Here is a 56,705-nt window from a genome sequence, read left to right on the forward strand (position 1 = left end):
ACAAACGGCCCTCACACCGCTCCCGCTGCGCATCGGCTCCCGCCTCCTCGCGCCACTGCGGCAATCAGCAGCCATGCGCTCCCCACGGTCGATCGGCGGTTCGTTCACGGCTTGTCAGGCCGCGATCTCGACGGCCTTCAGGATCAGGACGTCCTCCAGCGGCACGTCGTCGTGGAAGCCCTTGCGGCCGGTGCGCACCTTCTCGATCGCATCGACGATCTCCGTGCCCTCGACCACCTTGCCGAACACCGCATAACCCCAGCCCTGAGGCGTCTCGCTGCGGAAGTTCAGGAAGTCGTTGTCGGTGGCGTTGATGAAGAACTGCGCCGTCGCCGAGTGCGGTGCATTGGTGCGCGCCATCGCCAGCGTGTACTTGTCGTTCTTCAGGCCGTTGGAGGCCTCGTTGGGGATCGCGGCCTGGGTCGGCTTCTGCTGCATCTCGGCGGTGAAACCGCCACCCTGGACCATGAAGCCCTTGATCACGCGATGGAAAATGGTGCCGTCGTAATGGCCGGCATTGACGTAGGCCAGGAAGTTGGCCACGGTCTGCGGCGCCTTCTGGTCGTCGAGTTCGAGGCGCAGGGTGCCGGCGCTGGTGGTCAGTTCAACGTGCTTGCTCATGTTCAGTTCTCGGTGACGGTGATTTTCTGGATGAAGACCGGCTTGGCCGGTACGTCGGCGTGCATGCCCTTGCGCGTGGTGGCCACCGCCTTGATGCGGTCGACCACGTCCATGCCCTGGACCACCTTGCCGAAGACGGCGTAGCCGTGGCCATCGGGCGCGCGGCCGGCGTCCAGGCCGGTGTTGTCGTTGACATTGATGTAGAACTGGGCGGTGGCCGAGTCCGGCACCATCGTGCGCGCCATGGCGATCGTGCCGCGCTGGTTGGACAGGCCGTTGCGCGATTCGAGCGGGATCGGTGCGCGGGTCGGCTTCTCGCTCATGTCGGCGTTGAAGCCGCCGCCCTGGATCATGAAGCCGTCGATCACGCGATGGAAGATCGTGCCGTCGTAGTGGCCGGCCTTGGCGTAGGTGACGAAGTTGGCGACGGTGCGTGGCGCCTTCTGTGCGTCGAGCTGCAGCACGATGTCGCCCAGGCTGGTGCTCAGCCGAACCTGCTGGGCCTGCACGCAGGTTGCCGCCGAGGTGAGGGCCCCGAGCATCAGCAGCGGACCGAACAGTCGGAAGGGTTTCATCGGGCTCTCCAGGGTGGGGTGTGGGGCGGGCGGCGGTCCGGGCCGGCACGGCCTTGTGCCGGATGGGCCGATCGCCGCGTCTGGCGTTCAGCGTCCGCCGGGGGCTGATGGGGCTGGCGGGGCAGACGGGGTAGATGGGACTGACGACGGCGCTGCAGGCCGTCGCCAGGCTGGCGGACAGCCCGGCGTGGTGCCGCGCAACCTGGCCAGGGCCTGCAGTCGACCGTCCAGTGTGGCGTCGGGCGGACCGATGTCGGCCGCCAGGCAGCCGGCCTGATGGGCCTGGGCCAGCAGCACGTCGGCCAGATTCAGGCGCGCCAGGCGGTAGTCCGGGTCGCGCAAAAGGGCCTGTTCGAGCAGAGGGCGCGCGCCGTCGACATCGCCTGCGGCCGCGCGCCGCACGGCCAGGTTGTTGAACGGCTCGGCCAGTTGCGGAAAGTCCAGGGTCATCTGTCGCCAGGCCTGTTCAGCCTCGGCCAGGCGACCGGCGGACTCCAGCAGGCGCGCTCTGCGGAAGCGCAGCGCCGCGTCCTGCGGGGTCTGCCGCAGATCCAGCTCGACCGCCGCCAGCCGTGTCGCGTCGTCGTCCTGCGGTGTCGGCGGTGCGGCGAGGGTCGGCATCGACGCCGACAGGGCCAGCGTCAGCGCGGGAAGGCAGGTGCGGGAAATGGCGCGGCGGAGAGCGGGCGGCAACGGAATCTGGGGCATCGGACGGGATGCGGGCCGGTCGGCGCACACCCCCATCAGGGTGGAGCGGCCAGCATCGACCGCTATACTGACCGGATTGTATCGACGCCACCGTCCGCATCCGTCGCCCTACGGCACGGCCCCGGAAGGTCCCGGCGTCGGCGTGCTCCGCCCGGCCAGGGCGGCTCGGGCCGGAGCGGTCCGCGGCGTTCGCCCGCGGGCCCGACTTGGCCCACAATGCCCGAGAACCCCCGCCCGACACCGCCTGCGGCCCGAGTCCGCGCGCGCGGTTGTCCGCGCCCGTCTGCGTCCCCTGCGTCCGGCCGATGACCATCCGTCTGTACAACAGCCTGTCCCGTCGTACCGAAGCGCTCGAGCCCATCGAGCCCGGCCATGTGCGGATGTATGTCTGCGGCATCACGGTCTATGACCTGTGCCACATGGGCCATGCGCGGATGATGGTGTCCTTCGACGTCCTCTACCGCTGGCTGCAGACCAGCGGGCTGAAGGTGACGTATGCGCGCAACATCACCGACATCGACGACAAGATCATCCGCCGTGCGGTCGAGCGCGGCATCACCGTGCGGCAGCTGACCGACGAGATGATCACCGCCATGCACGAGGATTTCGCGGCCATCGGCACGCTGGTCCCAACGCATGAGCCACGCGCCACCGAGCACATCGACGGCATGCTGGCGATGATCGGTCGCCTCGAACAGCGCGGTCTGGCCTATCGCGCATCCAGTGGCGACGTGAACTACGCGGTGCGCAAGTTCCCCGGATACGGCAAGCTCTCGGGCAAGAGCCTGGACGATCTGCGTGCCGGCGAGCGGGTCGCGGTCGATGACGGCAAGGAAGACCCGCTGGACTTCGTGCTCTGGAAGGCCGCCAAGGCCGAGGAGCCGGCGGACGTCAAGTACGCCAGCGCCTACGGTGATGGCCGTCCGGGCTGGCACATCGAGTGCTCGGCCATGGGCTGTGCGGTGCTGGGTGAACGCTTCGACATCCACGGGGGTGGTCTGGATCTGCAGTTCCCGCACCACGAGAACGAGATCGCGCAGAGTGAAGGTGCGCTGGGGCATCCGCACGTCAACCTGTGGATGCACAACGGCTTCCTCAATGTCGACGACGAGAAGATGTCCAAGAGCCTGGGCAACTTCTTCACGCTGCGCGACATCCTGAAGAGCCACGACGGCGAGACGCTGCGCTTCTACATGCTGCGCACCCACTACCGCAGCCCGTTCAACTTCAGCGATCAGCTGCTCGATGACGCGCGGCAGGGCTTGCGCCGGCTCTACACCGCGCTGGCCGCGGTCGAGCTGCCGGACGAGGATGCCGCCGCCATCGACTGGTCCCTGCCGGCCGCGGCCGCCTTCCGCGCGGCCATGGACGAGGACCTGAACACGCCGGCTGCGCTCGCCGTGCTGTTCGAGCTGGCCGGCGACGTCAACCGCCACAAGGACCTCTCCAGCGCTCGGCTGTTGCGTGCGCTCGGCGGCACGCTGGGCGTGCTGCAGCAGCCGCCGCAGGCCTGGTTGCAGGGCGGCGCGACGGCCGGGGCACTGGACGAGGCCGCCATCGAGGCCGCCATCGCCGCCCGCGCCGCTGCCAAGGCCGCACGGGACTTCGCCGCTGCCGACCGCATCCGTGCCGAGCTTGCCGGACACGGCGTGCTGCTCAAGGACGGCCCGCAGGGCACGGCCTGGGTGCGGGCCTGAGATGCCCGCGCGCAAGACCGCCGGCGGCTTCGCCGCCGCACCGGCTGCGGCCGTGCCTGCGCTGGATGGTGCCCCGGTCGTCACGCCCGGCTACTGGGACGAGGCCTGCCGCCATCTGGTGCGTCGCGACCGGGTGATGAAGAAGCTGATCCCGCAGTTCGGCGAGGCCCGCCTGCGCAGCCATGGTGACGCCTTCACCACGCTGGCCCGCTCGATCATCGGCCAGCAGATCTCGGTGAAGGCGGCGCAGGCCGTCTGGGACAAGCTGCTGCTCGCGCTCGAGGTCAGTGTCGCTGCCGAAGAAGCCGCGCTGCTGCAGCCGGGCGCCGTGCTCACGCGCGATGTGCCGGCTTTGCGTGCGGCAGGTCTGTCGGCCCGCAAGGCCGAGTACCTGACCGATCTGGCCCGCCATTTCGAGCAGGGTCAGGTCCACGTCGGCCAATGGCAGCAGATGGACGACGAGGCCATCATCGAGGAACTGGTCGCCATCCGCGGCATCGGTCGCTGGACGGCCGAGATGTTCCTGATCTTCCATCTGATGCGCCCCAACGTGCTGCCACTGGACGATCTCGGCCTCATCAAGGGCATCAGCACACAGTATTTCAGCGGCGAGCCCGTCAGTCGGGCCGAGGCGCGGGAACTCGGCGAAGGCTGGGCGCCCTACCGATCCGTCGCCACCTGGTACCTGTGGCGGAGTCTGGATCCGCTGCCGGTAGACTACTGACCTGTGTGAGTGCGAACGCCCGTGGCCGCCGGCATGCCGGAGGTCCAGCGGGGCGTTCCCGTCGACGACCGCCTGCCGCCCGATGTGGCGGTGCGGTCGTCTCCGTTTCAACCCACCGAACGCGCGCATGAGCAAACGACACTTCCTCGAATTCGAACAGCCGATCGCCGAACTCGAGACCAAGATCGAGGAACTGCGTTTCGTGCAGAACGAGTCCGCTGTCGACATCTCCGAGGAGATCGATCGCCTGGACAAGAAGAGCCAGCAACTGGCCAAGGACATCTACAGCAGCCTGTCGCCCTGGCAGGTCACGCAGATCGCCCGCCATCCGCAGCGTCCCTACACGCTGGACTACGTCAACGAGATCTTCACCGACTGGCAGGAGCTGCACGGTGACCGGCATTTCGCCGACGACCTGTCCATCGTCGGCGGTCTGGCCCGCTTCAATGGCCAGGCCTGCATGGTCATCGGTCACCAGAAGGGCCGTGACACGAAGGAGCGCGCGGTGCGCAACTTCGGCATGTCGCGCCCCGAGGGCTACCGCAAGGCGCTGCGCCTGATGAAGCTGGCCGAGAAGTTCGGCCTGCCGGTCTTCACCTTCGTCGACACGCCCGGCGCCTATCCCGGCATCGGCGCCGAGGAGCGCGGCCAGTCCGAAGCCATCGGCCGCAACATCTTCGAGATGGCGCAGCTGGAGGTGCCGATCATCACCACCATCATCGGCGAGGGGGGCTCCGGCGGCGCGCTGGCCATCAGCGTGGCCGACCAGGTGCTGATGCTGCAGTTCTCGGTCTACTCGGTGATCTCCCCTGAGGGCTGTGCGTCCATCCTCTGGAAGACGGCGGAGCGGGCATCGGATGCCGCCGAGGCCCTGGGCATCACCGCCCACCGCCTGAAGGCACTCGGTCTGATCGACAAGATCGTCAGCGAGCCGGTCGGTGGTGCCCATCGCGACACGCGCCACATGGCCAGCCAGCTCAAGCGCGCGCTGGTCGACGCCTATCGTCAGGTCTCCGACCTGAAGACCAAGGACCTGCTGCAGCGTCGCTACGACCGCGTGCAGTCCTACGGCCGCTTTGCCGACACCAAGGACCGGTGAGCCGCTCGCGGCCGCCGGTGATCACGCACCGGCGCCGCATGGCGACCGCGTCTTCGCCGTCGCCTTCAGCGGCGGCCGAGATTCGCTCGCGCTGCTGCATCTGAGCTGTCGTCTGGCGGCGGCGCATGGTCTGACCGTGGTCGCCCTGCACGTGCACCACGGCCTGCTGCCCGAGGCCGACGCCTGGCTGGCGAGCGCGCGCCGCCTGTGCCGGCGCTGGGCTGCCCGCGGTTGGCCGCTGCGGTTCATGGCCACGCGTTTGTCCGGCACGCCGGACAGCGGCCAGAGCCTGGAGGCCTGGGCCCGTGACGGGCGCCGGGCTGCCCTGGACGTGATGGCCCGCGCCGCGGGGGCCCGTCTCCTGCTGCTGGCCCAGCATCGGCGTGACCAGGCCGAGACCGTGCTGATCCAGGCCCTGCGGGGCGCCGGTGCGGCCGGTCTGGCGGCGATGCCGGCGCGCATCGACCGTGCCGGTCTGTGCTGGGCCCGGCCCTGGCTGGGCCAGCCGCGCGAGGCCATCGACGCCTATGTCCGTCATCACCGCTTGCGGCCGGTCGAGGATCCGAGCAACCAGGATCCGGATCTGGCCCGTTCCCGGTTGCGCCTTCAGGTCTGGCCCGCCTTGCACCAGGCGTTTCCGCAGGTCGAGCGGGTGCTGGGCCAGGTTGCCCGCCGGGCCGCGGAGGCCGATGCCGCGCTGCAGGAGCTCGCCGCGCTCGACGCCGCGGCCTGCTGCGACGACCAGGGGCTGCGCCTGGACGACTGGCTGATGCTGAGTCCGGCTCGGCGGGCCAATCTGCTGCGCGGCTGGTGGCAGACGCACGCCGGCCGGCGCATCGCCGACACGCTGGTGCAGCGGCTGCTCGCCGAACTGCCCCGGTTGCAGGCCCGTCGATCGAGCGCCCGGTGGGCGCAGGGGGCGTGGCGTCTGGATCTCTACCGCGGGCGTCTGATGCTGCGGCCCCAGGCGGTGACGACCAGCACCGCATCGCCTGCGACCGGCGGGTGCGACAGGCTGGAGCCTGAGGCGGCCGTCGTGGCGGCCGATGCGGCGGCGGAACGGCCGCCCGGACCCATGCCCGGGCTGCTCGGGCTGCCGCCACCGTCGTGCTGGCCGGCTGACGGTCGGCTGTGCTGGCCCATGCCGCAGTGGGGCGGTGAGCTCCGGCTGCTGCCCGCCGCGGCGACCCAGCCCGGCCTCGACCCGCAGATCCTGCCCTGGCTCGAGGCGCGCCCGCGCAGCGGCGGCGAACGCTTCGTGCTGCGCCCCGGTGGCATGGCGCGCAGCCTGAAGAAGCAGTTCCAGTGTCTGGGCGTGCCGGCCGAGGCGCGACACGGGCCCTTGTTGTGGGCGGCGGGCCGTCTGGTCTATGTGCCCGGCCTGGGTCTGGATGCGCGGGTCGCCGTCACCGCCGGTCCGGCGCGCTGGTCCCTGCACTGGTGCGACGGAAATCCGTCGGCCGATTGGCCCACAGGCTAGAATCACGGGTTGCGTGTTCCAGGCGTCGGTCCTGGCTGTCGCGCAACTGCGTCCTGACGGGGCGGCATCGGGCCGCCGGCCGGGCAGCATCGCGGCTCCAGCGGGGCCGTCGTGCGCCGCGCGCCGGTGGTGGCGCCGGTCCGGCGGGTTCACCGTTCCGGTTGATGCCGGTGTCCGCCGCACAGGCTGTTCCCAGCCTGCCATCGCGGCGGATTCACTCCCCGCAATCATGGCTTTGATCGTTCACAAGTACGGCGGCACGTCGATGGGCTCGCCCGAGCGCATCCGCGCCGTCGCCAAGCGCGTGGCCAAATGGGCCCGTGCCGGCCACCAGATGGTGGTCGTTCCCTCCGCGATGAGCGGCGAGACCAACCGCCTGCTCGGCCTGGCCAAGGAAGTGCAGCCGGCCAAGGTCGACGACGCCGTGCTGCGCGAGCTCGACATGATCGCCTGCACCGGCGAGCAGGTCTCGGTCGGTCTGCTGTCGCTGGCCCTGCAGGCCGAAGGCCAGCCGGCGGTCAGCTACAACGGCTGGCAGGTGCCGATCAAGACCAACTCGGCCTACACCAAGGCCCGCATCGAGTCGATCGACGACGTCCGCGTGCGCGCCGATCTGGCCGCTGGCAAGGTCGTGATCATCACCGGCTTCCAGGGCATCGACGAGGGCGGCAACGTCACCACGCTGGGCCGTGGCGGCTCCGACACCTCGGCCGTGGCCGTGGCGGCGGCGATGAAGGCCGACGAGTGCCTGATCTACACCGACGTCGATGGCGTCTACACCACCGACCCGCGCGTCGTGCCCGAGGCCAAGCGCCTGAGCACGATCAGCTTCGAGGAAATGCTCGAGCTGGCCAGCCAGGGCTCCAAGGTGCTGCAGATCCGCTCGGTGGAGTTCGCGGGCAAGTACCGCGTGCCGCTGCGCGTGCTCTCCAGCTTCACCCCCTGGGACATCGCGATCGACGAGGAAGCCAAGTCGGGCACCCTGATCACCTTCGAGGAAGACGAAAAGATGGAACAAGCCGTTGTGTCCGGCATCGCGTTCAACCGCGACGAGGCCAAGATCACCGTCGTCGGCGTGCCCGACAAGCCGGGCATCGCCTACAGCATCCTGGGTGCGGTCGCGGCGGCCAACATCGACGTCGACGTCATCGTGCAGAACGTCTCCCACGACGGCCGCACCGACTTCAGCTTCACCGTGCACCGCAACGACTACGCGCGCACCGTCGATCTGCTGAAGAACACCGTGCAGCCGGCCACCGGCGCGCTCAACATCATCGGTGACGCCAAGATCTGCAAGGTCTCGATCGTCGGCATCGGCATGAAGAGCCACGTCGGTGTGGCTTCGACGATGTTCAAGACGCTGTCGGATGACGGCATCAACATCCAGATGATCACCACCAGCGAGATCAAGACATCGGTCGTGATCGACGAGAAGTACATGGAGCTGGCCGTGCGCGCGCTGCACAAGGCCTTCGGTCTGGACGATCCGGCCAAGGTGGTCTGAACGTCCGCCATCGGGCAAAGCAAAGTGGCACTTGCGCTTTGCTTTGAATCCCGGCTAGAATGATTATCTTGCCAACGGAGACGTGACCGAGAGGCCGAAGGTGCTCCCCTGCTAAGGGAGTATGCGCGCTAAAACGTGCATCGAGGGTTCGAATCCCTCCGTCTCCGCCAGCAAGCCCGTCCAGACCCACGAAGTCAGCGGACGGACCAACATGAAAACCCCGATCAGCCCAGCTGTTCGGGGTTTTTTCTTTTCCGCGTGCGCCCGCTGTTCTGCCCGGCCCGCTCAGACCTGCAACCTCAGACCTGCAGCAAGCCCCACTGCAGCGCGATCAGCGTCAGCTCGCTCTGGTTGCCGGCGCCCAGTTTCTGCTTGACGTTGTAGAGGTGGGTGCCGACGGTGCTGGGCGACAGCTTGAGCGTCTCGGCGATCTGCGCGACGCTCTGCCCACGGGCGAGTTGCAGGAAGACCGAGAACTCGCGCTCGCTGAGCTGGTCGGCCGGACTGCGTTCACCGCGGATCTGCGCCAGGGCCAGCGCCCGCGCCGTCTCCGCATCGACCCAGGGCTGGCCTGTAGCCACCGCACGCACGGCCGCGATCAGCGCATCGGGTGCACTGCGCTTGGTCAGGTAGCCGAGCGCGCCGGCGCGCAGCGCCCGCTGTGGATGGGCCGTGTCCTCATGCGCCGACAGGATCAGCACGCGGGCCTGTTCCTCGATCGCCAGCAGGCGCCGCAGGGCCTCCAGCCCGCCCATGCCCGGCATCGCCAGATCCATCACCACGACGTCGGGCCGCAATTGCTGCCAGGTGCTGACCAGGTCCTCCCCGCGGTCGAGCTCGGCCACCACCTCGATGCCGGCGCCGCCCAGCAGCATGCGAAAACCCATGCGCACCAGGGCGTGGTCGTCGACGAGCAGCAGGCGCAGGGACATGGGCGGATCGGTGGTTCGGGTGACGGGTGCTGGGAGGGCGGCGGGGCGGCGCCGGCGCGCCCGGGGGACGGGTCACGGACCTCAGCGTCCGGGCGTGGGGGGCTGTCGCTCCGGTGCCGTCGCCTGAGGGCGGTCGGCCGGATCCAGCGGCAGCTCGACCGTCAGCCAGACCCCGGGGCCGGGGTCGGCCGGCCGCAGGTGCAGCCGGCCACCGAGCGCTGCCGCCCGTTCCGCCAGCCAGCTGAGGCCGAAGTGGCCGGGTGGGCTGGCCGGTGCCGGATCGGCGGTGTCGTCTGCATGGGCAGGGTCGGCGGCATCGGATGACGGACGGCCGGTGCGCAGGGCCTCCGGCAGGCCGCGGCCATTGTCCTGCACGCTCAGGCGCAGGCGGTCGGCTGTGCCATCCAGGCACAGGCGGATGTGGCCGGCCTCGCCATGGCGCAGCGCGTTGGTCACGCCTTCCTGGGCCGTGCGGTAGAGCGCCAGCGCGGCCTCGGCACCGATCGGCGTGCGCTCGGGATCGAGCGTCTGCTGCAGCTCCAGGCGCAGGCCGGGCTGGCTGCGGCGGGTGCGTTCGAGCAGGTCCGCCAGGGCCTCGATCAGGCCGAAGGCGTCGAGCACCAGCGGGGCCAGGCGCGGGATGATGCCGTGCATCGCGTCGTACAGGCGCGCGGCCTCGTCGGCGATGACGCGGGCGGCCTCGGCGCTGGTCGGATCGCTGGACACGCAGCGGCCGGCGATGGCCGTGGCCATGCTGCGCATCGCGGTCACCGACTGTCCGAACTCGTCATGCAGCTCGCGCGCGATCAGCTTGCGTTCGGCCTCGATGTGCTGCGCCATCCAGTGGCCGAGTGCGCGGCTGTCCGACAGCTGGCGCTCGGCGCGCAAGGCACGGCGCTCGGTCTCCCACTGCCGTGCCAGCTGCTCGGCCATGCGGTTGAAGGCTTCGGCGATGGCGCTGGCCTCGCGGCCGGGCAGCGGCGGCAGGCGCGTGTCCAGGCGCCCGTCCTGCAGCGCCTGCAGGCCGTCGACGATGTGGGCGAAGGGTCGTACCGCGCGGCCGACCGCCGCGTGCACCAGCGCCGCGGTGGCCAGCAGCGCGGCGACGGCGATCAGCGACAGCCGCCACAGGCTGTCCCAGGCATCCAACACCGAACGTGAGGCGTTCGCATGCACCTCGAGCCGGCCGTCAGGAAACTGGATCGAGCGGTGGGTCGATGGCGGCGCGATCAGGGCACTGAACCAGGTCGGCGCATCCTGCCCCTGCTTGTAGGGCGATGGCGGGCTGCGATAGACCAGCCGCTCCTGCTGGTCGTACAGCAGCACGTCGTTGGAGCGGATGCGGCCCAGGCCTTCGAGAAAAGCCTGCATCGCGCCGATGCCCTGGGCGGCGTAGACCCAGGCGGTGCGGTCCAGCAGCTGGCTGGCGACCCGGTTGGCCGCCAGGGTCTCCTCCATCACGCTGTCACGCAGGGTCCGCAGTTGCAGCGTCAGCACCAGGCTGGCGAAGCCCAGCATCAGCAGGCCGGCGATCAGCTGCATCTGCAGACGCAGACCCGGGCGCCAGCGGCGTGCCGTCGTGGCCGGGCGGTCGGTGGTCGGGCGGGGCATGGGCGCAGGCATCAGGCGGGGTGGCCGGGCGATGCCGCGGGCCCGGATCCGGTGCCATCGACGGCGATGCCCTGGCCATCGGTGTCGGTCGCCAGCCAGGCCTGCAGCGCCTGGCGCTGGGCCGAGCGCAGGGCGGGCTGCAGCGGATCGTGTCCGCCTTCGGGCAGCAGGCGCCAGTGCACGCGTGCCGGTTCGGGCAGGGCCGCGGCCAGTTCGCGCGCGGCGGCGGCTGGACACACGCGGTCGTCGGCGGCGTGCAGCAGGTGCACCGGCATCGGCGCCAGGGTCCGGGCCCGTTCGATCAGCCCGGGCTGCAGATCGCAGCCGCGTCGCAACCAGGCGATCTGGATGCGGTAGCGGGTGATCAGCGCGTCCAGCGCCGGCCCCTCGGGCCAGGGCTGGCAGGGTGGCGGGGGCAGGGCATCGGGATCGAAGCTGGCGGTGCGGCTGATCGTGCCCGCGGCCAGGGCCTGGCGCCAGGCCGTCGCGCCGAGGGCCTGTCGGCGCTCCCAGGCCCACCAGTGCCGTGCGGTGCGGGCCACGCGTTGCGGGTCCGCGCTGTCCAGATCCTGCGCCAGCCGGGCCAGCAGGCCGTCGAGCGCATCGGTGCCGATGCCGAAGAAGGCGGCGACGTCGCGCGGCCGGCCGACGAAGGTCGCCCTCAGCACCAGACCATCGACCTGCGACGGGGCATCGACCGCATGCGCCAGGGCCAGCGTCGCGCCCCAGGAACCGCCGAGCACGCCCCAGCGCGCGCGCGCCAATCGTGGCCTCAGGTGGTGGTGCAGCCGGCGCAGGTCGTCGAGCAGCAGCGGCAGGGTGTTGGCCGGCGTGCGCAGGCCATCCGCTGCCGATGCCCACAGACTGGCCGCGCCAGCGGGACGGCTCTGGCCGCAGCCCCGCTGGTCCGGTGCGATCAGGTGGACGGGCAGGCCGGCGCAGGCCTGCCACAAGGCGGGAGACTGCGCCGAACCGGGGCCGCCGTGCAACACCAGCAGCGGCCGTCCGCCGGGCTGTCCGGCGTGGTGGACGCACATCTGCTGGCCGTCGGCCAGCGTCAGCCATTCGCGATCGAAGACCTCGGGCGGCGCCATCGCGCCACTGCCGGTCGTGCCTGGCGGCACGGGCTCGGGGCGATCGGCGGTGGGCGAGGTGGGGGGTGGCATCGCGGGCGAGGGACTCGGTGCGGAGACGGCCGCATGGTAAGCGGCGTGCCGCAGGCCGGCGGCCGGGGTGCCCCCAGGGGAACCCGAGGGTCGATTCAAGATTTTCTGGAGTGCGCTTTCATGGCTGTCCGGCTGTCGCCGGCCGGCGTGCTGCGCCACGATGCAGCCCTGTGCCGGTCCTGTCCGGGCGGCACCCGGCACCCGGCACCGGACCGGTCGGGCATCCGCCCGGCGGTCCGCCGGTGACACCTTCCACCCATCTTCAGGAGACCGTGATGACCAAGACCTGGCAGACCCCCGCCGCGACCGACCTGCGCTTCGGCTTCGAGATCACGATGTACGTGGCCGCCCGCTGATCGGGTTCGTGGGGCCGACCCAGGCCTGGCGCCTGTGTCACGGCCCCTCCGACCCCTCGTGCGCATGCCACGGCGCCAGCACCGGTCGCACCGATGCTGGCGCCGTGCCATCGGTGGCGCCCGGCCAGCCGCCACGGTCCGCCGTTCTTCCTCCTCCTCTTCCGAGACCTGACCCGCTCCGGGTCCTGCCAACGATGCGCATCACCGTCCTGGGCGCGGCCGCCGGAGGCGGCTTCCCGCAGTGGAACTGCCACTGCCGCAACTGCGCCGGCCTGCGGGCCGGCACCGTGCGGGCCAAGCCGCGCACGCAATCGTCGATCTTCGTCCAGGCGCGAGCCGAGGGGCCGGGCGTGCTGATCAACGCCTCGCCCGACGTGCTGACGCAGATCCGCCAGCAGCCGGTGCTGTGGCCACGGCCGGCCGATGCCGCCGCGCAGCGCCACACGCCGATCGCCGGCGTCGTTCTGTGCGACGGTCAGGTCGACCATGTCACCGGTCTGGTGATGCTGCGCGAGCGCGGCGTGCCGCTGCCGCTGTGGTGCACCGATCCGGTGGCCGAGGACCTGACGACCGGCTACCCGCTGCTCAACGTGCTGGGTCATTACTGCGGTGTCGATCGCCATCGCATCGCGCTCGACGGGACGCGCTTCGAGGTGCCAGGGGTCGAGGGGGTGCAGTTCCGGGCCCTGGCGCTCGACAGCAAGGCCGCGCCTTACTCGCCGCACCGCGAGGCCGGTGTGCCGGGCGACAACATCGGCCTCGAGATCCGCGACACGCACAGCGGCCGCAGCCTGTTCTACGCCCCCGGTCTGGGCGAACGCTCGCCGGCCGTCATCGACGCGCTGCACGCGGCCGATGCGGTGATGGTCGACGGCACCTTCTGGACCGACGACGAGATGGTGCGGCTGGGCATTTCGCGCAAGCACGCGCGCGAGATCGGCCACCTGCCGCAGTCCGGCCCGGACGGGATGATCGCGCTGCTGGACACGCTGCCCGCCGCCACGCGCCGCGTGCTCATCCACATCAACAACACCAATCCCATCCTCGACGAGGATGCACCGCAGCGTGCCGAACTGGCGCGCCACCGCATCGAAGTGGCCGAGGACGGCCTGCTGATCGACCTGTGAGCCATCCTGGCTGACCGCCAAGTCAAGGAGACCGACATGAGCACCCCGGGTCTGGCCTGGAGCCGCGAGGAATTCGAGGCCCGGCTGCGCGAGCGCGGCCGCAGCTACCACATCCACCATCCGTTCAACCTGATGCTCAACCGCGGCCGGGCCAGCCCCGAGCAGGTGCGCGGCTGGGTCGCCAACCGCTTCCTCTACCAGGTCGCGATCCCGATCAAGGACGCGGCCATCCTGGCCAACTGCCCGGACCGCGACGTGCGCCGCAGCTGGATCCAGCGCATCCTCGACCATGACGGCTTCGAGATCGGTGGCATCAACGATCCGGGCGGCATCGAGGCCTGGCTGCGCCTGGGCGAGGCCACCGGCCTGAGCCGCGAGGAGATCCTCGACGAGCGCCACGCGATCCCCGCCGTGCGCTTCGCCGTCGACCACTACGTGCACTTCGCGCGCCGGGCGCCCTGGCAGGAGGCGGTGTGCTCGTCGCTGACCGAGCTGTTCGCGCCCGAGATCCACAAGCAGCGCCTGGCCACCTGGCCCGAGCACTACCCGTGGATCGCCCGTGACGGGCTGCAGTACTTCCGCAACCGGGTCAGCCAGGCGCGGCGCGATGTCGAGCAGGGGCTGGAGGTCACGCTGTCGTGGTTCACCACGCGGGCCCAGCAGCAGCGCGCGCTCGACGTGCTGCAGATGAAGCTCGACATCCTGTGGGCGATGAACGACGCGATGGCGCTGCGCTACGGGGTCGATCCGCAGTCGGCGGCCGAGGGTCTGGCGCGAGCGCCGCAGGAGGCCGCATGAACGCGGACAGCCCGCTCGCCGCGACGACCGCCGCGGCGCCTGACGCCCCGGATGCGGCGCTGCTGGCCGCCCGGCCCGCCATCGGCGAGGGCTTCCGCCTGCAGTACGAGCAGGCCCAGCAGGCCTGGGTGCTGCTGTATCCGGAAGGCATGGTGCGGCTCAACGGCAGTGCCGGTGAGATCCTCAGCCGCTGCGATGGCCAGCGCACGCTGTCCGCCCTCATCACCGAGCTGGAGACCGAGTTCGCGACCACCGGCCTGACGGCCGACGTGCTGGGCTTCGTCGCCATCGCCCGTCAGCAGCGCTGGCTGGTGCTCGACCGGCCGCATTGATCCACGAGCGCCTCACGCCGATGTCCTCCGATCCGAGTCCTGATCGTCCCGGGCCGCCGCTGTGGCTGCTGGCCGAGCTGACGTACCGCTGCCCGCTGCACTGCGTGTTCTGCTACAACCCGGTCGATTACGCGCGACATGAGGATGAGCTGGGCACGGCCGACTGGCTGCGCGTGCTGCGCGAGGCCCGTGCGCTCGGGGCGGTGCAATGCGGCTTTTCCGGCGGCGAGCCACTGCTGCGCGATGACCTGGAGGAACTGGTCGCCGAGGCGCGTCGCCTGGGCTACTACACCAACCTCCTCACGTCGGGCGTCGGGTTGACGCGCGAGCGGGCGGCCGCGCTGAAGGCCGCCGGGCTCGACCACGTGCAGCTGAGCTTCCAGGACTCGACGCGGGAGATGAACGACTTCCTCTCGCACACCCGCACCTTCGATCTCAAGCAGCGCGTGGCGGGTCTGCTGAAGGAGCAGGGCTGGCCGATGGTGATGAACGTCGTCATCCATCGCCTGAACATCGATCACATCGACCGCATCATCGCGATGGCGGCCGACTGCGGGGCCGAGTACCTGGAGCTGGCCAACACCCAGTACTACAGCTGGGCCATGCTCAACCGTGACCAGCTGCTGCCCACGCGGGCCCAGCTGGTCGAGGCCGAGCGGGTGACCGATGACTGGCGGCGGCGGCTGGACGGCCGCATGCGCATCTTCTTCGTCGCGCCGGACTACCACGAGGGCACGGTCAAGCGCTGCGTCAACGGTTGGGGCTCGACCATGCTGACCGTCGCACCCGATGGCGCGATGCTGCCCTGCCACACCGCACGCATGCTGCCCGGGCTGCAGTTCCCGAACGTGCGGGAGACCTCGGTCGAACAGGGCTGGTACGCGTCCGACGGCTTTCAGCGTTATCGCGGCACGGGCTGGATGAAGGAGCCCTGCCGCAGCTGCGAGCACAAGGAGCGCGATCTCGGTGGCTGCCGCTGTCAGGCCTGGATGCTGACCCAGGATGCCGAGGCGGCAGACCCGGCCTGCACGCGCAGCCCGCATCACGGCGCGGTGCGCTCGGCGGTGGATGCGGCCGAGTCCCGCATCCAGTTCACAGAGCGGGCCATGCCGCGCGAGCGGCCGCTGATCTACCGCGACCGTGCGAACTCGCTGCGCTGGGCCGATGCCCCACTGCAGCCGGCCCGGGCGGACGGATCCGCTGCCGATTGAGCGCAGCGTCCAGGCCCGGCGGGCCTGGCGCGATGGCCGGCGTCCGCGCGCCGCGGATCCTCAGCCGCGGGCCTTGCCGCCGGCCGGCTGACCGCTCTCACGGCGGGCCATCTCGATCTGGCGACCGGTCTCGGCCGGATCCAGGCCCTTCAGGGTGCAGAAATTGGCCAGCGTGAACGGCGAGCGCTCGAACTCGCGCAGCAGCTGCCAGCGGGCCTGACGTTCAGGATCCGCGCCGGTCGGCGGTGCCGCCTCGTGGCTGACGTTCGGCGGGCGCCGCATCTCGTGACCGGCATCGCCGCGCGGCGGGCGTCCTTGTCCTTCACGCGGGCCGCGACCCGGCGTGCCGGCGGCGTCGCCCCGGCGGGAGCCCGGGCCCCGGCGATCGTCGGTCGGCCGGCCGCGGCCGGCGGGCCCTCCTTCGCGGCGAGCGGAGCCTTCCGGGCGCGGCTCGGTGCGTGCCGGGCGCTCGGTGCGTGCGGCCGTGGCCGGCTGGGCCTCGGTCGATGGCGTGCCACCGGCTTCCGTCGGACGGTTCTGCGGGCGGGTGTCGCCGCGTTCGCGACGCGGTCCGTCCGCGCGCGGGCCCTGGCGGCCGTCGCTCCGGCCCGTGCCGCGGTCCGCCGCCCCGCCGGGGCCACGGCCACCCGGCCGCCGTGCGGGACGACCATCGGCCGGCGTGGCCGCGGCTGCAGCGTCACCCGTCGTGCCCTCCGGCGCGGTGCCGGGGGCGCTCCGCGGACCGGCCTCCTGGCGTCGGCCCCGCGGGCCGGCCTCGCGGCCGCCCGAGCGCTCGCGCTGCAGCGCGCGGCGGCGTTGCACTTCCTGCTCGGCGAGCTGGCGGTGCTCGGCGCTCAGTTCGCCGGCGGGTTGGCCGTCGAGGTCGAAGCGCTGTTCGTGCCGCAGCAGTGACTGCAGGTAGGCGGTGGTGTGCGTGTAGCGGCGGAAGAAGGCCGACAGCGCCGTCTTGCTGAACACGCCCGGCGCGCGCTGCTGGATGTCGACATGGACCCGCAGCTTGATCGGCTTCGGGCTGCCGGCGAACAGCGCCGGAAAACGCGTGCGCAGTTCGGCCGCGCAGTCGATTTCCGGGCCATCGGTCGCCGGGCCGGCCGCAGGCGCTTCGGGCGCGTCTGCCGGGGGGGCGTCGGTCGACTCGGCAGCGGCGGGCAGGGCGGCCGTCCCGGCGGGTGCCAGGGCCGCAGCATCGGTGTGCGTTTCGGTCGGCGATGCGGTCGCCTCGGGGGCCGAGGGGGCGACCTCGGACGTGGCCGGCGCGGCGACATCCGTCGCGGCATCGACCCTCGGCGTGCTCTGGGCGGGCGCCGCGACGACCTCGGGAATGGCGCTGTCGGACGGCTTCTGATTCTCGGACATGGTGGCCGGGCGGCACACACGGTGCACGCCAGATGCTGCTGGAAAGGGCGCGATTGTCCCTGCTTCAGCGCCGTTCGCACACCGGGACCCTGCGGATGTCGGTTGCGCCCCTTGTCAGGCGTCATGCCACGGCCCGCGCCGCGCGGCCAGGCGCCGATTCAGAGCCAGTCGTGCAGCCGCTGTCGCGGGTCGGCCGCCGCCTGTGGCGCCACCGTGCGTCCGGCCTCCAGCAGCTTGCGCGCGATCATGTGGTCCATCGGTGCATTGGCCGACTCGACGCAGACCAGCTGATCGCCCGCGTAGTGCAGCAGCGAAAAGCCGTCGCCGCCGGCCAGCGGCCGCCGCACGCTGCGCACCGGGGGCTCGCCGGTGCCGCCCGCAGGCAGCAGGCCGCTCATCTGCAGGCGCAGCGCGCCCTGCTCGCTCCAGAACGAGGGCTGGGGCCGGTAAGGCCGCGGATCGCCGAGCAGCGTGGCGGCGGCCACCCGGGCCTGATCCTGCGCGTTCTGGATCGACTCCAGGCGCAGCGGTGAGCCGCCGTCGGCCGGGGTGCAGCGGGCACAGTCGCCGATGGCCAGGATCGCCGGATCGCTGCTGCGCAGGCAGGCGTCGACCAGCACCCCGTCGCCGCAGGCCAGGCCGGCATCCTGCGCGAGCTGGGTGCGCGGCAACGCGCCGACGCCCAGCACCAGCTGGTCGACCGGCAGGCGCCGGCCGTCGACGATGACCGCCTGCAAGCGGTGCTCGTCGTGCTCCCAGGCGCTGACCACGGCGCCCAGATGCACCTCGATGCCCTGGGCCCGGTGGTGCTGCAGTGCGTGGTCGGCCAGCGCGGGCGAGACCGAGCGCGAGAGCAGCCGCGCCCGGGTCTCGATCACCCGAACGCGACGGCCCATCAGCCGGGCCGATGCCGCGACCTCCAGGCCGATGAAGCCGCCGCCGATCACGGTCAGCTCGTCCGCGTGGGCCAGCGCGTGGCGCAGGCGTTGGGCGTCGGCCGCCTGGCGCAGCGTGTGCACGTTCTCCAGGCCGTCGTGCAGGCCGGGCAGGCGGCGCGCGCGTGCGCCGGTGGCCAGCACCAGGCGGCTCCAGGGCAGCACCCGGCCGCTGCCCAGGCGCAGGCTGCGGTGCTGACGATCGATCTGCACGGCTTCGTCGCCGGCCAGCAGCTCGACCCCGCGTTCCAGATACCAGCGCTCGGGGCGCAGCGGATTCAGGTCCAGGCGCTCGTCTCGCAGGAACTGCTTGGACAGCGGCGGCCGCTGGTACGGCGCCCAGAGCTCGTCACAGACCAGCTGCACCCCCGCGCTGGCGCCCGCATCGGCCAGAGCGGCCACGAGCTGCACGCCCGCATGGCCACCGCCGACGACGATGATCGGCGGCGGGCGGCCGGCCGCTGCGGTGGACGTCTCAGGCATCGGATGGTTCTCCTGTCACGCGGGCCGCTCACCCGTCGTGGGGATGGCGATCCGCTCCGGTCGGCAAGGGTAACGTGTCAGATGAACGGCGTCAGCCGCGGGCACGGTGTGCTCTCGGGATGGCGTCCTCAGCTCAGCCGTGCCCTGACCTCGCAGCGGATGCCGCCACCCTGACGCTCCTGCCACTGCACGTGGCCGCCGAGCACCTTGACCCGCTTGCGCACGCCGCCCAGGCCCAGTCCATGGGACCAGGTCTGAGGGTCATGGCCACGGCCATCGTCGCTGACGCCCAGCATCAGCTGGCCCCGTTCGAGTTGCAGCGACACCTCGACCTGGCTGGCCTGGGCGTGGGCGATCACGTTGTTGACCAGCTCCCGCAGCACCCGGGTGATGGCCGACCACTGCACGACGCTCAGTGTCGGATCCTGGTCGGCACTGAAGTGCCAGCGCAGCTCGCAGCCGGTGATGTGAAGGCGCTGGCTGACATCGGCCTTCCACTCGGCCGCGGCGTGGCTCAGCTGGTGCTGGCCGGCCGCCAGGCCGCGCGTGAGCGTCTTCAGATCCTGCAGCGTGTGGCGGATGTAGCCCTCGATCTCCGGATCGGGTGCCTTGTACATCAGGGTCAGCAGGCGGGCGCCGATGTCGTCGTGCAGGTCCTGCGCGATGCGGATGCGTTCCTCGTCCCGTCCCTGTTCGACGGCGTGGGCGTGGGTGACGGCGCGGCGCAGCTGCTCGATGATCCGCTCGCACAGCCGCAGCTCGTCGCGGCTGAACAGCCGCCGGCCCTGGTTCAGGTGACGCAGCACCAGCGATCCGCCGGGCGGCGCGTTGCGCACCAGGGCGGGCACCGGCACGATCATCGTCGTGCCATCGCCGACGATGCGGATGCGCAGCGCGCCGGTCGGGCTGTGCAGCAGCTCGCGCGGCTGGAACACCTCGGCCAGCAGCTGTGACAGCGGGCCGCCGGCATCTTCCGGATGGGTCTCGAGCGTGCGTGCCGCACGGTAGAGCGCATCGAACATGCGTTCGGCCCCGGGTGCATTGCCCAGCGGCAGCGGCGGCAGCCAGCGCAGCGCGGCCCACCACAGTGCGCCGGTCAGCGCCGCACCGCTGGACAGACTGGCCAACGCGATCAGCACGGGGCGCAGCGGGCCCTCGGTGATCGGGCCGGCCGCATGGGCCCACAGCCCGCTCAGGCCCAGGCCACCGAGCCAGGCGCCGGCGGCCAAGGTGAGGACCAGGGCCAGTTCACTGCGGTTGCGGGCCGAGCCGGCCAGCAGCGGAATCAGCGCGACGCACAGCCCGCACAGGACCTGCCAGGCCAGGCTCCAGCCCAGCGGCAGACCGGCGCCTCCACCGCTCGCGCCGCCCAGCAGCGTCGCGCGCAGGGCCTCGCTGCTCAGGCCCACGGCCTGCAGCAGGCCCAGTCCGGCATGGCTGATGGTGGCCAGCAGCGCCAGGCGCAGCAGCGGTGCGGCCAGCGGCGAGACGCCGGCCTGGCGGGCGCCCGCCATCAACGCCGCCGTGGCCAGCCAGCCCAGGCTGGTGAGGATCTGCACGGTCCACCAGACGCTGGCCGTCGCCTGCCAGGCCAGCAGCGCCAGACTGGCCGCGGCGGCGCCCCAGACCAGCACCAGGCGCTCACGCAGACGGGGGCTGCGTTGGGGGAAGTGCAGTGCCAGGTGCAGCACCAGCGCCAGCACCAGCAGCTCCGGCAGCCAGCGCACGGCCAGCGGCCAGCTGCCGGGCCAGGCGGTGCCGGGCAGGCCGGGCAGCCATTCGGCGGCGCTGGCGGCCAGGCTCAGGGCCTGGGCCGCGGCGATGGCGGAGAAGGCCCGGGCGGGACCGCGGGCCTGCCCGATCAGCAGGCTGCCCGCACTGGCCAGCATCAGCAGCGTCAGTCCGGCCATCACCCACGGCACGGCGCCCAGGCGGCCGAGACCACGGGGCTCGAAGGTGCGCTCGACCTGGCGACCGTCGCTCAGCAGCAGCGTCACCGGCCGGCCGTCGGCCGCGGCATCGGCCAGCCAGCGCTGGGTCTGCTGCAGGCGTTCACGGGCCTGGGGGTCGGGCGTCCAGCGCGGCGACCCTTGCCAGCGGGCCTCGGTCGCGTCGAGGCGGGCACCGTCGGCACGCGACAGGGACCGCACCGTGGCCGACCCGGACTCCAGATCGTCATGGGCCAGCGCCAGCTGGCCCTGGGCATCCACGCGCACCGGCAGCATCGGCAGGGCGGCCAGTGCCTGCAGCCACAGGCTCAGCAGGGCGGCCAGCAGCAGGGCGGCCAGCGCCAGGCGTCGGCCGCGGTGCTGCGGGCGCTGCTCCTCGGCCGGCGCACCGTCGTCGTCGCCGCCGATCAGGGCCTCGATCCAGGCCGGGGCGGACGGCAGTGGTGCCGCCGCTTGCGGGGGCAGGGTGTCCAGGGAAGGGGATGAAGTCATGCGCGCGACGGAAGCGCGGCCGGGCGTCGGCCGCCCGTGGCGCCGCGTCGGTTCAGACCAGGCCCTGCTTGGTCGCCAGCACCGCGGCTTCCGCGCGGCTGGAAACGTTGAGCTTCTTGTAGATGGACTTGATGTGGTCGTTGACCGTGAACCACTTGATGCCCATCAGGCTGGCGATCTCCTTGATCGTGAAGCCCTTGCTCAGGTAGGTCAGGACCTCGCTCTCGCGCGGGGTCAGTCGCTCGTGGTCGGGCACCTTCTCGATGGCCACCGGGGCCGTGCCGCCAGCGAGCTCGCCCGGCACCGTGAAGCCGGAGTCGCGACCCGGACCCCCATCGACGCGGCCCTGGCGGAAATGACCCAGCAGACGGCGTGCGATGGCGGGCGACAGCGGCGGCTGGCCGCGCACGATCTTCTGCAACTCCTCGACCAGCACCTCGAAGCGGTCTTCCTTCAGCAGGTAGCCGTCGGCGCCGCGCTGCAGGGCCGGGAACAGGTGGTCATCGTCCGAGTACAGCGTGGTGACGACCTTGGTCGCCGGGTACTGCGCCAGCTCCTCGAGCAGCTCCATGCCGTTGCCATCGGGCAACTCGAGATCGACGAGGATCAGCTTGAACGGGTCGACGCCGTGCAGGCCGCTCGCTCCGCCCGTCAGGCGGATCTGGTGGCGAGCGCTCTCGAGGTCACCGCATTCGGTGATCGAGATCTGGTCACTGAAGCTCTCCCGGACGACGCGGCACAGGAAGCTGCGTGCCACCGGGTTGTCTTCAAGAATGAGGACCTTGACGGCCATGTGTAGTCACCTCTCCTTGGAAGCGAATGCTAGCGTAGATGATGGGGGGAATCGTGTCCGCATCGTCCGGTGGCGCGGTGAAGGTCTGTGATCGTGGGGGTAGGGTCCGTGTGGCGGGCCGGCGGCCCGGGTGATCCGGGGGGGGGCAGCGGGCTGCCTACAATGCGCGGCATGCGCATCCTGATCGCCAATGACGACGGTTACCTCGCACCCGGTCTGGCGGCCCTGGCCGCGGCCGTCGCGGATCTCGGGCAGGTCCAGGTGATCGCGCCCGAGCAGAACGCCAGCGGCACCAGCAATGCGCTGACGCTCAACCGCCCGCTGCAGATCTTCGAGGCCGCCCCGGGGGGCGCGCAGACCGGTTTCCGCTTCGTCAACGGCACGCCGTCGGACACCGTCCACCTGGCGCTGACGGGCGTGCTCGACCAGCGGCCCGATCTGGTGCTCAGCGGCATCAACCAGGGCGCCAACATGGGCGATGACACGCTCTACAGCGGCACCGTGGCGGCCGCGATGGAGGGCTTCCTGTTCGGGGTGCCGGCGATCGCGTTCTCCCAGGTGGAAAAGGGCTGGCAGCACCTGGAGGCGGCGGCGCGCACCGCGCGGGCCCTGGTGCAGCAGTTGCTGTGCGACGGTCTGCCGGCCGAGCCCTTCCTGCTGAACGTGAACATCCCGAACCGTGCCGATGCCGACCAGCTGCCGCGCCGCGTCACCCGTCTGGGGCGCCGCCATGCCAGCTCGCCGGTGATCCGCCAGGTCAACCCGCGCGGTGAGACGATCTACTGGATCGGTCCGGCCGGTGATGCGCGCGACGCCGGCGACGGCACCGATTTCCATGCGACGTCCCAGGGTGCGGTCTCGATCACGCCGCTGCAGGTCGATCTGACCCACCATGCCGGTCTGGCCGGCTGGGCGGACCGTCTGGGCGGAGGCGCCGGGTGAGTCAGGCCGGGCGCCGGCCGCGGGCGCCGCAGGCCGGCGCCACGCCGTCGCGTGCCGAAGCGCCGCGGGCGGAGCCGGTGCGCGCGGATGCGCCACGTTTCCCGGCCAGCCTGCCCGCCGCGGGGGCGCCGGCGCGTGTGCCCGGCCCGCGCGACGGCACGCTGGTCCGGCCGCAGCAGCTGCTGCACCAGGCCGCCCGCGATGCGGTGCGGCGCCCGGTGCCCAGCGGGCTCGGGCTCGACTCACAGGCGGTGCGCGAGCGCATGGTGCGCCGTCTGCACGGCGATGGTGTCCGCCATCCGGGCGTGCTCGATGCCTTCTCCCGCGTGCCGCGGCACCTGTTCGTCGATTCCGCGCTCGCGATCCAGGCCTACGAGGACACCAGCCTGCCGATCGGCCTCGGCCAGACCATCTCCAAGCCCTCGGTCGTCGCCCGCATGCTGGAACTGGCGCTGGGCGCACCGGGGCGCGGCGCGAGTCTGGGGCGGGTGCTGGAGATCGGTACCGGCTGTGGATACCAGGCTGCGCTGCTCGCGTTGATCAGCCGGGAGCTGGTGTCGATCGAGCGTCTGGGGGCCTTGCACGCGAAGGCGCTGCGTCATCTGCAGCTCGCGGGCGTCGAGGGCGTGCATCTGCTGCATGGCGATGGTTGCCTGGGGCACGCGCCGCGGGCGCCCTATGACACCATCATCGCCGCGGCCGGAGGCGACAGTCTGCCCGAGGCCTGGTTGCAGCAACTCGCCCCGGGCGGGCGTCTGGTGGCGCCGATGCGCGCGCCGGGTTGCCAGGCGCAGGTGCTGGTCGTCGTCGACCGCACGGCCGAGGGTTTGCGCCGCAGCGAACATGAGGGCGTGCTGTTCGTGCCATTGAAGACAGGAGCCGCATGAGGCCAGAGGTGTGTGGGTTCCGCCGTGATGTTCGGGCGGACCGGGGGGCGTCGCGGGTGCCGTTCCTGACGGGATGTCTGCTGTTGGCGGGTGTGTCCTTGGTCGGATGCGCCAGCCCGGGTGCGGGTCAGGGGGCGCATGCCCCGGTCGAGGAGCGGGTGGCCGCTGCGCGCAAGGCGCCGCCGCGTCCGGCGCGGCCGACGCCGCCGCCGGTCCGGCCCGTCGATCCGGCCGTGGATGGTGCGGTGCCGGGTTCGGCGACGGGGGCGGCCCCCGCTGCTGCCGGCGAGGCGCGGCCCCCGCGCGGCATCGAGAACCTGGGCCAGCCCGGCCACCACCAGGTGCAGTCCGGTGAGACGCTGATCCGCATCGCCCAGCTCTACGGCCAGAACTGGCGCAACCTCGTGCGCTGGAACCAGATCGACAACCCCGACCGCATCGAGGTCGGTGACGTGCTGCGCGTGGTTCCGCCGGGCGGTGAAGTGCTGGTGCCGGGCGCACGGGTGGCGGCCAGCCGGCCCGTCACGGGCGCGGGTGCGGCTGGTGGTGCCGGTGGGCCCGCCGCGACCCCGGCCCGGGTGCCGAGTACGCCAGGTGTGTCGGGTGCGCCGGCTGTCGCGGGCGCCGCCGCTCCGGCAACGGGCGACGGCCCGGCGCCGGGCGTCGGTCGGCCGGCTTCTTCCGCTGCGTCAGGTGCCGCCGCGTCGGCGGGGCCGCTCACATCCGCGGCCGCCGCATCGGCGCCGGCGGCCCCGTCCGCTCATCCGGGTGGCGCGGCCGCGGCCAGCGCGCCGGTCCAGCCGTCGCGGGCCGAGCCCCCGGCCTCGGCCCCGGCCGAGTCGGATCTCGCCTGGTCCTGGCCGGTGGCCGGCCGGCCCTCGACCCGGTTCGAGGAGGGCCGCTCGCGCGGCATCCAGATCCCGGGCGATGCCGGCGATGCGGTGCTGGCGGCCGCCGACGGCCGGGTCATCTACGCCGGTGATGCGCTGCGCGGCTACGGCAACCTGGTCATCATCAAGCACAACGCGCGCTTCATCAGCGCCTACGGCCACAACCGCAAGCTGCTGGTCACGCAGGACATGGTGGTGCGTCGCGGCCAGAAGATCGCCGAGATGGGCTCGGTCGACGCCGATGCCGTGGTGCTGCATTTCGAGGTGCGCCGCGACGGCAAGCCGGTCGATCCGCTGGGTGTGCTGCCGGCGCGCTGAAGGCTCGGGCCGGACGTCGGCCGCGGCGCCCGGATAATCCGCGGCATGACGACAGAACAGGATTGGCTGACGGTCGACTCGCTCGACCTCGAAGCCCAGGGCGTGGCGCGCAACGCCGAAGGCAAGGTGGTGTTCATCGAGGGCGCGCTGCCCGGTGAACGGGTGCGGGTGCAGGTCGGGCGGCGCAAGAACGCCTGGGAGCAGGGCACGCTGACCGAGATCGGTCGCGAGAGTCCGCTGCGCGTGACCCCGGGCTGTGCGCATTTCGGTCTGCATGCCGGGGCTTGCGGGGGCTGCAAGATGCAGCACCTGGAGGCTTCGGCCCAGGTCGCGATCAAGCAGCGCGTGCTGGAGGACAACCTGCGGCATCTGGCCGGTGATCTGCGCCCTGAGCGGCTGCTGCGCCCGATCGAGGGGCCGACCTGGGGTTACCGCTACCGTGCGCGGTTGTCGGTGCGCTACGTCGCCAAGAAGGGCGTGGTGCTGGTCGGCTTCCATGAGCGCAAGAGCCGTTACGTGGCCGACATGCAGGCCTGTCCGGTGCTCCCGCCGCAGGTCAGTGCGCTGCTGCTGCCGCTGCGGGCGCTGATCGGCGGCATGGACCAGCGCGACCGCCTGCCGCAGATCGAGCTGGCCATCGGCGAGACCGACGGCCAGCGCGTGACCGCCCTGGTGCTGCGTCATCTGGAGCCACTGACCGAGGCCGATCAGGCGCGCCTGCGGGCCTTCGCCGTCGAGCACGGCGTGCAGTGGTGGCTGCAGCCCAAGGGGCCGGACACGGTGCATCTGCTGGATGCCGGCGGGCCCGAGCTGGCCTACGGCCTGCCGGAATTCGGCATCGTGATGCCGTTCAAGCCGACCGACTTCACCCAGGTCAACCACCACATCAACAACGTGCTGGTCGGCCGGGCGGTGCGCCTGCTCGATCCGCAGCCCGACGAGCGGGTCATCGACTGGTTCTGTGGTCTGGGCAACTTCACGCTGCCGCTGGCCACCCGCTGCCGCGAGGTGCTGGGCATCGAGGGCAGCGAGACGCTGGTCGAGCGCTCGCGCCAGAACGCGGCCCGCAACGGGCTGTCGGACAAGGCGAGCTTCGCCGCGCGCAACCTGTTCGAGCTGGGGCCGGACGATGTGGTGGCCTATGGCCAGGCCACACGCTGGCTGATCGATCCGCCGCGGGAAGGCGCCTTCGCGCTCGCCAAGGCCTTGGCTGATCTCCATGCGGCCCCGCGCGAAGGCTGGACGCCGCCGCAGCGCATCGTCTACGTCAGCTGCAACCCGGCGACGCTGGCGCGCGATGCCGGGCTGCTGGTGCATCAGGCCGGCTACCGCTGCGTGTCGGCGGGCGCGGTCAACATGTTCCCGCACACGGCCCACGTCGAGAGCATGGCGGTGTTCGAGCGCGCCTGAGGGCGCCGCGATGGCCGCTGGCATGGGCAGCGGCGCCTGGTCGGCCCTGGCCTTGCCCACGGTCTGTGCAGCGCTGCAGGCGCGGACCGGTTCACACTGCGGGTTTTCCAGGCTGACGCGGCCCTGACGACAGGAGGGGCCGCGTCGCCGGCCGGCCGCTCCCGTCGCGCGCCGGCACCCTCCGACCCGTGCACCTGCGAACCTTCATGAAGACCCGTCCCCTGCTGACCCTCGACGACATCAAGACCATCGCCGCCGCTGCCGAGCGCGAGGCGCTGGCCAACGGCTGGGCCGTGACCATCGCCATCTGTGACGACGGTGGCCATCTGCTGTGGCTGCAGCGCCTGGATGGCGCGGCGCCGGTCTCGGCCCACATCGCGCCGGCCAAGGCCCACACCGCGGCCCTCGGCCGCCGTGAGAGCCGGCTCTACGAGGAGATGATCAACCAGGGCCGCGTGTCCTTCCTCAGCGTGCCCACGCTGCAGGCCACGCTCGAGGGCGGCGTGCCGATCGTCGTCGACGGCCACTGCATCGGTGCCGTCGGCGTCAGTGGCGTGAAGTCCTCCGAGGATGCCCAGATCGCCCGCGCCGGTATCGTCGCACTGACCGCCGCCTGACCGGGTCGCGGAAGGCCGGGTGGGGCGCTGCGTTATACTTCGACGGTTTACCCGCCAACACCGCAACCTGGCGTGGGTTCCGATCGTCCGGTCTGATCCGGCACCAGCCGGTGCCGTCGTGCAGGGGCGAATCGGGATCACGTCGGCCCTGCGCCGCCTTCCCTCGTGTTCCGTCGTGGAGGGCGATGCAGCCGTCGCGCTCGACACCGTCGATGCCGTGACACCCTTCCAGCGCCCTGCTCTGCAGGGCGTTTGCACACCGTGCCGGCCTTCAGGCCCACGTGCGTCGACCGGAAGGCGAGGCCCTGGCGCCCAGGCTTGCGCGCGACTTCCGGAGCTTACCTTTGCTGCCAGTTCTGCCCCCCGCCATCCTCGCACTCGCAGACGGCTCGGTCTTCCAGGGCACCTCGATCGGTGCGGCCGGTCAGACCGTCGGTGAGGTGGTGTTCAACACCGCCCTGACCGGCTATCAGGAAATCCTGACCGACCCGAGCTACAGCCGCCAGATCGTCACCCTGACGTATCCGCACATCGGCAGCTACGGCGTCAGTGACGAGGATGTCGAGGCCGGACGCGTCTACGCCGCCGGCCTGATCGTCAAGGACGTGCCGGCCCGCCTGTCGAACTTCCGCTCGAGCGCCTCGCTGCCCGACTATCTGGCGCGCGAGGGCACGGTGGCCATCGCCGGCCTCGACACCCGTCGCCTGACCCGTCTGCTGCGCACGACCGGTGCGCAGAACGGCTGCATCACCACCTTCGCCGCCGGCCACGTCGTGACCGACGCCGACATCGCCGCGGCCATCGCCCAGGCCCAGGCCGCGCCGAGCATGGCCGGCCAGGATCTGGCGCAGGTCGTCACCACCGCCGAGCCGCACGTCTGGACCGAGACCGAGTGGCAGCTGGGCACGGGCCTGGGCACGCTGGCCGAGTCCGACGTGAAGTACCACGTCGTCGCCTATGACTTCGGCGTCAAGCGCAACATCCTGCGCATGCTGGCCAGCCGCGGCTGCAAGGTCACCGTCGTGCCGGCCAAGACCCCGGCCGCCGAGGTGCTCAAGCACCAGCCCGACGGCATCTTCCTGTCCAACGGCCCGGGCGACCCGCAGCCCTGCGACTACGCGATCGCCGCCGCCGCCGAGCTGATCGAGACCGGCATCCCGACCTTCGGCATCTGCCTGGGTCACCAGATCATGGCGCTGGCCTCCGGCGCCAAGACCTTCAAGATGAAGTTCGGCCACCACGGCGCGAACCATCCGGTCAAGGATCTGGACAACGGTCGCGTGTCGATCACCAGCCAGAACCATGGCTTCGCGGTCGATGCCGCGACGCTGCCGGCCCAGCTGCGGGCCACGCACGTCAGCCTGTTCGACGGCACGCTGCAGGGCCTGGCCCGCACCGACAAGCCGGCCTTCTGCTTCCAGGGCCACCCGGAAGCCTCGCCCGGCCCGCACGACATCGCCTACCTGTTCGACCGCTTCACGGCGCTGATGGCCCAACACGTGGCCGCTCGCAAGAACGCCTGAGAACGGAAGCGGAGAAGAAGAATGCCCAAGCGTACTGATCTGAAGAGCATCCTCATCATCGGCGCCGGCCCGATCATCATCGGCCAGGCCTGCGAGTTCGACTATTCCGGCGCCCAGGCCTGCAAGGCGCTGCGCCAGGAGGGCTACAAGGTCATCCTGGTCAACTCGAACCCGGCGACGATCATGACGGACCCGGACACGGCCGACGTCACCTACATCGAGCCCATCACCTGGCAGGTGGTCGAGAAGATCATCGCCAAGGAGCGCCCGGACGCGGTGCTGCCCACCATGGGCGGCCAGACCGCGCTGAACTGCGCGCTCGACCTGCACAAGCACGGCGTGCTGGCCAAGTACGGCGTCGAGATGATCGGTGCCAACGAGCACGCGATCGAGAAGGCCGAAGACCGCCTGAAGTTCAAGGACGCGATGACCAAGATCGGTCTCGGGTCGGCCAAGTCGGGCATCGCGCACACGCTGGAAGAAGCCTGGGCCGTGCAGAAGGCCATCCAGGCCGAGATCGGCGGCACCGGTTTCCCGATGGTCATCCGCCCCAGCTTCACGCTGGGCGGCACCGGGGGCGGCATCGCCTACAACCCGGAGGAGTTCGAGGAGATCTGCAAGCGCGGCATCGATCTGAGCCCCACCAACGAGCTGCTGATCGAGGAGTCGCTCATTGGTTGGAAGGAGTACGAGATGGAAGTGGTCCGCGACAAGGCGGACAACTGCATCATCGTCTGCTCGATCGAGAACCTGGACCCGATGGGCATCCACACCGGTGACTCGATCACCGTGGCGCCGTCGCAGACCTTGACCGACAAGGAATACCAGCTGCTGCGCAACGCCTCGATCGCCATCCTGCGCGAGATCGGCGTGGACACCGGCGGCTCGAACGTGCAGTTCTCGATCAACCCGGCCGACGGCCGCATGGTCGTCATCGAGATGAATCCGCGTGTGTCGCGGTCGTCGGCCCTGGCCTCCAAGGCCACCGGCTTCCCGATCGCCAAGATCGCCGCCAAGCTGGCGGTGGGCTACACGCTGGACGAGCTGAAGAACGACATCACCGGCGGCGCGACGCCGGCGTCCTTCGAACCCTCGATCGACTACGTGGTCACCAAGATCCCGCGTTTCGCCTTCGAGAAGTTCCCGGCCGCTGATCCGCACCTGACCACGCAGATGAAGTCGGTGGGTGAGGTGATGGCCATGGGTCGCACCTTCCAGGAGTCGTTCCAGAAGGCGCTGCGCGGCCTGGAGACCGGCATCGACGGCCTGACCGAGCGGTCGACCGACCGCGACGAGATCGTCGAGGAGATCGGCGAGCCCGGCCCCGAGCGCATCCTGTTCGTCGGCGATGCCTTCCGCATCGGCATGACGCTCGACGAGATCCACGAGGAGACCGCGATCGACCCGTGGTTCCTCGCGCAGATCGAGGACATCATCCGCACCGAAGGCCAGCTCAAGGGCCGCACGGTCGAGAGCCTGAATGCCGCCGAATGGCGCTACCTGAAGCAGAAGGGCTTCAGCGACAAGCGTCTGGGCAAGCTGCTGGGCAGCAACCAGCACGATGTGCGCCGCGCGCGTCGGGCCGCGGGTGTGCGTCCGGTCTACAAGCGGGTGGACACCTGCGCGGCCGAGTTCGCCACGCAGACCGCCTACCTGTACAGCTGCTACGAGACCGTGGACGGCGAGTGCGAGGCCGAGCCGACCGACAAGAAGAAGATCATGGTGCTGGGCGGTGGCCCGAACCGCATCGGCCAGGGCATCGAGTTCGACTACTGCTGCGTCCACGCCGCCCTCGCCATGCGCGAGGACGGCTACGAGACCATCATGGTCAACTGCAACCCCGAGACCGTGTCGACCGACTACGACACCTCGGACCGCCTGTACTTCGAGCCGGTGACGCTGGAAGACGTGCTGGAGATCGTCGACAAGGAAAAGCCGGTCGGCGTGATCGTGCAGTACGGCGGCCAGACACCGCTGAAGCTGGCGCTGGACCTGGAAGCCAACGGCGTGCCCATCATCGGCACCACGCCGGATTCCATCGACATCGCCGAGGACCGCGAGCGCTTCCAGCAGCTGCTGCACACGCTCGCCCTGAAGCAGCCGCCCAACCGCACCGCCCGCACCGAAGAGCAGGCCATGGTGCTGGCCAACGAGATCGGCTACCCGCTGGTGGTGCGCCCGAGCTACGTGCTGGGCGGCCGCGCGATGGAGATCGTGCACGGCGACAAGGACCTCGAGCGCTACATGCGCGAGGCCGTGCGCGTGTCCGACAAGTCGCCGGTGCTGCTGGACCGCTTCCTGGACGACGCCGTCGAGGTCGACGTCGACTGCATCAGCGATGGCGTCGACGTGATGATCGGCGGCATCATGGAGCACATCGAACAGGCGGGCGTCCACTCGGGCGACTCGGCCTGCTCGCTGCCGCCCTACACGCTGAGCGCCGTGCTGCAGGACGAGCTGCGCCGCCAGACCGCGCTGATGGCCAAGGCCCTCAAGGTGGTCGGCCTGATGAACGTGCAGTTCGCGGTGCAGGGTGACGTGACCGGCGGGCCCGAGGCCTGGACGGTCTACGTGCTGGAGGTCAATCCGCGTGCCTCGCGCACGGTGCCCTACGTCAGCAAGGCCACCGGCCAGCAACTGGCCAAGATCGCCGCCCGCTGCATGGCGGGCCAGAAGCTGGTCGACCAGAAGAGCCGCGATGGCAAGGCCCCGCGCGAGGTCGTGCCGCCGTACTTCTCGGTCAAGGAAGCCGTCTTCCCGTTCAACAAGTTCCCGGGCGTGGACCCCATCCTCGGCCCGGAGATGCGCTCGACCGGTGAAGTGATGGGCGCCGGCGCCACCTTCGGCGAGGCCATGCTCAAGAGCCAGCTGGGTGCGGGTTCGCGCCTGCCGGCCGCCGGCACCGTGGTCATCAGCGTGAAGAACGGCGACAAGGCCCGTGCCGTGGCCGTGGCGCAGGATCTGCACGCCCTCGGCTTCCAGGTCGTCGCCACCAAGGGCACGGCCGTGGCCATCGCGGCGGCCGGCGTGCCGGTCAAGACCGTCAACAAGGTCAAGGACGGCCGCCCGCACATCGCCGACATGGTCAAGGGCGGCGAGATCCAGCTGGTGTTCACGACCGTCGACGAGACCCGCACCGCGATCGCTGACAGCCGCTACATCCGCACGGCCGCGCTCGCCAACCGCGTCACCTACTACACGACGATGGCGGGCTGTGAAGCGGCGACCGAGGCGCTCAAGCACCAGGCCGGTCTGACGGTGCGCAGCCTGCAGGAACTGCACGGCGAACTGGCTTAAACTCCGCGCCCGATCCGCGTTCCGCCGCCTTTGCCTCCGGGTTCCGCCCGGGGGTCAAGCGCGGCGGAACTGTTTTTCGGCGGTCCGTGCGCGTGATCTGCGCCATGCGGGCCGCCCTGCAACCGAACCCTAACGACAGGAGGCCGTGACATGGCCACCATTCCGCTGACCAAGCGTGGCGCCGAGGCGCTGAAGGCCGAACTGCACCGTCTGAAGACGGTCGAGCGCCATGCCGTGATCCAGGCCATCGCCGAAGCCCGTGCCCAGGGTGACCTGTCCGAGAACGCCGAGTACGAGGCCGCCAAGGACAAGCAGGGCTTCATCGAGGGGCGGATCCTCGAGGTCGAAGGCAAGCTGGCGGCCGCGCAGATCATCGATCCGTCCACGCTGGACGCCGGCGGCCGTGTGGTGTTCGGCGCGACGGTCGATCTCGAGGAAGAGGCCAGCGGCCAGCAGGTCACCTACCAGATCGTCGGGGATGACGAGGCGGACCTGAAGCAGGGGCGCATCTCCATCAGCAGCCCGATCGCCCGCGCCATGATCGGCAAGGAGGCCGGTGACGTGGCGGATGTCCAGGCGCCCGGCGGCGTCAAGCGCTGGGAAATCGTCGAGGTCCGCTACATCTGAGCGCCTGCCGGGCCCGCGGTCGTCGGCACGGGCCGTTGGGGTCCGTGTGGACGCGGGGCTCGGCCTTCCCTCGGTCTTCCATCCGCCCAGGAGATCTCCGTCGATGAACGAAGTCCACCGACCGGTGATGCCGCCGTCACGATGGGCCCGGGTCGTGCGGTTGGCGCCCGCTGTCTGGGCCGGGGTGCTGTTGTGCGTGGCCCTGATCGCGACGCCCGCGCCCTTCGCCACCTTGCCGCGGGCCCAGGCCGGCGCGGTGGTCGCCCACATCTTCGTGCGCGAAGCGTGGGGCGGCCTGATGCTGGCGCTGATGTTGCTGGCCTGGGCGCGCCGTCGGGCCCGTGATGCGGCCGAGGCGGGCACGGGCTCCCAGTTCAGCGGCGAGATGGTGCTGCTGCTGGGAACGGTCTTTCTGACCGTGCTCGGCTATTTCGCCTTGCAGCCGATGCTGCCGGCAGCCCGCGCAGGGCAGGGCCCTTTCAGCTTCGGGCAGCTGCATGCCTTCAGCAGTCTGTGCTTCGCGCTCAAGACCCTGCTGTGGCTGGTGCTGGCCTGGCGTGTGGCGGACCGGGGCTGAACCGTCCGGTCGCGCTCACCTGCAGGCCCTGTTCACCTGGGGCCGGGCACGGGCCCGGCCGCGGTGAGCGCCAGGCCAGATTCAGTCCTGGACCTTCTTCTTGACGCTGGTCGGCTTCGGTCGCGAGCGCTTGACCAGACCGCCCTTGGTCACCCGCTCGTTGCCGAGCACCTTGACGGTCTTGATCGTCGGCCGGCCGGTGCCGTTCTTGCTGTATTTGAGGATCTTGACCACGCGTGGCGCGGCGCTGCGGTCCTCGCCGGGCTCCTTGAGCTTCTCGGGGATCGGCCGCCAGAGCACCAGCAGCTTGCCGATGTGCTGGACCGGCGCTGCGTCGAGCTGCTCGGCCAGGGTCGCCAGCAGCGCTTCGCGCGCCGTGCGGTCGTCCGAGAACACCCGCAGCTTGATCAGGCCATGGGCCTTGAGCGCGGCATCGGTTTCCTTGAGCACCGCAGGGGTCAGTCCCTCGGCGCCGATCATCACCACCGGATCGAGGTGATGGGCTTCTCCCCGCTTGTCCTTGCGTTGGGCGGGTGTCAATTGAATCGCTGGCATCGCCGTATTATCCCCTGTTGAACCGGACACACCCATGAAGACCCAGACCAAGAGCAAGAAGGTCAACAAGGCCTGGCTGAACGACCACGTCCACGACCCCTACGTGCGTCTCGCGCAGAAGGAAGGCTACCGCGCCCGAGCGGCCTACAAGCTCAAGGAAATCGACGAGACGCTGGGGCTGGTGCGCCCGGGTCAGGTCGTCGTCGATCTCGGCAGCTGTCCTGGTGCCTGGAGCCAGTATCTGCGCCGTCGCTTCGCCCCGAAGCAGGCGGGCGTGGGGGGCGCTGCGGTCGGTGAGCTGCAAGGCACCATCATCGCGCTGGACCTGCTGCCGATGGAAGCCATCGAAGGCGTGCAGTTCATCCAGGGCGACATGCGCGAGGATGGCGTCCTGGCCGAGCTGGAGGCCGCGGTCGGCGGTCGGCCGCTGGACCTGGTGGTCTCGGACATGGCGCCCAACCTGTCCGGGGTGGAGGTGACCGATGCCGCCCGCATCGCGCATCTGATCGAACTGGCGTTGGACTTCGCCCAGCAGCACCTGAAGGCCGATGGTGCGCTGGTGGCCAAGGTCTTCCACGGCAGCGGCTACAGCCAGCTGGTCGAGGCCTTCAAGCGGCAGTTCCGTGTGGTCAAGGCGATCAAGCCCAAGGCCTCGCGTGACCGTTCGTCCGAGACCTTTCTGGTCGGCATCGGCCTGCGTCAGTCGCCGTCGCGCTGAGCTGCGGCCTCCTGGCGCGCCCACGGACGGAACCCGCGGCCTTGCGCTGCATCGAAAGGGCCGATGAAACCCCTCTCATGGACGCATGTCCCCTCAGGAGTCACGGCACTTGACTCGACTAGAATCGCCACCATCTACCGTGGAACCCGATGGGTACGGGCGGCTACCTGCCGCCGCCATGCGGGTCGGGACTGGCTAAAGGAGCCGCGGTGAACAATCAATGGTTCTCGAAGGTCGCTGTCTGGCTCGTGATCGCACTCGTGCTGTTCACGGTGTTCAAGCAGTTCGACCGCGGAGTGACCTCGGGCTCTCAGATCGGCTATTCCGACTTTCTCGAGGAGGTGCGTGCCAAGCGCATCAAGCAGGTCACGCTGCAGGAAGGCAATGGCGGCACCGAGATCATCGCGCTGACCAACGATGACAAGCGCATCCGGTCGACCGCGACCTATCTGGACCGCGGTCTGGTCGGCGATCTGATCAACAGCGGCGTCAAGTTCGACGTCCGTGGCCGCGAAGAGCCTTCGCTGCTGGTCAGTCTGCTGGTCAGCTGGGGCCCGATGCTGCTGTTGATCGGCGTCTGGGTGTACTTCATGCGCCAGATGCAGGGCGGCGGCAAGGGCGGGGCGTTCAGCTTCGGCAAGAGCAAGGCCCGCATGCTGGACGAGGCCAACAACTCGACCACCTTCGCCGACGTCGCGGGTTGCGACGAGGCCAAGGAAGAGGTCAAGGAACTGGTCGACTTCCTGAAGGACCCGCAGAAGTTCCAGAAGCTGGGCGGTCGCATCCCGCGCGGCGTGCTGCTGGTCGGCCCTCCGGGTACCGGCAAGACGCTGCTGGCCAAGGCCATCGCCGGTGAAGCCAAGGTGCCGTTCTTCAGCATCTCGGGCTCCGATTTCGTCGAGATGTTCGTCGGCGTGGGCGCGGCCCGCGTGCGCGACATGTTCGAGCAGGCCAAGAAGAGCGCCCCCTGCATCATCTTCGTCGATGAAATCGATGCGGTCGGTCGTCATCGGGGCGCAGGCCTGGGCGGCGGCAACGACGAGCGCGAGCAGACCCTCAACCAGATGCTGGTCGAGATGGACGGCTTCGAGACCAATCTCGGCGTGATCGTGATGGCGGCCACCAACCGGCCCGACATCCTCGACCCGGCGCTGCTGCGTCCCGGCCGCTTCGACCGTCAGGTCTACGTCACGCTGCCGGACGTGCGTGGCCGCGAGCAGATCCTGAACGTGCACATGCGCAAGGTGCCGGTCGGCCAGGACATCAAGGCCGACATCCTGGCCCGCGGCACGCCGGGCTTCTCGGGTGCCGACCTGGCCAACCTCGTCAACGAGGCCGCGCTGTTCGCTGCCCGCCGCAACGGCCGGGTCGTCGAGATGGTCGACTTCGAGCGCGCCAAGGACAAGATCATGATGGGCCCCGAGCGGAAGTCCATGATCATGCCCGAGGAGGAGCGCAAGAACACCGCCTATCACGAAGCGGGTCACGCCCTGGTGGCGCGCATGCTGCCCAAGACCGATCCGGTGCACAAGGTCACCATCATCCCGCGTGGCCGTGCGCTGGGGGTGACGATGCAGCTGCCTGAAGGCGACCGCTACAGCATGGACAAGGGCCGCATGCTCTCGACCATCTCGGTGCTCTTCGGTGGCCGCATCGCCGAGGAGGTCTTCATGGACCAGATGACCACCGGTGCCAGCAACGACTTCGAGCGTGCGACCCAGATCGCCCGCGACATGGTCACCCGTTACGGCATGACCGACGAGCTCGGCCCGATGGTCTATGCGGAGAACGAGGGCGAAGTCTTCCTCGGCCGCTCGGTCACCAAGACGACCAACATGTCGGAAGAGACGATGCGCAAGGTCGACCAGGTTGTCCGCCGCATCATCGACGAGCAGTACGGCGTGGCCCGCAAGCTGATCGAGGACAACCAGGACAAGATGCACGCGATGGCCAAGGCGCTGCTGGACTGGGAGACCATCGACGGCGAGCAGATCGAGGACATCATGTCCGGCAAGCCGCCGCGTCCGCCCAAGGACTGGACGCCGGGTGTCGCCGCCCGCAGCAGCAGCAGCGGTGACGGCAGCAGTGGCGCCGTCGGCGATGGGGCGCCGGCCACGGCGGCCTGACGCAGAGGGTCGGAGGCGGGCGCTCTGAAGCCCGCCGTTCGACGTCACGGCCGCTTCTGCCGGGCCGTACACGACCTGTCGGCGCCACGTTTCTTCCCGGAACGTGGCGCCGTCGTCTTTTCCGGGCCCTGGCCTGTTCCTCCCATCCTGCGCCATGAGTCTCTGCTGGCAGACCCGTCGTTTCTTCCTCGATCTCTCCGCCCGGCCCCTGGTCATGGGCATCGTCAACGTGACGCCGGATTCGTTCTCGGATGGCGGTCGCCATGACGAGGCGGACGCCGCCCTGCGGCACTGTGAACAGCTGCTGCGTGATGGCGCCGACATCCTGGACATCGGCGGCGAATCCACCCGACCGGGCGCCCGCATTCCCGATGCCGACGAGGAACTGCGGCGGGTACTGCCGGTCGTGCGGGGGGCGGTGACGCTGGGTGTTCCGGTGTCGGTCGATACCAGCAGTCCGGCCGTCATGCGGGCGGTGCTGGACGCCGGTGCCGACATCATCAATGACGTGCGCGCGCTGCAGCGCGAGGGTGCGGTCGAGGCCGTCGCGGCCCACGCGCAGGCCGGCGTCTGCCTGATGCACATGCGCGGCGAGCCGGCCACGATGCAGCAGTTCACCGACTACGACGATGTGGTTCACGCGGTCCGGGACTTTCTGCGCGAACGCGTCGCCTTGCTGCAGGCCGGTGGCGTGTCAAAGGACCGCATCGTGTTGGACCCCGGCATCGGTTTCGCGAAGACGCCGGAACACAATTGGGTCCTGATGCAGCGCCAGCGCGAGTTGCTGGTCGATGGCGTGCCGCTGCTGGCGGGCTGGAGCCGCAAGTCCAGCCTCGGGCTGCTGACCGGGCGATCTGTCGGTGAGCGCCTGGTGCCCAGCGTGGCGGCCGCACTGGCGGCGGTGCAGCACGGCGCGCGCATCGTGCGCGTGCACGATGTGCGCGAGACGGTCGATGCGTTCAAGGTCTGGGCCGCGTCCGGTCTGGCCGCAGTCCGCTGAGACCCGTCAGAAGAGGTGAACGAGAGGGGCCGACCACGCGTGCGTGGCTGGACATGGATGGACGGACGCGGGCCGGTGGTCGAGAAGACCCGGGCCCGTGGACCGGGGAAGGCCGGCCAGGACCGGCGGCAGTGGAACACACGACGATGGCACGACGCTATTTCGGCACCGATGGGGTGCGCGGCACGGTGGGGCAGTCCCCGATCACGCCTGATTTCATGATGCGGCTGGGTCATGCGGTCGGCCGGGTCCTTCGGCGCGAGTCGCCCCAGGCTCGCCGTACGGTGCTGATCGGCAAGGACACGCGCATCTCCGGCTACATGATCGAGTCGGCGCTGGAGGCGGGTTTCGCGTCGGCGGGCGTCGACACGCTGCTGACCGGTCCATTGCCCACACCCGGCGTCGCCTATCTGACGCGCGCCCTGCGGCTGGACCTGGGTCTGGTGATCAGCGCCTCGCACAACCCGTTTGCGGACAATGGCGTCAAGTTCTTCTCCGCGCGGGGCGAGAAGCTGCCCGATGACTGGGAAGTGGCGGTCGAGCAGGCGCTGGAGGATGCCCCCCAGTGGGTCGATGCCGCCGGGCTCGGCAAGGCGCGGCGCCTGAACGACGCCTCGGGCCGCTACCTCGAGTTCTGCAAGAGCACGGTCGACAAGGACATGTCGCTGCGCGGGCTGAAGCTGGTGATCGATGCGGCACACGGCGCGGCGTACCACATCGCGCCGGACGTCTTCCACGAGCTGGGCGCTGACGTCAGCACCATCGGTTGTCATCCGGACGGCCTGAACATCAACGCCGGCGTCGGCGCCACCGCGCCGCAGGCGCTGGTCGACGCCGTCAAGGCTCAGGGTGCCGACTACGGTGTGGCCCTCGACGGCGATGCCGATCGCCTGCAGCTGGTCGATCGCGAAGGTCGGCTCTACAACGGCGATGAGCTGCTCTACGTGATGGTGCGGGATCGCCTCGCCCAGGGTCAGGCCGTCCCCGGCGCCGTGGGCACCTTGATGACCAACGAGGCGGTCGTGGCGGCGCTGCGCGCGCGCGATGTCGAGCTGGTGCGGGCCAAGGTCGGCGACCGCTACGTGCTGGAGGAGCTGCAGGCCCGTGGCTGGCTGCTCGGTGGCGAGGGCTCCGGCCATCTGCTGGCGCTGGACAAGCACACGACCGGCGACGGCATCGTCAGCGCGCTGCAGGTGCTGCAGGCCGTGCAGCGGGCCGGCACCAGTCTGGCCGGACTGCTCGCGGACGTGCGTCTGTTTCCGCAGACGCTGCTGGCCGTCCGCCTGCCCAGCCTCGCGGGCTGGCAGGACAACCCTCACCTGGCCGAGGCCACCGCGGTCGCCCGCGAGCGCCTGGGCTCCCTGGGGCGTGTCCTGATCCGCGCGTCGGGCACCGAGCCGGTGCTGCGCGTGATGGTCGAGGCCGAGGATGGCGAGCTGGGCCGCACGCTGGCCCAGCAACTGGCCGAGGCCGCCCGCCGCTGACCCGCATCACCGCGTCCACCCGGGCCGCCCCTGCCGTTGATGACGGCGCGGGCGGCTTTTTTGTCAATATGACACCGCGACGATTGTGTGACAGCCCCGTCACGGCCTTGTCACACAGGCTGCCTACAGTCCGCAGCGGACGACGGGGTGCGCAGTTGCACCCTGCGTTCTCTTCCTGAACAGCACTTCAAGGTGAATCTCATGCAGATGGTGTGGCGCGCAGCGGCAGTGGCGGCAGCTCTGATCTCGACGACGGCCTGGGCCCAGGATGTCACCGGTGCCGGCGCGACGTTCCCGGCGCCCCTGTATGCCAAGTGGGCCGATGCCTACAACAAGGCCACGGGTGCCCGCATCAACTACCAGTCGGTCGGCTCGGGCGCCGGCATCCGCCAGATCAAGGCCAAGACGGTGGACTTCGGTGCGTCGGACATGCCGCTCAAGGACGACGAACTGGCCAAGGACGGCCTGCTGCAGTTCCCGGCCGCCATCGGCGGCGTGGTGCCGGTGGTCAACATCAAGGGCATCCAGCCCGGCCAGATCAAGCTGACCGGTCAGGTTCTGGGCGACATCTACCTCGGCAAGATCGTCAAGTGGAACGATCCGGCGCTGACCGCGCTGAACCCCGGCGTGCCGCTGCCTGATGCCGACATCCAGGTCGTGCGCCGTGCCGACGGCTCGGGCACCACCTTCATCTTCACCAACTACCTGTCGAAGGTGAATGCCGAGTGGAAGGCCAAGGTCGGTGAGAACACCGCCGTGAACTGGCCGATCGGCGCGGGTGGCAAGGGCAACGAGGGCGTCGCCGCCTTCGTGCAGCGCCTGCCCAACGCCATCGGCTATGTCGAGTACGCCTACGTCAAGCAGAACAAGATGACGTACGTGCAGATGCGCAACAAGGATGGCGTCTACGTTCATCCGAGCGACAGCGCCTTCAAGGCCGCGGCCGCCGGTGCGGACTGGAACAAGTCCTTCTACCAGGTCACGACCGAGCAGCCGGGCAAGGACGCCTGGCCGATGACCAACCCGACCTACATCCTGATGTACAAGGTGCAGGACAAGCCGGCGAGCGCCAGCAACGCGCTGAAGTTCTTCGACTGGGCCTACGCCAGCGGCGACAAGATGGCCGACGATCTGGATTACGTGCCGCTGCCTGATGGCGTCAAGGCCCTGGTGCGCAAGCAGTGGGCCGAGCAGATCAAGGACGCCGCCGGCAAGCCGGTCCCGTTCAAGTGATCTGCTGACCACCTGACCGTCGAACCTGCCGGCGTCCGAGGACGCCGGCTCTGGGGGACCCCCTGATGTCTCAGCTCTCGTCATCTCCGCGTCGTCGGGTCGCCCCCTGGGCGGACTCGGTGTTCGCCTTCCTGACCCACGGTTCCGCCTGGCTGACGCTCAGCCTGCTGGTGGGCATCGTCGCTTCTCTGCTGGTCGGTGCGATGCCGGCCATCCGCGAGTTCGGTCTGGGTTTCCTGACCTCGACCGAATGGGATCCGGTGCAGGAACGCTTCGGCGGCCTGGTGATGATCTACGGCACGTTGATGAGCTCGCTGATCGCGCTCGTCATCGCCGTGCCGGTGAGCTTCGGCATCGCGCTGTTCCTCACCGAGCTGTCGCCGAAGTGGCTGAAGCGGCCGCTGGGCATCGCGGTCGAACTGCTGGCCGCCGTGCCGTCCATCGTCTACGGCATGTGGGGCCTGCTGGTGTTCGGTCCGATCCTGGCCGAGTACGTGCAGCAGCCGCTGCAGCGCATGACGCGCGGCGTGCCCGTGCTCGAGGCGCTGTTCTCCGGCCCGCCGGTGGGCATCGGCCTGCTGTCGGCCGGCATCATCCTGGCGATCATGATCATCCCGTTCATCGCGTCGGTGATGCGCGATGTCTTCGAGGTCACGCCGCCCATGCTCAAGGAGTCCGCCTACGGGCTGGGCTCGACCACCTGGGAGGTGGTCAGCCGCGTCGTGCTGCCCTACACCAAGGCCGGCGTCATCGGCGGCATCATGCTCGGCCTGGGCCGTGCACTCGGCGAGACCATGGCGGTCACCTTCGTCATCGGCAACTTCAACCAGCTGGAGTCGCTGTCGGTGTTCGAGGCGGCCAACAGCATCGCCTCGTCGCTGGCCAACGAGTTCGCCGAGGCGGGTGAGGGCCTGCATCAGGCCTCGCTGATCTATCTCGGTCTGGTGCTGTTCTTCATCACCTTCGTGGTCCTGTCCCTGTCCAAGCTCTTGCTGTCGCGCTTGAAGAAAGCCGAAGGAGCACGCTCGTGAACACCGCCGCCATGCCTTCGTCTTCCGTCCAGGTCGCCGACCAGGCCTCACGCGCTGCGCTGCAGGCCCGTCGCGAGGCGCGTTACCGTCGGCGCAAGATCACCAACCGCATCGCGTTGACGATGTCGCTGCTGGCGATGGTCTTCGGCGTGTTCTGGCTGGTCTGGATCCTGTTCGAGACGGTGCGTCTGGGTGCCGACGGCCTGAGTCTGGCGGTGTTCACCGAGATGACGCCGCCGCCGCAGGCCGAGACCGGGGGGCTGTCCAACGCGATCGCCGGCTCGCTGATGATGGTCGGGCTGGCCACGCTGGTCGGCACCCCGATCGGCGTGCTGGCCGGCATCTACCTGGCCGAGTATGGCCAGCGCTCGTGGCTCGGCCACGCGGTGCGCTTCATCAACGACATCCTGCTGTCGGCGCCGTCCATCGTCGTCGGCCTGTTCATCTACTCGGCCTATGTCGCCCGGGTGGGCACGTTCTCGGGTCTGGCCGGCGTGCTGGCGCTGGCCTTGATCGTCATCCCGGTGGTCATCCGCACGACCGAGAACATGCTCAGCCTGGTGCCCAACGCGCTGCGCGAGGCCGCCTACGCCCTCGGTACGCCGAAGTGGAAGGTCATCTCGTCGGTCACGCTGAAGGCCGCCCGTGCCGGCGTGATCACCGGCATCCTGCTGGCGGTCGCGCGCATCTCCGGTGAGACCGCACCGCTGCTGTTCACCGCGCTGTCCAACCAGTTCTGGACCAGCAACCTGGGCGAGCCGATGGCCAGCCTGCCGGTGACGATCTTCAAGTTCGCGATGAGCCCGTACGAGAACTGGCAGAAACTGGCCTGGGCCGGTGTCTTCCTGATCACGATCGGCGTGCTCGCCATCAACATCATCGCGCGCACCTTCCTGCGCAATAAGCATTGAGCCGCGGCGCGACCCGCCCCACGGTTCCACCTGTCCCGACCCGCCCGAGGCCCGACATGGACGCACGCGTCGAATCCCCGATCACCGAGAAGGCCAAGATCTCGGTCCGTGACCTGAACTTCTACTACGGGGGCTTCCACGCCCTCAAGCACATCAACCTGGACCTGCCCGAGAACAAGGTCACGGCCTTCATCGGGCCGTCGGGCTGCGGCAAGAGCACGCTGCTGCGCACCTTCAACCGCATGTTCGAGCTCTACCCGGAGCAGCGGGCCGAAGGCGAGATCCTGGTGGATGGCGAGAACATCCTCAACAGCAAGCTCGACGTCAGCCTGATCCGCGCCAAGGTCGGCATGGTGTTCCAGAAGCCCACGCCGTTCCCGATGTCGATCTACGACAACATCGCCTTCGGCGTGCGTCTGTTCGAGACCCTGAACCGGCCCGAGATGGACGAACGGGTGGAGTGGGCGCTGAAGAAGGCCGCGCTGTGGACCGAGGTCAAGGACAAGCTCGACCAGAGTGGCTCCGGCCTGTCCGGTGGCCAGCAGCAGCGCCTGTGCATCGCCCGCGGCATCGCGATCAAGCCCGAGGTGCTGCTGCTCGACGAGCCTTGCTCGGCGCTGGACCCGATCTCCACCGGCAAGATCGAGGAGCTCATCACCGAGCTCAAGGACGACTACACCGTGGTCATCGTCACCCACAACATGCAGCAGGCCGCGCGGTGCAGCGACTACACGGCCTACATGTACCTGGGTGACCTGATCGAGTTCGGCAAGACCTCCGACCTGTTCACCAAGCCCAAGCGCAAGGACACCGAGGACTACATCACCGGTCGTTTCGGCTGAGTGGCCCGGTCCCATCTGTCCCAACTTCCCGACACAGGAGTCTCGCCCCATGGCCGACAAGCATCTGTCCTCGCAGTTCGATGCGGAGCTCTCCGGCATCTCCACCCGCGTGCTCGAGATGGGCGGGCTGGTCGAATCCCAGGTCGCGCAGGCCGTGCACGCGCTGTCGAACTTCAGCGGCGAGGTCGCGTCCTCCGTGCTCAAGCAGGAGGAGCGCGTCAACGCGATGGAGATCGAGATCGACCGTGATCTGTCGTCGATCATCGCCCGTCGCCAGCCGACCGCGCGCGATCTGCGCCTGCTGATCGCCGTCAGCAAGACCATCGGCAATCTCGAGCGCATCGGTGACGAGGCCGCGCGCATCGCCCGCACCGTGCAGCGTCTGCTGAACTCGGGTGTGTCCAGCCGCATGCGTCTGCCGGTGGCCGATCTGTCCTTCGAATGCGAGCTGGCGACGGCTCAGTTGCGCAAGGCACTGGACGCCTTCGCCCGCCTGGACACCGATGCCGCGGTCGACGTGCTCAAGCACGACAACCAGATCGACCAGGAGTTCGATGGTCTGATGCGCAAGCTGATCACCTACATGATGGAAGATCCGCGCACCATCTCGTCGGCCATCGACCTGGTCTTCGTCGCCAAGGCCATCGAACGGGTCGGTGATCATGCCAAGAACCTGGCGGAGGCGATCATCTACATCGTCAAGGGCACGGACGTGCGCCACAACCCGGTCGACGAGGTCGAGAACCTCGTGCGCTGAGACCGCACGGCCACCGCCTGCCGGCATCCGGCGGACCTGATGGTTCGCGGGTGCCGGTTCTTGGTGCCCTCATTTGAAGTATTAGCGAAGCGGATTCCCCGGGGCAGCCCGGCGGACCGCATGACCTGCCGCCCGGCCTGTCCGGTGCGGCTGCTGCTGGGAGAATCATCGATGAGCACCATCGTCGTCGTCGAGGACGAAACGGCGATCGCCGAGCTGATCGCGATCAATCTGCGTCACGCCGGACATGAGGTGACACTGGCCGCGACGGCCGAACAGGCCCAACGCGAGATCGACGCACGCCTGCCGGATCTGGTCGTGCTCGACTGGATGCTGCCGGGGCAGTCGGGTATCGCGCTGGCGCGGCAGTGGCGCGCCGACGCCCGCACCCGCGAGCTGCCGATCATCATGTTGACCGCTCGCGGCGAGGAGAGCGACAAGATCGCCGGCCTCGATGCCGGCGCTGACGACTATCTGACCAAGCCGTTCTCGACCAATGAGCTGATGGCCCGCATTCGTGCGGTGCTGCGCCGCAAGGCGCCCGAGGCGCTGGACGAGCAGGTGGCGGTCGGAGTGCTGCGGCTCGATCCGTCGACCCGCCGCGTGGCCGCCGGTGAGCGCGAGCTCAAGATGGGGCCGACCGAGTTCCGTCTGCTGCACTATCTGATGACGCATTCGGAGCGGGTGCACAGTCGCGCCCAGCTGCTCGACCGGGTCTGGGGTGACCATGTGTTCATCGAGGAGCGCACGGTCGATGTCCACGTCAAGCGCCTGCGCGAGGCGCTGTCGCCCGGTGGCTGCCAGACCATGATCGAGACCGTGCGTGGCGCTGGCTATCGCCTGACCCGACAGCCCGTCGCACCGGCGGCCGGCGGGTCCGAGCCGATGGCCGACGGCAACGGTTTCGTCCGTTCGGCTGCGGCCTGAAGCAGCGGCGATGGTCTGGTTGTTGCCGCGTCTGCTGCTCACCCTGCTGGCCATGGCGGCCGGCGCCCTGCTGGGCGATCGACTGGGCCTGCGGCTCGGGCACGAGCGCCTGGGATGGTTGGTGGGTGCGGCCATCGGCGTGAGCGCCGCCTTCGCCGTCGATGCCCTGCGCGTGGCGCGCCTCATGCGCTGGCTGCGCAGCACCTCACCCGAGGCCACTGCGCCGCGCAGCCCGGGCTTCTGGGGTGAGCTCGGCTATCGCCTCGAGCGCAGCCTGCGTGCGCGGGATCGTGCCTTGGCCGCCGAGCGTCAGCGTCTCGACGATTTCCTTTCCGCCATCGAGGCCTCACCCAATGGCGTGATGCTGCTGGACGATCAGGACCGCATCGGTTGGTGCAACCGGGCCGCGGCGCTGCAGCTCGGGCTCGATGCCCGGCGTGATGAAGGCCAGGCGGTGACCAATCTGGTGCGGGCGCCGGCCTTCGTCCAGCATCTGCAGCATGCGGATTGGCAGCAGCCGGTCACCGTCGTCGTGCGGGGCGGCGAGGCGACCCTGCAGCTCATCTTGCGTGGCTACGGCAAGGGCCAGAAGCTGGTGCTGACCCAGGATGTCACCGAGCGCCTGCGCTCGGAGGCGATGCGGCGTGACTTCGTCGCCAACGTCTCGCACGAGATCCGCACACCGCTGACCGTGCTGGCCGGCTTCGTCGAGACCATGCAGTCGCTGCCGTTGTCGGCCGCCGAGCGGGGCCGCGTGCTGACGCTGATGTCCGAGCAGACCGGTCGCATGCAGGCCCTGGTCAGCGATCTGCTGACCCTGGCCCAGCTCGAGGGCAGCCCGCTGCCGCCCACCGACAGCCTGGCGCCACTGGGCAAGCTGCTGCAGCGCGCGCTGGCCGATGGACAGACCCTGTCCGGTGGCCGCCACCAGTGGCTGCCGCCCGAGCCGGCGCTGACCGACTCGTGGACGGAGCGGGTGGCCATCGCGGGCCGTGAATCCGAGTTGCTGAGCGCGGTGCAGAACCTGGTGACCAATGCCGTGCGCTACACGCCCACGGGCGGGCAGATCGGCCTGGTGGCCCGCTTGCGCGATGACGCCGGTCTGGTGATCGAGGTGCACGACAACGGGCCCGGCATCGCGCGCGAGCACCTGGCCCGTCTGACCGAACGGTTCTACCGGGTGGATCCCAGCCGCGCCCGTGAGACGGGCGGCACCGGTCTGGGTCTGTCCATCGTCAAGCACGTGATGCAGCGCCACGGTGGCGAGCTCGACATCGAGAGCATGCCGGGCAAGGGCTCACGTTTCCGCCTGGTGCTGCCCGCTGCACGCGTGGTGCGGCCGGACGCCGTGGCGGCCGGTGATCAGTCGGCGCCGCGGGCGAAGACCAGCGTCCACTCCTGACGCTCGGTCGGACGGCGCACCCGCGCCAGTTCGTGCCATCCCGCCGCGGCCAGCTCGGCATGCAGCGGCTGTGGCGTGTCCGCCGACTGGCGCCAGACGATCACGACGCGGGAGCAGGATCCGTCCAGGCTCTGGCTTCGGGCGTCGACGCGCACGCGGCCATGCCACTCCAGTGCCGCCACCAGCACCGGCGTGCCCTGCGGTACCGCGACACAGGCGCGCGACGAAAGGTCGAGGTGGGGGCGCAGGGCGTCCACCAGCGGCCGGTTGCTGCGTGCGTAGTCCAGCCAGGGCAGCCACAGGGTCATCAGCAGCGTCCAGGACAGGCCGACGCCGCCGGCGGCCAGCACCAGGCTCTTCCACAGGACCGGCGCGTGACGACCGATGCGCCAGCGCACCAGCGCCGCCCACGCAAGCGTGGCCACCGCCGCCAGCAACAACGGCAGCCAGGACGCGCGCGGCTCGAAGCCCGGTGTCAACCGGCGCGCGGTGGCCAGCGCCGCGGCAGGTGTGCCTGTCAGCATGCCCAGGTGATAGAGCCAGACCAGCGCGGCCACCAGGGTGAAGGCGAAGACCGAGAACCAGTCGATGGCGGCCGCGCTGCTGCGGCGCAAGGTCGGGAGGGCGAAGGCGGCCAGCACCGCGATGCCGGGCAGGCCCAGCAGCAGCGCCGACTGCGCGCCGTTCATCGCGGCACTGGCCAGCAGGGCCAGGCCGAGCACCAGCAAGGGCAGGGCCAGCGGCCACTGCAGCAGTTGCTGCCGCCAGCGCCAGACGCCCCAGGCGCCCAGCAGCCAGGTCGGCCACAGGAACCAGGCCCAGAGCTTGACCAGATCGCCGATGTCCGGCCAGCCGCCGATGCGCCAAGCCCAGCCATGCAGTGGCCAGGCGGCGATGGCGGCCAGCACGGCCGACGCCAGCAGCCAGGGCTGCAGCGCGCGGCGTTGCGGCGTCCAGCACAGCAGCATGCTGCCGCCGACGAGCAGGCCGGCCAGCGTCGGCGCACCGCAGGCGGCCAGTGCCGGCAGGCTGCACAGCAGCCCGATGCGCGCGCCGGCCCGCCCGTGCAGCGCAGGCGTCGCATCGCCCGGCCGGCGCGGTGTGGCCGCAGCCGCCAGCGCCCATTGCCAGCAGGCGATGGCGGCCAGCTGGGCCAGTTCGGGGGTGGTCTCGTGGCCGGGCTGCAGCAGGCCCAGCGTGGCGATCAGTGCCAGCAGCGCGCCATCGGCCAGGGCTGCGGCGTAGTCGTGGCGCGGTGGCTCCCCGCCGAAGGCCAGACGCAACGGCTGGGCGGCATCGGCGCTGGCCAGGTGGAACGTCGCGCGCCAGACGGCCAGCAGCGTCAACGCCAGCAGCGCCGTGAACGGCAGCCGGGCGGCGAGCGCCGGGTCCAGCCAGCCCTGGCCCAGCTGGATCGCCCAGGCGCCGATCCAGTGGGGCAGGGGCGCCGCGTGGGTGCTGATTCCGCCGAGCATCGGCGCCAGCCACGGGCTGCGCCCCTCGGCCAGCGACAGCATCTGGGCAAAGGCCACCAGATCCGCACTGCGCCAGGGATCACGCCCGAACAGCCCTGGCAGCAGGTAGGCGGTGCACAGGGCCAGCAGGGCCCAGCGCGGCAGACGCCGCACGGCCTCGCGTGTGACCAGGGCGGGATTCGGAGACAGCGGCATCGGTGTGGCGGTCATGCGCCGGTCATCCGGCGGACGGGCATGAAAAAGGGCAGCCGAAGCTGCCCTGATGCAGGGCGCGGGCCGCAGCCACGCGCCGAAGGAGCCGCGGAAGGCTCAGGCCGACTTCTTGGCCAGACCGACGCGGGCGAACTTGTTGCGGAACTTCTCGACGCGACCGCCCAGGCTGTCCACGCTCTTCTGCGTGCCGGTGTAGAACGGGTGCGTTTCGCTGGTGGTTTCCAGCTTCACCAGCGGCAGCTCGCGGCCGTCGTCCATCTTGACCGATTCCTTGGTCGAGACGGTGGAACGCGTCACGAACTTGAAACCGTTGGACTGGTCGACGAAGCAGACGTCGCGGTAGTTGGGATGGATGCCGTCTTTCATGGTCACGCTCTGGGCTGTGCGGGAGCCACGCTGCACCATGCAGCGCACTTGCCGATGTAAAACACGAGATTATAGCGTCTGGCCGGCACCTTGCGGTGCACGGCCGTTTGCCGGGCGGCTTGCGGCAGCCCGGCGGTGCCACCTCAACCGCCTCGACGCATCATGTCGAAGAAGTCGATGTTGGTCTTGGTGGCCTTCATCTTGTCGAGGACGAACTCCATCGCCTCGATCTCGTCCATGTTGTAGAGCAGCTTGCGCAGGATCCAGGTCTTCTGCAGGATCTCGGGCTTGAGCAGCAGCTCTTCGCGGCGGGTGCCGGTCTTGTTGATCTGGATCGAGGGGTAGACGCGCTTCTCGGCCATGCGGCGATCCAGGTGGATCTCGCAGTTGCCGGTGCCCTTGAACTCCTCGTAGATCACCTCGTCCATCTTGGAGCCGGTGTCGATCAGCGCGGTGCCGATGATGGTCAGCGAGCCGCCTTCTTCCACGTTGCGGGCCGCGCCGAAGAAGCGCTTCGGGCGCTGCAGGGCGTTGGCGTCCACACCGCCGGTCAGCACCTTTCCGGAGCTGGGCAGCACGTTGTTGTAGGCGCGGGCCAGGCGCGTGATCGAGTCCAGCAGGATGACCACGTCCTTGCCCAGCTCGACCAGACGCTTGGCGCGTTCGATCACCATCTCGGCCACCTGCACGTGGCGTGCGGCGGGCTCGTCGAAGGTCGAGCTGATGACCTCGCCGCGCACGGTGCGCAGCATCTCGGTCACTTCCTCGGGCCGCTCGTCGACCAGCAGCACGATCAGGTGGATCTCGGGATGATTGGCCACCAGCGCGTGCGCGATGTGCTTCATCATGATCGTCTTGCCGGTCTTGGGCTGCGCGACGAGCAGCGCCCGCTGGCCCTTGCCGATCGGCGCGATCAGATCGACGATGCGACCGGTGACGTTCTCTTCGCCCTTGAAGCCGTCACGTTCGAGCCTGAACTGTTCCTTGGGGAACAGCGGGGTCAGGTTCTCGAACATGATCTTGTGCTTGTTCTCCTCGGGGGTCAGGCCGTTGACGCGGTCGACCTTGACCAGCGCGAAGTAGCGCTCGCCGTCCTTGGGGACGCGCACCTCGCCCTCGATGAGGTCGCCGGTGTGGAGGTTGAAGCGGCGGATCTGGCTCGGCGAGAGGTAGATGTCGTCGGTCGACGCCATGTAGCTGGTGTCGATCGCGCGCAGGAAACCGAAGCCGTCGGGCAGCACTTCGAGCACGCCGTCGCCGAACACCTGTTCGCCGGCCTTGGCGCGCTTTTTCATGATGGCGAACATCAGCTCCTGCTTGCGCAGGCGAGCGACGTTGTCGATCTCCAGCGCCTCGCCCATCTTGATGAGCTCGGAGACGTGAAGCGCCTTCAGTTCGGACAGATGCATGTCGGGTATCACCCTGGGGGTAGGCCGGGGGTGGTCTTGCCAGGACCACCGGACCGGTCACACGGCCACGCGGCCGTCCTGTGGAGACCCACGCCGGATCGGGCGCAGGAACTGCGAGTGCATGCGGGGCCGCGGCGGCACAGGCCGGCGTGGCTCGGCGGTCCGACGATGGGTCGGGCCGTCACACGACTTCAGGGCAGGACGGGGGGAGGGGCCGGGACCACGCGGCGCGGTGCCAGGGTCCGGGGACCCTGTCGCTTTCACGGACCGTACCCGGGATGAACCTGGATCGCGGCGCGCGGCGGCGTGGTGGCAATCGGCGGGCGGAGAGGTCCGGAGCCCCGTGGCTCAGAATGTCAGTCCGCCCGACCTGGGCATTATAGGGCAGCTGCCGGGAGGCTCAGCCCACGTTTGCGGCGATGAACGCGGCCAGTTGTGCCTTGGACAGGGCGCCGACCTTGGTGGCGGCCAGCTGGCCGTCCTTGAAGATCATCAGCGTCGGGATGCCGCGGATGCCGAACTTGGCCGGCACTTCCCGGTTCTCGTCCACGTTCATCTTGGCGATGACCACCTTGTCGCCCATCTCCTTGGCCGTCTCGTCCAGGATCGGGGCGATCATCTTGCACGGGCCGCACCACTCGGCCCAGTAGTCGACCAGCACCGGGGTGCTGGACTTCAGCACGTCAGCCTCGAAGCTGGCGTCGGTCACGTGCTTGATCAGGTCACTGCTCATCGTTCTTCCTTGTGGCAGGGGGTCCGCGGTGCGACGGTCTGTCCGCTCCGTTCTGAGAGGAATTCTGGCACAAGCCCTGCAACCCCGATGGCGGCCGGGGCGTGGGCCTGAATTGGTCCGGCAGCCCGGTCGTGATCGACGGTTCGGGGCTGCCGTGCGGCCGTTCCAATCGTGGGGGAGCGTGACCGTGTGCAGGTCCGCGGGCCTGTCATGCCTGCGGCGCACGGCCCCGCGCAAGCCGCATCACCCTCATGAGCGTCCCTCCTTCGTCTTCCACGTCGGGTGCCGCGCCCGCATCGCCGGGTGCCCTTGCCCGGTTCGGCCACTTCCAGTTGCTGCGGGTGGTGGGCCGCAGTGCGCAGAGTGTGCTGTGGCTGGCGATGGAGGATGGGCAGGACCAGGAGTTGTGGCTGTTGGTGGCCGCCCGGCCCTTGCCCACGCCCGCGGCGCTGCAGCAGTGGCGAGAGATCGCGGGCCGCGCGGCCCGCACCGCCCATCCGGGGCTGGCCGATGTGCGGGCCCTCGGGGCCGAGGGTCTGCTGCCCTGGCTGTGTTATGTCCGCGGCGAGAGCGTGACGCTGTCCGAGATGATCAGTCCGTCCGGGCTGCCGCCGCGAGAGACCTTGCGTGGACTGCCGCAGGTCCTGCAGGGGCTGGGCGTGGCCCACGACGGGGCGTTGGTCCACGGTGACCTCCAGCCCTGGTCGCTGGTGCGGGATGCGCAGGAACGCTGGTCGCTGCTCGGGCTGGGGCTGTCGTTCCAGGCGCAGGCCCAGGCCGAGCTCGAGCGTGGCTCCGACGAGCGCCAACGCGCGGTCGATCACGATCTGCTCTCCCTGGGGCTGTGTCTGCACTGGGCGCTGTGCGGCCGGCCGGCCCTCGCCGAGCCCGACATCGGCGCCGCTGCCGCCCGCCTGCCTCCGCGCGGACAGGAGTCGGTGCGGCTGCCATGGCGCGAGGATCTGCGGCTCGATGAGCCGCTGCGTACCTTGGTCGACCGTGCCACCGCTCGTCAGCTCCGCCAGCGCTACGGCAATGCGCGCACTTTCGAGCAGGCGCTGGGGGCTTGGCTGCGGGGCCATGGCGGGCCGGATCTGCTGCCGCTGCTGCTCGACCGGGTGCGGCAGGGAGGACTGCTGCCTTCCCGGCCGCAGCAGACGCGTCTGCTGGAGCGGCTCGATCTGCTGGCGCCGACGGCCCGGATCGAGCAACTGGCCGAGCAGCTGATCGAGGACGAATCCCTGACGCTGGAGCTCCTGCGGCAGGCCAACCAGGCCGGCATGCGTGGCAGTCTGGGGGAGGGCAGCGGCACCATTCTCACCCTGCGTCGGGCGGTGGCCCTGATCGGTACCGATGGCGTGCGGCGGGCGACGCGGGGGCTGCGTGCCTGGCCCGGCCAGCTCGATGCCGATGCCGCCCAGACCTTGCAGGCCGCGCTTCATCGGGTGCGTCAGGCCGGCGTGCTCGCGCGGGCCCTGAGGCCTGCGGGCTACGACGCCGAGTTGGTGACGGTGCTGGTGCTGCTGCAATCGCTCGGCCTGCTGGTGCTGCTGCACCATCTGCCGTCGCCGATGCAGCAGGTCCGGCGCTTGATGCAGCCCGGCGGCGGGGAGGACGGTGAGCCGGCCCGAGCGCCGTTGGGCGAGCGGGCGGCCGCGCTGGCGGTGCTGGGTTTCGAGATCGATCAGGTCGGCCTGGCGCTGCTGCGGGCCTGGGGCTTCGATGTCGCGGCGCTGTGGATGGCGCGCCCGCTGCCGTCCGACGCCCTGCCGCCGCGGCGCGACCGTGACGTCGATCTGCTGCGCGCGACCGCCAGCTGCGCGCTGGAGCTGGTGGTCCACGAGGGGCAGCCCTGGGCGCTGCAGGTGCAGGGTGTGCGTCGCGTCGAGCAGCGCTACGGGCGTCTGCTGGGGGTGGATGAGCCGTCCCTCCTGCGGGCATTGGGCGAACTCTCGCCCCGGCGCGATCTGGCGCCAGAGGCCGCTGGCGTGGTGGACTCGATCCCGCCGTCGCTGACGGATTCAGCCGTTCCAGCGGATGCCGCGGAGGGGCGCAACGCACCACCGACATCTGACGGGCTGCAGCCGCCTGCCGGTGTGAAGGAGTCGGGCGGTGGCCTGGCCGCCGCACTGGCGCGGCGGCAGCGTCCGGTCGACGGCGATCCGCCCGGACGTTGATGCGATGAGGGGTGGGCGCTGCCGGGGCGGCGGTGCGTGTCTTGCGACCCGCTGGCGGGTCACGGATGCATCACGGTGGTGGATGCTGACGGGCCGTCTGGTCAGCCGGCACCAAGGTCGGCTGAGGGTGACGAGCCTGAACCTCGGCACTGGTCACAACGGTTGGGGCTGCTTCGTTCCCGACCTGACCCGGTTGGCCGCGCTTCCATGCGAGGGGGCCCGTCACGGCGTAGTGTAGTGCATGCGCGCGGACATTCCGCGCCGCGTGTCAGTCCGCCGTGTCGAACAGCCGTGTCGTGCCGTCCGCGTCCTCGCGCAGCGTGCCCTGGCGCTGCAGCACCTTGACGATGCGGCTGACCATCTCGCGCGAGGCGCCGACGGTGTAGGCCAGCTCGGTGCGGTTCAGCGGCTTGTTCAGGATGCGGCAGCCGTCCGCCGGCGAGCTGATCGCGTGCAGGTGGCTCAGCACGCGCGCCTTGACGTCCTGCAGCGCCAGCGAGGCGATGCGGTGGTTCGCGTGGCGCAGGCGCTGGACCAGGCTGTGGGTCAGCAGCTGCGTCAGTTCCGGTGACTGCGCCATGCAGGTGAGGAACTCGGCGCCCGGCACGATCAGCACCTTGCAAGGCGTGATGCAGCGTACGGTGGCGGCGTGCGCCTCCCCGTCGATCAGGCCGAGTTCGCCGATGTGCGAGCCGTACTCGAGCACGTCGTAGAGCACGTCGCGTCCGGTCGGGCCGGTGCGGGTCGCATAGGCTCGGCCGGACAGGAAGATGTAGAGCGCATCGTCGCGCTGGCCCTGCAGCACCACCCGCTCGCCGCGGGCGAAATGCTGGATCTCGGATTGAGCGGCCAGCCGCGAGCACAAGGCGTCCGACAGCGGCTTGAGCAGCGGCAGTCCGCGCAGCATCACGATGTTGGGTGCGATGCCGCGGCGGCGGCGCGTGGTCGGCGGCAGACCGACGGCCGGGGCGCTGCCGATCTCGCCGATCGGCAGCGGGACGGGCATCGGATGCGGCGGCGCGTCGGCCAGGGAGGCTGCGGAGAGGTTCTGGAGCCAGGTCATGCTAATGGCACCCTTCAGGTACGTCGGCATCGACCGAGGCAGTGGCCGTGGCGGGCGGCGCGGGGCGCGCCGTTGGTCGTCCACATAACGATCCACCTGAGTGGCGTATCGGCAGCAGGCGCATCGGATGTACCGACTGACCAGCCTGCAGCTCCGAGAAGTCAGGCGGTCAACCGGGACATCCCGGACGGCGTCGCTCCCTCGATCGACGGCAGTCATGCTAGGTCATGACTCTGCCGCTCATGAATTGTTACAGACCTTCAGGCTTGGGGGGCGCCCGTCACCAACCGGTCATGCGAGCCGGGCCTTGGGGGCCGGCCCGCGCGAACGCTCAGCGCAACTGCAGGTCGTCGTCGCCGAAGCGGATGCCCAGCGGCTCGATCAGCAGCTGCTTCGGGCCGGCCTCGACCTGGCCGGCGATGCGTGCGCCGATGCCCAGGCCCTGCGCGATCTCGACCGTGCGTTGTGCGTCCTCGGGGGCCATGAACAGGGCGAAGCCGGCGCCCATGTTCAGCGTCGAGTAGGCCTCGCGGTCGTCCTGCTGGGCGTGCTGCTGGATGAAGGCCAGCACGGGGGTGACCGGCGGCACGGTGTGGATGCGGTAGGTCAACGTCGCAGGATGGCGCAGCAGCTTGCGCCAGCCGTGGCCGGTGATGTTGGCGCAGTAGTGCGGCACGATGCCGGCCTGCCACAGGGCTTCGGTCACCGGCGAGTACAGCACGGTGGGCGCCAGCAGGGCCGCACCGTAGGTCAGGCCGGGATGGTTGACCGGATCGATCTCGGTCAGCCAGCCCTCGGGCAGGCGTTCGACCAGCTTGCGCGCCAGGCTCAGGCCGTTGGCATGGATGCCGCTGGAATCCAGCAGCACGATGGCATCCCCGGCCTGCAGCCGATCGCCGACCGACAGCCGCTCCTTCGGATTGATCAGGCCGGTGCAGGAGGCGGCCAGATCGATGCGGCCACCCTCGACGATGCCGGCCAGCGCCGGCGTCTCGCCGCCGCCCCAGGCCACGTTGCAGACCTCGCAGGCCTTCTTCCAGCCGGCCACCAGGGACTGGGCACGCTGGGCGTCGCCGAACCAGTCCGAGCCACCGGCGGCCCAGTAGGCCTGCACCACCAGCGGCGTGGCGCCGACGGTGATCAGGTCGTTGACCGCCATCGCGATCGTGTCCTGGGCGATGCCGTCGTACCAGCTGCGGCCGGTCAGCGTGGCCATCTCGTCGGCGACCAGGGCCTTCGAGCCCAGGCACTCGACGATCGAGGCGATGTAGAACGGACCCACGTCGACCACGTAGGCCGATTCGCCACGCGAGGCGGCGACCTCGGTGAAGCCGTGGCTGGCCAGGTGCGAGGCGGTGGCCGCCGCGGCGCGCTGGGCACTGACCTTCAACGGGTCGATCAGGTCGTAGTTGACCCCGGCCTGGTCATAGGTCAGCGTGCCGGACGTCGGTGCGGAAGAAGAGCTCATGGCGCGATTATCGGCGAGCGCGGCGCAGGGGCTGTCGCCGCGGGCGTGGCCGGCCGGCCGGCGGCCCCGGGCGCCCCGGGGCGGCCCCGTAGAATGCGGCGCCATGAGCGATCTCGTCCTGGCCCGCAAGTACCGGCCCCGCAGCTTCGAGCAGATGGTGGGACAGGAGCACGTGGTGCAGGCCCTCGGCAACGCGCTCGGCAGCGGCCGCCTGCACCATGCCTACCTGTTCACCGGCACCCGTGGCATCGGCAAGACCACCGTCAGCCGCATCCTCGCCAAGAGCCTGAACTGCACCGGACCGGACGGCAGCGGCGGTGTGACCGCGCAGCCCTGCGGCGTCTGCCAGGCCTGCACCGAGATCGACGCCGACCGCTACATCGACTACATCGAGATGGATGCCGCCAGCAATGGCGGCAAGGACGAGATCCGCGACCTGATCGAGCGTGCCGCCTACAAGCCCAGCGTCGGCCGCTACAAGGTCTTCATGATCGACGAGGCGCACCAGCTGTCGAAGGACGCCTTCAACGCGCTGCTGAAGACGCTGGAGGAGCCGCCGGCCTACCTGAAGTTCGTGCTGGCGACCACCGATCCGGAGAAGGTGCTGCCCACGGTGCTCAGCCGCTGCCTGCAGTTCAACCTGAAGCCGATGGCGCCGCAGACCGTGCACGAGCACCTGCAGCGCGTGCTCGAGGCCGAGGCGATCCCGACCGATGCCGGCGCGCTGCGTCTGCTCGCGCGGGCGGCGCGCGGGTCGATGCGCGACGCCTTGTCGCTGACCGACCAGGCCATCGCCTACGGTGCTGGCCGGCTCGAGGAAGCCGGCGTGCGCACGATGCTGGGCACCGTCGACCGCAGCCATGCGGCCACGCTGGTGCAGGCGCTGGCGCGGCGTGACGGGCCGGCACTGCTGGCCACCGTCGACGCCTTGCGCTCGGCCGGCCTGTCGGCCGCCGGCACGCTGGAGGAAATGGCGCGGCTGCTGCAGCAGATGGCCGTCGAGCAGGCCGTGCCGGATGCGCTGGATGCGCAGGATCCGGACACCGCCTCGGCCCGCCAGCTGGCCGCCGAGCTGCCGCCCGACGAGACGCAGCTGCTCTACAGCATCGTGATCCACGGGCGCGCCGAGTTGAGTCTGGTCAGCGATGACCACGCGGCCCTGACGATGGTGCTGCTGCGCATGCTGGCCTTCCCGTCGCAGCGCTCCGGCGAGGCCACGGCGCCGCCTGCCGCCCCGGTGCCGGCGCGTGCGGCCCCGCTGGTGGCCTCGCCGGCGCTGGCCCGTGCCGAGGTGCCTGTGCCGCCGGTCGTGCCGTTGCCGTCCCTCGCGCCATCGATGCGGGCAGGCGCAGCGCCCGAGGCCGGACAGCCGCCGAGCCGTCCGACGCCTCCGGCCGATCCGGTCCACGCCCGCGCGCTGTCCGCCCGTGAGCCCTCGCCGCTGGCTGCCGAGGGCCCGGATCCGCAGGCCGATCCGGCCCATCCGCCGTCCCGCAGCGCACCGCAGGCCGACCCGTCGCGCGCCGCGATGGCGGCACGCTCGCCTTCGCCCGCCGTCGGCGAAGCGGTACCGGCCGAGGCCCGTGCGCCGGGCCACCGGCCCGACGCCGAGCCGCCCGCGCCCGACGCCGGCCACGGCCATGGCCATCCCTCGGCATCGACGGCCACGGTCGACACGCGCGGCACGGCCGTGCCCGGCTACCGCGGGCCGCGGGTGCCGCTGACGGCCACGCGTCCTGCCGGTGTGCCGTCGCCGG

At 70.2% G+C, this 56,705-nt stretch carries 49 protein-coding genes, 1 tRNA gene and 1 other RNA gene (1 of these 51 running past the window's edge); 33 read left to right on the plus strand and 18 right to left on the minus strand.

Annotation, left to right across the window (positions count from 1 at the left end):
• Nucleotides 1-114 precede the first annotated feature (114 nt).
• From AACH11_RS14445 to AACH11_RS14455, 3 genes are all read right to left on the minus strand, one after another.
• A complete protein-coding gene (locus AACH11_RS14445) occupies nt 115-621 on the minus strand; it encodes a peptidylprolyl isomerase (protein ID WP_341374949.1) in 507 nt (168 codons plus the stop codon).
• A gap of 2 nt (nt 622-623) precedes the next feature.
• A complete protein-coding gene (locus tag AACH11_RS14450) occupies nt 624-1,196 on the minus strand; it encodes a peptidylprolyl isomerase (protein ID WP_423228748.1) in 573 nt (190 codons plus the stop codon).
• A gap of 87 nt (nt 1,197-1,283) precedes the next feature.
• A complete protein-coding gene (locus AACH11_RS14455; RefSeq protein ID WP_341374950.1) occupies nt 1,284-1,904 on the minus strand; it encodes a tetratricopeptide repeat protein in 621 nt (206 codons plus the stop codon).
• Between the two features lie 305 nt (nt 1,905-2,209).
• Here AACH11_RS14455 and cysS point away from each other — a divergent pair, with 305 nt between their 5' ends.
• From cysS to AACH11_RS14485, 6 genes are all read left to right on the plus strand, one after another.
• Nucleotides 2,210-3,601: a cysteine--tRNA ligase gene (cysS, locus tag AACH11_RS14460; protein ID WP_341374951.1), complete on the plus strand. Its 1,392-nt coding sequence runs from the start codon at nt 2,210-2,212 to the stop codon at nt 3,599-3,601.
• Between the two features lies 1 nt (nt 3,602).
• Entirely contained in the window at nt 3,603-4,325 is a 723-nt protein-coding gene (locus tag AACH11_RS14465) for a DNA-3-methyladenine glycosylase family protein (RefSeq protein WP_341374952.1), read from the plus strand.
• 127 nt (nt 4,326-4,452) lie between these two features.
• A complete protein-coding gene (locus AACH11_RS14470) occupies nt 4,453-5,424 on the plus strand; it encodes an acetyl-CoA carboxylase carboxyltransferase subunit alpha (RefSeq protein WP_341374953.1) in 972 nt (323 codons plus the stop codon).
• Entirely contained in the window at nt 5,402-6,904 is a 1,503-nt protein-coding gene (gene tilS, locus AACH11_RS14475; RefSeq protein WP_341374954.1) for a tRNA lysidine(34) synthetase TilS, read from the plus strand. Before AACH11_RS14470 ends, tilS begins: the two co-directional genes overlap by 23 nt.
• 229 nt (nt 6,905-7,133) lie before the next feature.
• A complete protein-coding gene (locus AACH11_RS14480; protein WP_341374955.1) occupies nt 7,134-8,408 on the plus strand; it encodes an aspartate kinase in 1,275 nt (424 codons plus the stop codon).
• Nucleotides 8,409-8,484: 76 nt separating this feature from the next.
• Nucleotides 8,485-8,578, plus strand: a tRNA-Ser gene (locus tag AACH11_RS14485).
• 129 nt (nt 8,579-8,707) lie between these two features.
• Here AACH11_RS14485 and AACH11_RS14490 read toward each other — a convergent pair.
• The 3 genes from AACH11_RS14490 to AACH11_RS14500 all read right to left on the minus strand — a co-directional run bounded on the left by AACH11_RS14490 (nt 8,708) and on the right by AACH11_RS14500 (nt 12,117).
• A complete protein-coding gene (locus AACH11_RS14490) occupies nt 8,708-9,340 on the minus strand; it encodes a response regulator (protein WP_341374956.1) in 633 nt (210 codons plus the stop codon).
• An 81-nt stretch (nt 9,341-9,421) separates the two neighbouring features.
• Nucleotides 9,422-10,951 (minus strand): ATP-binding protein, encoded by a 1,530-nt coding sequence (locus AACH11_RS14495; protein WP_341374957.1) that lies wholly within the window; start codon nt 10,949-10,951, stop codon nt 9,422-9,424.
• 11 nt (nt 10,952-10,962) lie between these two features.
• A complete protein-coding gene (locus AACH11_RS14500; protein WP_341374958.1) occupies nt 10,963-12,117 on the minus strand; it encodes an alpha/beta fold hydrolase in 1,155 nt (384 codons plus the stop codon).
• A 275-nt stretch (nt 12,118-12,392) separates the two neighbouring features.
• On the opposite strand from AACH11_RS14500, the gene pqqA reads away from it, so the two are divergent.
• The 5 genes from pqqA to pqqE all read left to right on the plus strand — a co-directional run bounded on the left by pqqA (nt 12,393) and on the right by pqqE (nt 15,941).
• Nucleotides 12,393-12,473, plus strand: a complete 81-nt coding sequence (pqqA, locus tag AACH11_RS14505) for a pyrroloquinoline quinone precursor peptide PqqA (protein WP_341375120.1) — start codon at nt 12,393-12,395, stop codon at nt 12,471-12,473.
• 194 nt (nt 12,474-12,667) lie between these two features.
• Complete coding sequence (pqqB, locus tag AACH11_RS14510; protein ID WP_341374959.1) at nt 12,668-13,600, plus strand: pyrroloquinoline quinone biosynthesis protein PqqB; 933 nt, start codon at nt 12,668-12,670, stop codon at nt 13,598-13,600.
• 36 nt (nt 13,601-13,636) lie between these two features.
• Nucleotides 13,637-14,398 (plus strand): pyrroloquinoline-quinone synthase PqqC, encoded by a 762-nt coding sequence (pqqC, locus tag AACH11_RS14515; RefSeq protein WP_341374960.1) that lies wholly within the window; start codon nt 13,637-13,639, stop codon nt 14,396-14,398.
• Nucleotides 14,395-14,730, plus strand: coding sequence for a pyrroloquinoline quinone biosynthesis peptide chaperone PqqD (pqqD, locus tag AACH11_RS14520; RefSeq protein ID WP_341374961.1), 336 nt, complete (start codon nt 14,395-14,397; stop codon nt 14,728-14,730). Before pqqC ends, pqqD begins: the two co-directional genes overlap by 4 nt.
• A 20-nt stretch (nt 14,731-14,750) precedes the next feature.
• Entirely contained in the window at nt 14,751-15,941 is a 1,191-nt protein-coding gene (pqqE, locus tag AACH11_RS14525; protein WP_341374962.1) for a pyrroloquinoline quinone biosynthesis protein PqqE, read from the plus strand.
• A gap of 60 nt (nt 15,942-16,001) precedes the next feature.
• Here the strand turns inward: pqqE and AACH11_RS14530 are convergent, their stop codons facing one another.
• From AACH11_RS14530 to AACH11_RS14545, 4 genes are all read right to left on the minus strand, one after another.
• The gene (locus AACH11_RS14530) at nt 16,002-17,318 is read right to left on the minus strand and encodes a ProQ/FINO family protein (protein WP_341374963.1); all 1,317 of its coding nucleotides are present in this window, start codon (nt 17,316-17,318) and stop codon (nt 16,002-16,004) included.
• Nucleotides 17,319-17,476: 158 nt separating this feature from the next.
• Nucleotides 17,477-18,736 (minus strand): NAD(P)/FAD-dependent oxidoreductase, encoded by a 1,260-nt coding sequence (locus tag AACH11_RS14535; RefSeq protein ID WP_341374964.1) that lies wholly within the window; start codon nt 18,734-18,736, stop codon nt 17,477-17,479.
• A 128-nt stretch (nt 18,737-18,864) separates the two neighbouring features.
• Complete coding sequence (locus AACH11_RS14540; RefSeq protein ID WP_341374965.1) at nt 18,865-21,177, minus strand: sensor histidine kinase; 2,313 nt, start codon at nt 21,175-21,177, stop codon at nt 18,865-18,867.
• A gap of 52 nt (nt 21,178-21,229) precedes the next feature.
• Nucleotides 21,230-21,970, minus strand: coding sequence for a LuxR C-terminal-related transcriptional regulator (locus tag AACH11_RS14545; RefSeq protein ID WP_341374966.1), 741 nt, complete (start codon nt 21,968-21,970; stop codon nt 21,230-21,232).
• A 171-nt stretch (nt 21,971-22,141) separates the two neighbouring features.
• Between AACH11_RS14545 and surE the strand changes: the two genes are divergently transcribed.
• The 9 genes from surE to AACH11_RS14590 all read left to right on the plus strand — a co-directional run bounded on the left by surE (nt 22,142) and on the right by AACH11_RS14590 (nt 33,058).
• The gene (gene surE, locus AACH11_RS14550) at nt 22,142-22,912 is read left to right on the plus strand and encodes a 5'/3'-nucleotidase SurE (protein WP_341374967.1); all 771 of its coding nucleotides are present in this window, start codon (nt 22,142-22,144) and stop codon (nt 22,910-22,912) included.
• A 77-nt stretch (nt 22,913-22,989) separates the two neighbouring features.
• On the plus strand, nt 22,990-23,799 hold the full coding sequence (locus tag AACH11_RS14555; protein ID WP_423228752.1) for a protein-L-isoaspartate(D-aspartate) O-methyltransferase: 810 nt from the start codon (nt 22,990-22,992) through the stop codon (nt 23,797-23,799).
• A gap of 158 nt (nt 23,800-23,957) precedes the next feature.
• Nucleotides 23,958-25,007 carry a peptidoglycan DD-metalloendopeptidase family protein gene (locus AACH11_RS14560; RefSeq protein ID WP_341374968.1) on the plus strand — a complete coding sequence of 350 codons (1,050 nt, stop codon included), beginning with the start codon at nt 23,958-23,960 and terminating at the stop codon, nt 25,005-25,007.
• 45 nt (nt 25,008-25,052) lie between these two features.
• Complete coding sequence (rlmD, locus tag AACH11_RS14565) at nt 25,053-26,417, plus strand: 23S rRNA (uracil(1939)-C(5))-methyltransferase RlmD (protein WP_341374969.1); 1,365 nt, start codon at nt 25,053-25,055, stop codon at nt 26,415-26,417.
• Nucleotides 26,418-26,623: 206 nt separating this feature from the next.
• On the plus strand, nt 26,624-27,034 hold the full coding sequence (locus AACH11_RS14570; RefSeq protein WP_341374970.1) for a GlcG/HbpS family heme-binding protein: 411 nt from the start codon (nt 26,624-26,626) through the stop codon (nt 27,032-27,034).
• A 344-nt stretch (nt 27,035-27,378) separates the two neighbouring features.
• Nucleotides 27,379-28,557: a glutamine-hydrolyzing carbamoyl-phosphate synthase small subunit gene (gene carA, locus AACH11_RS14575; protein ID WP_341374971.1), complete on the plus strand. Its 1,179-nt coding sequence runs from the start codon at nt 27,379-27,381 to the stop codon at nt 28,555-28,557.
• 21 nt (nt 28,558-28,578) lie between these two features.
• On the plus strand, nt 28,579-31,854 hold the full coding sequence (gene carB / locus AACH11_RS14580; RefSeq protein WP_341374972.1) for a carbamoyl-phosphate synthase large subunit: 3,276 nt from the start codon (nt 28,579-28,581) through the stop codon (nt 31,852-31,854).
• A 150-nt stretch (nt 31,855-32,004) separates the two neighbouring features.
• Nucleotides 32,005-32,481, plus strand: a complete 477-nt coding sequence (gene greA / locus AACH11_RS14585; RefSeq protein WP_341374973.1) for a transcription elongation factor GreA — start codon at nt 32,005-32,007, stop codon at nt 32,479-32,481.
• Between the two features lie 103 nt (nt 32,482-32,584).
• A complete protein-coding gene (locus tag AACH11_RS14590) occupies nt 32,585-33,058 on the plus strand; it encodes a DUF4149 domain-containing protein (protein WP_341374974.1) in 474 nt (157 codons plus the stop codon).
• Nucleotides 33,059-33,139: 81 nt separating this feature from the next.
• Here AACH11_RS14590 and AACH11_RS14595 read toward each other — a convergent pair whose 3' ends face one another.
• Nucleotides 33,140-33,613: a YhbY family RNA-binding protein gene (locus AACH11_RS14595; RefSeq protein ID WP_341374975.1), complete on the minus strand. Its 474-nt coding sequence runs from the start codon at nt 33,611-33,613 to the stop codon at nt 33,140-33,142.
• A gap of 34 nt (nt 33,614-33,647) precedes the next feature.
• On the opposite strand from AACH11_RS14595, the gene AACH11_RS14600 reads away from it, so the two are divergent.
• The 11 genes from AACH11_RS14600 (at nt 33,648) to phoR (ending at nt 46,044) form a co-directional block, all read left to right on the plus strand.
• The gene (locus AACH11_RS14600) at nt 33,648-34,331 is read left to right on the plus strand and encodes an RlmE family RNA methyltransferase (RefSeq protein ID WP_341374976.1); all 684 of its coding nucleotides are present in this window, start codon (nt 33,648-33,650) and stop codon (nt 34,329-34,331) included.
• Between the two features lie 209 nt (nt 34,332-34,540).
• A complete protein-coding gene (gene ftsH, locus AACH11_RS14605; protein ID WP_341374977.1) occupies nt 34,541-36,457 on the plus strand; it encodes an ATP-dependent zinc metalloprotease FtsH in 1,917 nt (638 codons plus the stop codon).
• Nucleotides 36,458-36,611: 154 nt separating this feature from the next.
• Nucleotides 36,612-37,457 carry a dihydropteroate synthase gene (gene folP, locus AACH11_RS14610; protein WP_341375122.1) on the plus strand — a complete coding sequence of 282 codons (846 nt, stop codon included), beginning with the start codon at nt 36,612-36,614 and terminating at the stop codon, nt 37,455-37,457.
• A 146-nt stretch (nt 37,458-37,603) separates the two neighbouring features.
• The gene (glmM, locus tag AACH11_RS14615) at nt 37,604-38,941 is read left to right on the plus strand and encodes a phosphoglucosamine mutase (RefSeq protein ID WP_341374978.1); all 1,338 of its coding nucleotides are present in this window, start codon (nt 37,604-37,606) and stop codon (nt 38,939-38,941) included.
• A 201-nt stretch (nt 38,942-39,142) separates the two neighbouring features.
• Entirely contained in the window at nt 39,143-40,174 is a 1,032-nt protein-coding gene (gene pstS, locus AACH11_RS14620) for a phosphate ABC transporter substrate-binding protein PstS (RefSeq protein ID WP_341375123.1), read from the plus strand.
• 65 nt (nt 40,175-40,239) lie between these two features.
• On the plus strand, nt 40,240-41,205 hold the full coding sequence (gene pstC, locus AACH11_RS14625) for a phosphate ABC transporter permease subunit PstC (RefSeq protein ID WP_341374979.1): 966 nt from the start codon (nt 40,240-40,242) through the stop codon (nt 41,203-41,205).
• A gap of 11 nt (nt 41,206-41,216) precedes the next feature.
• Nucleotides 41,217-42,116, plus strand: a complete 900-nt coding sequence (pstA, locus tag AACH11_RS14630) for a phosphate ABC transporter permease PstA (protein WP_341375124.1) — start codon at nt 41,217-41,219, stop codon at nt 42,114-42,116.
• 56 nt (nt 42,117-42,172) lie between these two features.
• On the plus strand, nt 42,173-42,958 hold the full coding sequence (gene pstB / locus AACH11_RS14635; RefSeq protein WP_341374980.1) for a phosphate ABC transporter ATP-binding protein PstB: 786 nt from the start codon (nt 42,173-42,175) through the stop codon (nt 42,956-42,958).
• 49 nt (nt 42,959-43,007) lie between these two features.
• Nucleotides 43,008-43,715 (plus strand): phosphate signaling complex protein PhoU, encoded by a 708-nt coding sequence (phoU, locus tag AACH11_RS14640; RefSeq protein ID WP_341374981.1) that lies wholly within the window; start codon nt 43,008-43,010, stop codon nt 43,713-43,715.
• Nucleotides 43,716-43,886: 171 nt separating this feature from the next.
• Nucleotides 43,887-44,642, plus strand: coding sequence for a phosphate regulon transcriptional regulator PhoB (gene phoB, locus AACH11_RS14645; RefSeq protein ID WP_341374982.1), 756 nt, complete (start codon nt 43,887-43,889; stop codon nt 44,640-44,642).
• Between the two features lie 10 nt (nt 44,643-44,652).
• A complete protein-coding gene (gene phoR / locus AACH11_RS14650) occupies nt 44,653-46,044 on the plus strand; it encodes a phosphate regulon sensor histidine kinase PhoR (protein WP_341374983.1) in 1,392 nt (463 codons plus the stop codon).
• Here the strand turns inward: phoR and AACH11_RS14655 are convergent.
• From AACH11_RS14655 to trxA, 4 genes are all read right to left on the minus strand, one after another.
• The gene (locus AACH11_RS14655) at nt 46,005-47,714 is read right to left on the minus strand and encodes a hypothetical protein (protein ID WP_341374984.1); all 1,710 of its coding nucleotides are present in this window, start codon (nt 47,712-47,714) and stop codon (nt 46,005-46,007) included. The two genes, phoR and AACH11_RS14655, sit on opposite strands and share 40 nt — an antisense overlap.
• Before the next feature lie 114 nt (nt 47,715-47,828).
• Nucleotides 47,829-48,098, minus strand: coding sequence for a type B 50S ribosomal protein L31 (locus AACH11_RS14660; RefSeq protein WP_341374985.1), 270 nt, complete (start codon nt 48,096-48,098; stop codon nt 47,829-47,831).
• Nucleotides 48,099-48,241: 143 nt separating this feature from the next.
• Nucleotides 48,242-49,507, minus strand: coding sequence for a transcription termination factor Rho (gene rho / locus AACH11_RS14665; RefSeq protein WP_341374986.1), 1,266 nt, complete (start codon nt 49,505-49,507; stop codon nt 48,242-48,244).
• Nucleotides 49,508-49,907: 400 nt separating this feature from the next.
• The gene (gene trxA, locus AACH11_RS14670) at nt 49,908-50,240 is read right to left on the minus strand and encodes a thioredoxin TrxA (RefSeq protein WP_341374987.1); all 333 of its coding nucleotides are present in this window, start codon (nt 50,238-50,240) and stop codon (nt 49,908-49,910) included.
• 251 nt (nt 50,241-50,491) lie between these two features.
• Here trxA and AACH11_RS14675 point away from each other — a divergent pair, with 251 nt between their 5' ends.
• Nucleotides 50,492-52,417 carry an HDOD domain-containing protein gene (locus AACH11_RS14675; RefSeq protein WP_341374988.1) on the plus strand — a complete coding sequence of 642 codons (1,926 nt, stop codon included), beginning with the start codon at nt 50,492-50,494 and terminating at the stop codon, nt 52,415-52,417.
• A 126-nt stretch (nt 52,418-52,543) separates the two neighbouring features.
• On the opposite strand, the gene ffs is transcribed toward AACH11_RS14675, so the two are convergent.
• The 3 genes from ffs to AACH11_RS14690 form a co-directional block, all read right to left on the minus strand.
• Nucleotides 52,544-52,641, minus strand: an RNA gene (ffs, locus tag AACH11_RS14680) — signal recognition particle sRNA small type.
• Nucleotides 52,642-52,685: 44 nt separating this feature from the next.
• Nucleotides 52,686-53,480 carry a Crp/Fnr family transcriptional regulator gene (locus tag AACH11_RS14685; RefSeq protein WP_341374989.1) on the minus strand — a complete coding sequence of 265 codons (795 nt, stop codon included), beginning with the start codon at nt 53,478-53,480 and terminating at the stop codon, nt 52,686-52,688.
• 331 nt (nt 53,481-53,811) lie between these two features.
• On the minus strand, nt 53,812-54,948 hold the full coding sequence (locus AACH11_RS14690; protein WP_341374990.1) for an AIR synthase related protein: 1,137 nt from the start codon (nt 54,946-54,948) through the stop codon (nt 53,812-53,814).
• 103 nt (nt 54,949-55,051) lie between these two features.
• Here AACH11_RS14690 and dnaX point away from each other — a divergent pair, with 103 nt between their 5' ends.
• Nucleotides 55,052-56,705 carry the 5' portion of a DNA polymerase III subunit gamma/tau gene (gene dnaX / locus AACH11_RS14695; RefSeq protein ID WP_341374991.1) on the plus strand. Its footprint extends 908 nt past the window's final position, so the window shows 1,654 of its 2,562 coding nt (coding positions 1-1,654); its start codon is at nt 55,052-55,054; the stop codon falls past the right edge of the window.

It is taken from the genome of Pseudaquabacterium rugosum, from assembly GCF_038066575.1.
Lineage (GTDB): Bacteria > Pseudomonadota > Gammaproteobacteria > Burkholderiales > Burkholderiaceae_C > Pseudaquabacterium > Pseudaquabacterium rugosum.

Excerpts from the sequence above, each read along its gene's own strand:
- AACH11_RS14445 (WP_341374949.1), bottom strand. The coding sequence starts at position 621 with ATGAGCAAGCACGTTGAACTGACCACCAGCGCCGGCACCCTGCGCCTC.
- AACH11_RS14450 (WP_423228748.1), bottom strand. The coding sequence starts at position 1,196 with ATGAAACCCTTCCGACTGTTCGGTCCGCTGCTGATGCTCGGGGCCCTC.
- AACH11_RS14455 (WP_341374950.1), bottom strand. The coding sequence starts at position 1,904 with ATGCCCCAGATTCCGTTGCCGCCCGCTCTCCGCCGCGCCATTTCCCGC.
- cysS (WP_341374951.1), top strand. The coding sequence starts at position 2,210 with ATGACCATCCGTCTGTACAACAGCCTGTCCCGTCGTACCGAAGCGCTC.
- AACH11_RS14465 (WP_341374952.1), top strand. The coding sequence starts at position 3,603 with ATGCCCGCGCGCAAGACCGCCGGCGGCTTCGCCGCCGCACCGGCTGCG.
- AACH11_RS14470 (WP_341374953.1), top strand. The coding sequence starts at position 4,453 with ATGAGCAAACGACACTTCCTCGAATTCGAACAGCCGATCGCCGAACTC.
- AACH11_RS14480 (WP_341374955.1), top strand. The coding sequence starts at position 7,134 with ATGGCTTTGATCGTTCACAAGTACGGCGGCACGTCGATGGGCTCGCCC.
- AACH11_RS14490 (WP_341374956.1), bottom strand. The coding sequence starts at position 9,340 with ATGTCCCTGCGCCTGCTGCTCGTCGACGACCACGCCCTGGTGCGCATG.
- AACH11_RS14495 (WP_341374957.1), bottom strand. The coding sequence starts at position 10,951 with ATGCCCCGCCCGACCACCGACCGCCCGGCCACGACGGCACGCCGCTGG.
- AACH11_RS14500 (WP_341374958.1), bottom strand. The coding sequence starts at position 12,117 with ATGCCACCCCCCACCTCGCCCACCGCCGATCGCCCCGAGCCCGTGCCG.
- pqqA (WP_341375120.1), top strand. The coding sequence starts at position 12,393 with ATGACCAAGACCTGGCAGACCCCCGCCGCGACCGACCTGCGCTTCGGC.
- pqqB (WP_341374959.1), top strand. The coding sequence starts at position 12,668 with ATGCGCATCACCGTCCTGGGCGCGGCCGCCGGAGGCGGCTTCCCGCAG.
- pqqC (WP_341374960.1), top strand. The coding sequence starts at position 13,637 with ATGAGCACCCCGGGTCTGGCCTGGAGCCGCGAGGAATTCGAGGCCCGG.
- pqqD (WP_341374961.1), top strand. The coding sequence starts at position 14,395 with ATGAACGCGGACAGCCCGCTCGCCGCGACGACCGCCGCGGCGCCTGAC.
- pqqE (WP_341374962.1), top strand. The coding sequence starts at position 14,751 with ATGTCCTCCGATCCGAGTCCTGATCGTCCCGGGCCGCCGCTGTGGCTG.
- AACH11_RS14530 (WP_341374963.1), bottom strand. The coding sequence starts at position 17,318 with ATGTCCGAGAATCAGAAGCCGTCCGACAGCGCCATTCCCGAGGTCGTC.
- AACH11_RS14535 (WP_341374964.1), bottom strand. The coding sequence starts at position 18,736 with ATGCCTGAGACGTCCACCGCAGCGGCCGGCCGCCCGCCGCCGATCATC.
- AACH11_RS14540 (WP_341374965.1), bottom strand. The coding sequence starts at position 21,177 with ATGACTTCATCCCCTTCCCTGGACACCCTGCCCCCGCAAGCGGCGGCA.
- AACH11_RS14545 (WP_341374966.1), bottom strand. The coding sequence starts at position 21,970 with ATGGCCGTCAAGGTCCTCATTCTTGAAGACAACCCGGTGGCACGCAGC.
- surE (WP_341374967.1), top strand. The coding sequence starts at position 22,142 with ATGCGCATCCTGATCGCCAATGACGACGGTTACCTCGCACCCGGTCTG.
- rlmD (WP_341374969.1), top strand. The coding sequence starts at position 25,053 with ATGACGACAGAACAGGATTGGCTGACGGTCGACTCGCTCGACCTCGAA.
- AACH11_RS14570 (WP_341374970.1), top strand. The coding sequence starts at position 26,624 with ATGAAGACCCGTCCCCTGCTGACCCTCGACGACATCAAGACCATCGCC.
- carB (WP_341374972.1), top strand. The coding sequence starts at position 28,579 with ATGCCCAAGCGTACTGATCTGAAGAGCATCCTCATCATCGGCGCCGGC.
- greA (WP_341374973.1), top strand. The coding sequence starts at position 32,005 with ATGGCCACCATTCCGCTGACCAAGCGTGGCGCCGAGGCGCTGAAGGCC.
- AACH11_RS14590 (WP_341374974.1), top strand. The coding sequence starts at position 32,585 with ATGAACGAAGTCCACCGACCGGTGATGCCGCCGTCACGATGGGCCCGG.
- AACH11_RS14595 (WP_341374975.1), bottom strand. The coding sequence starts at position 33,613 with ATGCCAGCGATTCAATTGACACCCGCCCAACGCAAGGACAAGCGGGGA.
- AACH11_RS14600 (WP_341374976.1), top strand. The coding sequence starts at position 33,648 with ATGAAGACCCAGACCAAGAGCAAGAAGGTCAACAAGGCCTGGCTGAAC.
- folP (WP_341375122.1), top strand. The coding sequence starts at position 36,612 with ATGAGTCTCTGCTGGCAGACCCGTCGTTTCTTCCTCGATCTCTCCGCC.
- glmM (WP_341374978.1), top strand. The coding sequence starts at position 37,604 with ATGGCACGACGCTATTTCGGCACCGATGGGGTGCGCGGCACGGTGGGG.
- pstS (WP_341375123.1), top strand. The coding sequence starts at position 39,143 with ATGCAGATGGTGTGGCGCGCAGCGGCAGTGGCGGCAGCTCTGATCTCG.
- pstC (WP_341374979.1), top strand. The coding sequence starts at position 40,240 with ATGTCTCAGCTCTCGTCATCTCCGCGTCGTCGGGTCGCCCCCTGGGCG.
- pstA (WP_341375124.1), top strand. The coding sequence starts at position 41,217 with ATGCCTTCGTCTTCCGTCCAGGTCGCCGACCAGGCCTCACGCGCTGCG.
- pstB (WP_341374980.1), top strand. The coding sequence starts at position 42,173 with ATGGACGCACGCGTCGAATCCCCGATCACCGAGAAGGCCAAGATCTCG.
- phoU (WP_341374981.1), top strand. The coding sequence starts at position 43,008 with ATGGCCGACAAGCATCTGTCCTCGCAGTTCGATGCGGAGCTCTCCGGC.
- phoB (WP_341374982.1), top strand. The coding sequence starts at position 43,887 with ATGAGCACCATCGTCGTCGTCGAGGACGAAACGGCGATCGCCGAGCTG.
- phoR (WP_341374983.1), top strand. The coding sequence starts at position 44,653 with ATGGTCTGGTTGTTGCCGCGTCTGCTGCTCACCCTGCTGGCCATGGCG.
- AACH11_RS14655 (WP_341374984.1), bottom strand. The coding sequence starts at position 47,714 with ATGCCGCTGTCTCCGAATCCCGCCCTGGTCACACGCGAGGCCGTGCGG.
- AACH11_RS14660 (WP_341374985.1), bottom strand. The coding sequence starts at position 48,098 with ATGAAAGACGGCATCCATCCCAACTACCGCGACGTCTGCTTCGTCGAC.
- rho (WP_341374986.1), bottom strand. The coding sequence starts at position 49,507 with ATGCATCTGTCCGAACTGAAGGCGCTTCACGTCTCCGAGCTCATCAAG.
- trxA (WP_341374987.1), bottom strand. The coding sequence starts at position 50,240 with ATGAGCAGTGACCTGATCAAGCACGTGACCGACGCCAGCTTCGAGGCT.
- AACH11_RS14675 (WP_341374988.1), top strand. The coding sequence starts at position 50,492 with ATGAGCGTCCCTCCTTCGTCTTCCACGTCGGGTGCCGCGCCCGCATCG.
- AACH11_RS14685 (WP_341374989.1), bottom strand. The coding sequence starts at position 53,480 with ATGACCTGGCTCCAGAACCTCTCCGCAGCCTCCCTGGCCGACGCGCCG.
- AACH11_RS14690 (WP_341374990.1), bottom strand. The coding sequence starts at position 54,948 with ATGAGCTCTTCTTCCGCACCGACGTCCGGCACGCTGACCTATGACCAG.